Origin of the sequence: Streptomyces sp. NPDC051822, assembly GCF_044452745.1 — a bacterium.
Lineage (GTDB): Bacteria > Actinomycetota > Actinomycetes > Streptomycetales > Streptomycetaceae > Streptomyces.
Genome location: NZ_JBITBZ010000003.1, coordinates 811,869 through 869,539 on the forward strand (window position 1 = coordinate 811,869; position 57,671 = coordinate 869,539).

Below are 57,671 nucleotides of genomic sequence, written 5' to 3' on the forward strand. Positions count from 1 at the left end.
GCCCCGTAGGGCGCGGCGACCGAGCGCCAAACCCGCAGCGTCCGCCAAGAAGACGGCGGCGAAGAAGACCGCGGCGAAGAAGGGCTCAGCGGGGAAGCCTTCAGCCCGCTCCGCGGCCGCCAAGAAGGCCCAGCCGGCCAAGAAGTCCGCGTCGGCCAAGACCGCCGGCAAGAAGGCGGCCGAGACGGCGCCGGCGAAGAAGACCGCAGCGCGCACACCGGCACGCAAGTCGGCGCCGGCGAAGAAGACCGCAGCGCGCACACCGGCACGCAAGTCGGCGCCGGCGAAGAAGACCACAGCGCGCGCACCCGCACGCAAGGCGGCGACCGGGAAAGCGGCGGCGAAGAAGACGTCAGGCCGCAAGCCGTCCACGCGGAGGTAGGTCATGGCACAGTCAGAACGCGCCAGCGCGCAAGAACAGAAGTCGGGGCTGGACCAGCTGCTCGAAGAGCTGAAGTCATTCCTGGGAGCCCAAGCTGAGCAACTTGCGGACAAGGCGTCGGACAAGCTGGGGGACATGACCGATCAGCTCACGGACGTGGCGCAAGGCGACGGGAAGCTCTCTGACGTCGCCGGTCTCGGGGGGCGGATGCTGCAGGGCGACTCGCCCATGAAGGCGATGATGGGACAGGGCCTCAGCGGCCTCAAGGACAAGGTGACCGGCGCCGCCTCCCAAGTCTTCGGCAAGGGCAAGAAGGGCCGTAAGAGCGGCGGGAAGGTCATCAACATCGTCGAGTTCATCGACGTCGGCCTGCCGCTGCGCACCGTGTATGACCACTGGTCGCAGTACGAGGACTTCAGTGGCTTCGCCAAGGGCGTTCGCGACGTCTCGCGCAACGACGACACCACCAGCGACTGGAAAGTCAAGGTCGGGCCTTCGACACGCGGCTGGAAGGCCACAGTTCAGGAGCAGGTCCCCGACGAGCGGATCGTATGGACTTCCGAAGGCGCCAAGGGAAGCACCCGTGGCTGCGTCAGCTTCCACGAGCTCGCTCCGTCGCTGACCCGCATCGTTGTGGTGGTGGAGTACTACCCCTCCGGATTCTTCGAGAAGACCGGCAACCTGTGGCGCGCTCAGGGCCGCCGCCTGCGCCTGGACCTCAAGCATTTCCTGCGGCATGTCTCACTCACCACCGACGAGCCGGAGGGCTGGCGTGGCGAGATCCGAGACGGCGAGGTGGTCGTCACCCACGAAGAGGCGCTGGAGGAGGAAGGGGAGTACGAAGAAGACGAAGACGAAGACGAAGACGCGGGCGAGGCGGAAGGGGAGTACGAAGACGAGGAAGAGGACGGCGAGTTCGAGGAAGGCGAGGAGCCCGAGGAGGAAGAGCCTGAGGAAGACGAAGAGGAACCCGACGGTAGTTACGCCAAGGGCGAGGAGGAGTACCCCGAGGAGGATGTGCCTGAAGAGGACGACGAGGACGAAGCCGACGACACAAGCCGTTCGCGCCGTCGAAGGTAGTGGCGTGCACGATCGCGGGGCCGGAGGGTCGGGGGATCGAGGGGTACTGCTGAGAAGGGGCGACGTCCACGTCGCGCTTTGTGAGGACTTACCCGCAGCTGCACCGTCGCGGGGAGGCGGGTCTGGCCGGTGGATTGGCGGGCGCGTTCCAGAGGACCGTCGCCCAGCAGCCTTCCGCGTGGCGAGCGCTTCGAGCTGAGCGAACGATGACCGCCTCCCACTGGAGGACGTTCAGCGGGCGGCAGCCGCAGCAGCCCTCGCGGTTCCCGGCGCCGCAGTGCTACAGCCCGCGCTCGCCGACCGGCCGGCTCTCGCAGCGTCCCGCGTCTACGACGCCATGAGGGGATGCACCGCCCCGCACCCCGAGGTGGCCGGCATCCGCTGCCAACACACCCCGGAAGGAGGATGGCACGTGGAAGTGCGCTGCATCCTGCACGCTGACCGCCGAGTCGTCGTTGTTGCCCGGCAGGTGCGCGAGGATGTCCGCACTGCAATCGCGGCCTCCCCGACCGTGCGCTGCGCCACGAAACCGGTCACCGTTCTGGTCGCAGTCACCCGCATCGATGAGACCGCTCGATCGCCCTGCCTGCCGTTCTCCACCGTCGCACCATCCACCGGGCGGCAGCCGCCGCGGATCTGGCATGGTCAGAGTTTGAACGCGCCCTTGCCCTTTTCCTTCACATGACGGCCCCTGCCGCGGGCTTCCAGCGCGGTGCCCTTTGCCGCAATGGTTTCGTTGCCTAGGGCATGCGCTGTCTTCCTGACTACCTTCCCGATCACTTGCTCGGCCTTGGCCTTGACCTTCTCGCTGGCGCTCATGTCCGCCCCTTTCCACATACGCCCTTACCCGGGGTGGGTGGGAACAGGCGTACGGCACGGATTTCGGTTGCCTGCAGCTCGATGGCCAGGTCGTCGCTGGCTGTGATGCCCATGGAGGAGGCAGCCTCGGACCAGCGAGCACGACGGAGCGGGGCGTCGGCCTCAGGCGCGCGCCGCTTCGATGTCCGGCGTGATGCGGAGGAGCAGTTGCAGGCCCAGGCGCGGCGTCTTCGCCGAGCCTGACGATCACGGGCCCGGACGCTCACACGGCGGACTGACCAACAAAATCCACTTGGCCGTCGAGCAGGCCCAGAAGCCGATGTCGCTCGTGATCACGGCCGGGCAGCCCGGCGACTCCCCGCAGTTCCAGGTCGTCGTGGGTCGTATCCGGGTCCCGCGGCTCGGGCCGGGACGACCGCGCACCCGTCCGGACGAGTTTCGCGCGGACAAGGCGTACGGCTCCCGTGCGAACCGCGCGTACCTGCGCACACGCGGCGTTCGCTGGACGGTCGGCACCAGCCTGTTGCCTGCCCAGCCCGCCGCAGCCGCACTTTTCCTGATCACTGCGCAAGACTGGGACCCATGACACGAACGGTGGAAGACGCGCACGAGTACGACGTGGTGGTCCTCGGCGCGGGCCCGGTGGGGGAGAACGTCGTCGACCGGGTGCGGGCCGCCGGCCTCAGCGCCGCGATCGTCGAGAGCGAGCTGATCGGCGGCGAGTGCTCGTACTGGGCGTGCATGCCGAGCAAGGCGCTGCTCCGTCCCGCGCTGGCCCGCTCCGACGCCCGGAAGGTCGCCGGTCTGCGGGAGTCGGTCTACGGACCGCTGGACGCCCTGGAGGTCTTCGCCCACAGGGACGAGGTCGTCGGACACTGGAAGGACGCCGGCCAGGTGGACTGGCTGGACTCCGTCGGCGTACGGATCCACCGGGGCCACGGCCGCCTCCTCGGGTCCCGCAGGGTCGGCGTCACCGGGCCCGAGGGCGAGCACCACGTACTCACCGCCCGGCACGCGGTCGCCGTCTGCACCGGCAGCCGCGCCGTCCTCCCGGAGCTGCCCGGCCTCGCCGGGGCCCGGCCCTGGACCAGCCGTGAGGCGACCAGCGCCGACCGGGTGCCCGAGCGGCTGATCGTCGTCGGCGGGGGAGTGGTGGGGGTGGAGATGGCCACCGCCTGGCAGGCCCTCGGCTCGAAGGTCACCCTGCTGGTACGCGGCGGGGGCCTGCTGCCCCGGATGGAGCCCTTCGTCGGCGAGCACGTCGCCGCCGCCCTGACCACACGCGGCGCGGACGTGCGCACCGGCGTCACGGTCAGCGCAGTGGTACGCGACGGGAGCACGGGACCGGTCACCGTGGTCCTGGAGGGCGGCGACCACATCGACGGCGACGAAGTCCTCTTCGCGACCGGCCGGGCCCCGCGAACCGAGGACATCGGCCTGGAGAAGGTCGGTCTGGAGCCGGGCTCCTGGCTCGACGTGGACGACACCCTCAGGGTCACGGGCAGCGACTGGCTGTACGCCGTCGGGGACGTCAACCACCGGGCCCTCCTGACCCATCAGGGCAAGTACCAGGCCCGGATCGCCGGTGCCGCCATCGCCGCCCGCGCGCGGGGCGGCGGGTCCCTCGACGACGGGCGCTGGGGCGCGCACGCGGCGACCGCCGACCACTCCGCCGTACCTCAGGTGGTGTTCTGCGACCCCGAGGCCGCGGCCGTCGGCCTCAGCCTCGCCGAGGCCGAGCGGGCCGGGTTCCGGGCCAGGGCCGTGGACCTCGACATGGGGCAGGTCGCCGGGGCCGGGCTCTACGCCCAGGGCTACCGGGGACACGCCCGGATGGTCGTCGACCTCGACCGCGAGGTCGTCATCGGCGCCTCCTTCGTCGGTCCGGGCATCGGCGAGCTGGTCCACTCGGCGACGGTCGCGGTCGTCGGCGAGGTCCCGATCGCCCGTCTGTGGCACGCCGTTCCCTCGTACCCGACGCTGAGCGAGGCGTGGCTGCGTCTCCTGGAGTCCTACCGGGGCTGATGGCCCGTCACTTGGCCTCGTCCGCAGGGGAGTCGGCAGCACCGGACGGCGCGTACGGGGCGACGAGGGCCCGCGCGGCCGAGCGGGCCGCCTCCAGGGCGGGGCGCGGATCGCGGCCGGACTCCTGGCCCAGGACGACCCGGGTGCTCAACCCGTCGAGCAGGGCCAGGAGTTCGGAGGCGCGGGCGCCCGCGTCGAGCGGCGCGAAACGCCGCCGTGCGACGCCCGCCGAGAGGAGCGCCTCCAGGTCCTCCTGCCAGCCCCGGTCGAGTTCCTCCTGGGCCTCCCGGAGGGCGCTGTTGCCGGGCGTGCGGGCCCAGAGCTCGATCCACAGGGTCCAGCGCGGATCGCGCGGGCCACGCGGCAGGTAGAGCCGCAGGAAGTGGTCGAGCTTGCGCTCGGCCGTGGTGCGCCGGGACAGCAACGCCCGGCGCTCCTCGGCGAGCGCCGCCTCGCTCCACCGGAGTGCGGCGAGCAGCAGCAGGTCCTTGCTGCCGAAGTAGTACAGGATGTGGCCGCCGCTCGTGCCGAGTCGCTCCGCGAGCGCCGACATGGTGAGGGAGGCGAGGCCGTCCTCGGCGATCGCCGCCATGGCCTCTTCCAGCATCCGTTCCTGGGTGACGTGCCCGTCCCGCCGTCGTGCCGTCCGTGCCACCGCCGCTGTCCCCTGTCCTGCCGTGCGTCGCTTGCCGCTCGTGGTCCCGTGCGTCGCCGCCCTGTGCGTGATCGACCTTAACTGCAACCTCCGAAGGTCTTGACGTGGCCCGAACCCATCGCACATCTTGAATGCCGTTCTAAAAATTAGAACAGCATTCAAGACAGGAGTGCGGTGTGCTCGGACACGAGACGGCGCCCGTGACCACGGGCCGCGACGAGGTCTTCCAGGTCGAGGAACACGGGATCGACCCCATACCCGACGCCGAACGGCACGGAAGCGCCAAGGACGTCTTCTGGCTCTGGTTCGGCTCGAACCTCACCTTCACCTACGTCATCAACGGCGCCCTCGCCGTCGCCTTCGGGCTCTCCTTCTGGCAGGCCACGGCCGTCGTCGTGCTCGGCGGCCTGGCCTTCCTCGCCATCGGCGCGGCCGGACTCAGCGGCGTGCGCACCGGCACCGCGACCCTCGTCATCTCCCGCGCCGCCTTCGGGCGACGCGGCAACTGGCCCGCCGGGCTGCTCAACTGGATCGTCAGCATCGGCTACACCATCGTCAACACCGTGGTCGGCACCCTCGCCCTGGAGGCCTTCTTCGCCGACCTCGGCTGGAACGGAGGACCGGCCGCCCGCGCCCTCGCCCTCGCCGTCACCCTCGCGCTGACCTTCGCCGTCGCCCTCTGGGGCCACGCCACCGTCCAGTTCGCCGAACGCTGGATGGCCTACATACTCGCCGCAGGCTTCGCCGCCCTGCTGGTCCTCGTCCTGCCCGGCGCCGACACCTCCGCCCCCGCCGCCGCGCCCGGCGCCTCCGCCTGGAGCCTCGCCTTCGTCGTCATGCTCGCGGGCCCCTTCTCGTACCTCCCGATGCCCGCCGACTACACCCGCTACCTGCCCCGCACGACCTCCCTCAAGGCCGTCACCTGGAGCGGAGCCCTCGGCGGCTTCGTCTCCTCCGTCGCCCTCGGCGTCGCGGGCGTGGCCGCCGCGACCCAGACCGACATGACCGACGCCGTCGCCGGCACCGAGAACCTGCTCCCCGGCTGGTTCCAGCCCCTCTTCCTGGCCCTGGTGCTCGGCGGCTCCGTCACCAACTCGATCATCACGCTCTACTCGTCGAGCCTGAACCTCCAGGTCCTCGGCATCCCGTGGAGCCGGGCGCGCGCCATCGTCATCAGCGCCGCCGTGACGGCCCTCGGCTCTCTCGGCGCCCTCTTCCTCGCCGACTTCACCACCTCGCTCCTCTCCTTCCTCTCCCTCCTGATCATCGTCTTCGCCCCCTGGGCCGGGGTCTTCCTCGCCGACATGGTGCTCCGCCGCTGCACATACGACTCCGCCGCGCTGCACGCGCGCACCGGCGGCGCGTACGGATACCGCTCGGGCTGGCACCCGGCAGGTGTGACCGCACTCCTCTGCGGCCTCGTCTTCTCCGCGCTCACCTGCGACTCCGCGCTCTGGACGGGCCCGCTCGTGGCCCCGCTCGGCGGCGCGGACCTCACCCTGCTCGGCGCGGGAGTCTCGGCCCTGGTGTACGTGCTCCTCGCCCGGGGGCACGTCACTCCGGTACGCGACTGAGCCGCGCCCCCGGCATCCCGCGCCCCCGACATCCCGCGCCCCCTCGCGTCCACCCGTCACCTTCGGCCGCCCGGCACCCTCACCCACCCGGCGCCCTCACCTGCCCGTCACCCTCGTACGTACGTCACGGAGCCACCCCGCATGAACAGCACCACCCCCGCTCCCGCCGATCTGGTCCTCACCGGAGCCCGGATCCACACCGTCGACCCCGCCCTCCCCGAGGCCCAGGCCCTCGCCGTCCGCGCCGGGCGCATCGTCTGGATCGGTTCCGACGCAGGGGCCGAGGCCTGGACCGGGCCCGGCACCCGGGTCCTCGACGCCGCCGGACGGCTCGTCCTGCCCGGCTTCGTCGACGCCCACAACCACGTCCGCCTCGGCTCCGACGACGCCTGCGTCCAGCTGGCCGGCGCCCGGAGTCTCGACACGATCCACGCCCGTATCCGTGCCTGGCACGCCGAACACCCGGACGCCGAGTGGATCGAGGCCGAGGCCTTCGACTACTCCGCCGTACCCGGCGGACGCATGCCCACCGCCGCCGATCTCGACCCGGCCACCGGCGACACGCCCGCCCTGGTCCTCAGCTACGACGTCCACACCGCCTGGCTCAACACCGCCGCCCTCCGGCGGCTCGGCGTCGACCGCGACCACACCGACCTCCCCTTCGGACGGGCGGTCACCGACCCGGCGACGGGCGAACCGACCGGATTCGTCCAGGACTTCGCCGTCAAGGGGCTCTCCCGCGACGGCCACCGCGCCCTCCGCGCGCTCGGCGTCCCCTGGGCGTCGCAGGAGCGGCAGTACGGCAGGCTCGCCAAGAGCCTCGACGACGCCATCGGCTTCGGCATCACCACCGTCGTCGAACCCCAGAACTCCCTCGACGACCTCGCCCTCTTCGAGCGCGCCCGGACGGAGGGAAGGCTCCGCTCCCGGATCGTCGCCGCCCTCTTCCACCCGCGCGGCACGACCGACGCGGACCTGGGCGCGTTCGAGTCGGCGGCACGGAAGTTCGCGGACGACCGCCTCCGGGTCGGCCCGCTCAAGCTGTACATCGACGACGTGGTGGAACCCCGTACCGCCGCCCTCCTGGAACCGTACGCGGGCTGCTCCCACCACCGCGGCGACACGTTCTACCCGCCCGAGGAGTTCGCCGAACTGCTCACCCGCCTCGACGCGCGCGGCTTCCAGTGCTTCGTGCACGCCACCGGCGACCGGGGCATCCGTACCGTCCTCGACGCGGTCGAACGGGCGCGCGCGGCCAACGGGCCGCGCGACGCACGCCACCAGATCGTGCACGTCGAATGCCTCGACCCGGCCGACACCCCGCGCTTCGCCGCACTCGGCGTCGTCGCCTGCATGCAGCCGCGGCACGCCGCCCCCGACATCGCGGGACCCGGCCAGGACTGGGCCGAGAACGTCGGCCCCGACCGCTGGCACAAGGCCTGGCCCCTGCGCAGCCTGCGCGCGGCCGGCGCCGTCCTCGCCCTCTCCAGCGACTGGAACGTCGCCGAGATGGACCCCATGGTCGGCATCCACGCCGCCGTCACCCGCCGTCCGCCCGGCGGTGGGGAGGCCTGGACGGCGGGCGAGACGATCGACGTCGCCGCCGCCGTGGAGGGTTACACGATGGGCTCGGCGTACGCCAACTTCCTCGAACACGAAAGGGGTTCGCTGACGGTCGGCAAGCTGGCCGACTTCGTCGTCCTCTCCCGCGACATCCTCCGCATCGCCCCGGAGGAGATCCCGGGCACGGTGGCGGAGACGGTGGTGGTGGGCGGCGAGGTCGTCGTGCAGCGCTGAGGCGCGCCAGGGCGGCCCGCCCGGAGCGCGCGGGCCGCCCGTCACGTCACGGTGGGACGTGACGCGACGTGACGTGAGGGATCGGGTCGGATCAGAGTCGGTCGAGGACCTTCCGCAGGGCGGAGATCTCGGTGGACTGGGTCCGCACGACGTCGTCGGCGAGGGCCTTGGCCGTGGCGTTGCGGCCGTTCTTCCGCTCGTCCTCCGCCATCTCGACGGCGCCCTCGTGGTGGGCGATCATCAGCTCGGCGAACTTGCTGTCGAAGGCCCTGCCCTTGACGGCGGCCAGGTCCTTCATGTCCTGCTCGGACATCATCCCGGCCATGCCGTGGCCCCCGTGACCGGCGGACTCGGGCTTGCCCCAGCCCTTCAGCCAGGCCTTCATCTTCTGGATCTCGGGGTCCTGGGCCTGCTCGATGGCGGCGACCAGCTTCTTGACCTCGGCGTCCTCGGCCCGGCCTTCGGCGAGCCCGGCCATCTCCAGGGCCTGCTCGTGGTGGGGGATCATCATCTGCGCGAACATGACGTCCGCGTCGTTGAAGGCTCCGGTGGCGGCTCCTGCGACGGAGGCGGTGGGCGATGCGGAAGCGGACGAGGACGAGGGCGCGGACGGGGAGGCGGAAGCGGACGTGTCGGCGGACGCGCCGCCGTGGTGCGCCGTGTTCCCGGCGTCGTCCGCGCCGCAGGCGGAGAGCAGGAGCCCGGTCGCGGTGGCGGCGCCGACGAGAGCGATCTTCCTGGCGGTTCGGTGGGTGAAGGCACGCATGTGGGTGATACCTCGTGTGCTGGTCGTACGAACGGAAAAGGGCAGGCCGAAGACGCGCACGGGCAGCGCGAGGCGCCCGCGACGGCGGTGCGGTCTAGATCCGCAGGACGGACAGCTGGGCGAGGTCGGGAGGGCGGGGCGGCGGTGTGTGCGGCCCCGGCGCGGGCATGAGCCGCGCGAGGAGGAGGGCGAGCCAGTCGGGACGGCGTCCGAGCGCGGCCCGGACGAGCCCGGCGAGCAGCCAGCCGGCGAGGACGGCCACGCAGAGGGTGGTCATGTCCATCGCGGTACCGGGTTCGCGCGAGGAGCCGGAGTCACCGCTCTCGTGGCCGGCGGTGTGGTGAACCGAGCCGACGGAGGTGGCGGAGGTGGTCTCCGTGCTCCCGCCGGATCCCTCGGGGTGGCCGACCGCGTGCATCAGGAACACGCCGAGCGCGAGCACGACGACGAGCAGAAGGTGCGCGAGGGCACCTTCCGCTCGTCTGTGGCGTTCCGCTCGGTGTGTACGCACTGCCAGGGCCTCCTGGCGGCCGAATATACCGCGCGGGGGTATCAAGGCCGCGTCAGGACGGCGGCGTCTCGCCCGCCATGGCCGCGGCCATCCGCAGATGCGGCGCGGCCTCGTCCGTGCGCCCCTGTCGCTCGAGGGTGCGCCCGAGCATCAGGCGCGCGTAGTACTCGACCGGGTCGCGGTCCAGGACGGCCCGGAGCTCCGTCTCGGCGCGGGAGAGCTGGGCGGAGTGGTAGTAGGCGCGAGCGAGGAGGAGGCGCTGGGCGGTCTGCTCCGGGTGCTCGGCGACCAGGCCGCGCAGGATGCGGACGGCGGTTCCGTACTCCTTCGCCTCGAAGAAGAACTGGGCGCGGTCCCAGCGCTCGCCGGCGGTTCCGAACTCGTAGTACGTGTCGCTCACTTTGCTCTCGCTTTCCGGAGTGCCCGATCTGCCACTCTGTGGGGTGGACGACCGCGTCAACAAGCCAAGATGGTTGAATATTTCACTATCGCCTCTCCGGGCAGGAACAGGTTGAGCATGAGCAATCTTGATCGCCAGGCCACGCTGACCGTGTGCGGCGGCCGTGGCTTCGTCGTCGCCGAGCCGGTACGGGAACTCCTCAGCCCGCGCCACGTCCAGCTCGGAGAGTCGACCCAGGTCCGCCGACTGCTCCCGAACCTGGGCCGGCGGATGGTCGGAGCCTGGGCCTTCGTCGACCACTACGGCCCCGACGACATCGCCGACGAACCGGGGATGCAGGTACCGCCGCACCCCCACATGGGGCTCCAGACCGTCAGCTGGCTCCACGAGGGCGAGGTCCTGCACCGCGACTCCACGGGCAGCCTCCAGACCATCCGCCCGCGCGAACTCGGCCTGATGACCTCGGGGCGGGCCATCTCCCACTCCGAGGAGAGCCCCCGCCCGCACGCCCCCCTCCTGCACGGCGCCCAGCTCTGGGTGGCCCTCCCCGACGCCCACCGTCACGTCGAGCCGCACTTCCAGCACCACGCCGATCTGCCCCGGGTCACCGCGCCGGGCCTCACGGCCACGGTGATCCTCGGCGAACTCGACGGCGCCGCCTCGCCCGGCACCACGTACACCCCGCTCGTCGGAGCCGACCTCGCCCTCACGGCGGGCACCGAGACGAACCTCCCGCTGGACCCCGACTTCGAGTACGCGGTCCTGGCGATGTCCGGCGAGGCCCACGTCGACGGCGTCCCGGTCCTCCCCGGCTCCATGCTCTACCTCGGCTGCGGACGCACCGAACTCCCCCTCCGCGCGGCCTCCGACGCCGGCCTGATGCTCCTGGGCGGCGAACCCTTCGAGGAGGAGATCGTCATGTGGTGGAACTTCGTGGGGCGCACGGACGACGAGATCCGCGAGGCGAGGGACGACTGGATGACGTCCGACCGGTTCGGCGAGGTGAAGGGCTACGACGGCGACCGGCTGGACGCGCCGGAGGTCCCGGCGGCCCACCTGAAGGCGCGAGGTCGAGTGCGCTGACCTGGGAATTTCCCTGTCGAGCCGATGGAGCATCGAAGATTTTCGGTCCCCTCTTGCAGCTGTCGCCGCGACTGGGGGAGGGGTCCTGTCGCATCTCTCCCGCAGTCGTGCAGTCGGCGGGTGTGTTTCCAGAGTGTGCTTGTGTGGGAGCAGGTCCGATCAGCTGCATGCTGACTTTTTGCTGACTTTCCTGACAGGGCGTCAGGAGTCTGTCGGTGCGGTGCTGGCGTGGTGGCGGCCCGGTCGCGGCGCCGTGGTCTGCGCCGCTCACCAGCTCCGTCACGGAACCGCTGGGAACGGTGGCCGGCGCGTGAGGACACCCCCCAGGCTGATCGTCCCTGTGGGGTGGGTGCGCTGTCGGCCGCACCAAAGGGCTGTCCCGTAAAGGATCTTCGTGTCACGTCGGGCGTGCAGGGCCGCGGTGTGCCCCTCTCCTTCATCCGGCAAGGGCGAGGTTGCCGGCGGTGGTCTTGGCGTCGTGTTCCTCCCGCGTCTTGCAGTCGGGTGCGGTTCTCGGGCGGCAGTCGGCCGACCGCTGCGGCGTGCCAGGAGTGGGCGTCGACCTGGAAACCCTGAACGGCGGGGCGAGTCGACGCGGCGCCAAGTCGGTGTGCCAGGAGGTGGGGCGGCTCGGCCCTCCAGTGGCAGGCTCCAGGGCCGGCCCCGGCGGGCCGCGTCCGTACTTTCGTGCCGCAGCGCGATCACTGGCTTCCCGAACTGCCGACGACTCGGTCTGACGCACGGGGGAATCCAGGACGGCTCCGACGGCGTGATCACGTAGACCGTGCCGGTGATCACCGCTTCGGCCCGGCGTGCCCGCCGGCAAGCCCTCGCGGGGCTCACCCGAGGCGATGGCTGGGGGCGAAATCCGGCGCCAGTGGGGAGGAGGGGCGAGTTTCCGGGCGGCGTGGCCGGCGCTGCTTGGCGATGTGTGTCGCATCGACACCTCGGCCCGATCCGCAGCTGAGCTTGCGCACGCATCGCGCCGACCAGCCTCGGATGTGCGTGGTGCGTGCTGCTGGCCGACGATGAGTGAGCTGGACGAAGGCGCTAAACTCAAACTCGATTCGGGTTTCCTATTTCCATCACTCGTTCTCCCGTCCCACGCGGGGAACGGGAGACGAGGGGCATCGTGGCGAAGAACGCGTCCACCGACGGCTTGACCTACTCGGCGTTCACCGGGTGGACTGATCGGCCCACCGATCTCGCGCCGGCGCTGAAAGGTGAGGTCCGGTGCGATGTCGCTGTCGTCGGCGGTGGTCTCGTCGGGATGGCGGCGGCGCTCCGGCTGGCGGAGCGCGGCGTCGATGTGGCTCTGCTCGAAGGCGGGTACTGCGGCTGGGGTGCGAGTTCACGCAACGCGGGCTATTTGTCGAACGCCCTGGCCGGGGACCCGCAGCTCTTGCGCCTGCTGTACCGGCGCCGGCTCCGCGACCTCGTGCGGTATGGCGGGAACGCGGCGGAGTTCACCGAGGGCCTGATCGGGCGCCTCGCCATCGACTGCGAGTACGACCCCACGGGTAACGTCATCGCCGCTGTCTCCACCGGACAGTTCCGGCGTTTGAGGAAGAACATGGGGATCCTCCGTGACGCGGGGGCGGACGTGGAATTCGTCGACGGCCGTGACTTCGGCCTGCCGGGAACTTTCCTGGGCGGCATCTTCGAGCGGGGTGGTGGCCTGCTGAACCCCGGGAAGCTCGCCCTCGGGCTGCGGGCCGTACTGCTGGCGTCGAGTGCGAAGGTGTTCGAGCGGACGGCCGTGGAGGCCGTCGAGCCGGACGGCGCGGGCGTCGTGCTCAGCGTGCCCGGTGGGCGCGTCCGCGCCGAGAGGGTCGTGCTCGCGACCAACGCCCACTCCCGCGACCTCGAGATCGCCCCGAGCGGTATCACGCCCGTCTGGACCAGCTTGGTGGAGACGGAGCCGGTCGATCCCGACCGTCTGGCGGCGATCGGCTGGACAAGCCGTACCGGCATCATCACCCCGCACACGATTCTCGAGAACTACCGGCGCACCGCTCGCGGCACGATCATGTTCGGTACCCGTCGGCTCCAGGCGGCGCCGTCGGCGCTGGGTGCCCACGAGCCGGATCGCGCGGTGGTGGCGGACCTGGTCCAAGGCTTCCACGAGCGGTTCCCGTCGCTCGGATATGTCGCGCCCCAGCGGGCGTGGGGCGGGTGGGTGGCGATGACGTCCTTCCTCCCGGTGGCCGGAGAGGCCGCGAAGAACGTCTTCTACGCCGTCAGCTGCAATGGTCACGGGCTGTCCCAGTCGCCCTATATCGGCACGCTGCTGGCCGACCGGCTCGCCGGTGACGAGATCCACGACGACCTGCGTGCGATCTGGCGGCCGCGGCCGCCCTACATGCCCTCATTCGCTCTCGGCGCGACGGCGCTGAAGGCCGGGTGGGTGCTCGACCGCATTTCGGACCGTCTGAGCCGGCGGCCCTGAGGAGCCAGGCCCAGGCGCAATAAAGGAGCTAACCGTCACCTCCGGCGCATCTCTCCGGACGTGACATCAAGGCCGCCGTCGACAGGCCTGTGCTGTCGCGTGCGGAGCGGGTCGCGCCTTCTTTCCGAGTGCGCCGGCGACCCCGCCGAGGAGGACGTCCCCGGCCTGGTCCTCATCCCCGCTGCCGTGCGACGCCTGGACCCCCGCGGTCATCGACAGCGGCGGCATCGTCACCGGCAGCGGCCTCGCCGTCGTCCTCGCGCTCGGCGCCTGTGCGGTCACCATGGGCACCTGCTTCGTCGCCAGCGCCGAGGCGCCGGTGCACCAGAACGTCAAGGGCCAGACCGTGGTGGACCGTTGGGCGCTGGGCCGCTCCCACCCGGCCAGCTCCGCCGTGCCGCCGTTCCACGGCGAGTGCATCGCCACCATCGAGAACGCCTGGCCGGGCGAGGGGTCGGCCCGTCACGCCGGCGCGCGCCTCGGTTTCCGTGCGGCGGGAGGGCACGACCATGCCTTTCGGGTGGTGCCCACCACCGCCGGGGCGTCCGGCAGCACTCCGAGGGCCCGCGTGCTCGGTGCGAGAGCCGGGTGCGGCGGCGGTGGCGAGCCGGCGGAGGCGAAGTCGCCGACGTGCGGGTCTCGTGCGCTCCCCACCGCAGCTGCTATAAACTCGAAGTCGATTCGAAATCAAATAGTCCGTTCGTCAGGATCGGACTGAAGCCGCGAGGTCTCGCGCCGTGCGCGTCGAGACCAGCCGGAAGCTTGTTGCGCACGACGAAGAGAGGAACAGGGATGACGAACGCGGAGCCCGAGTCGGTCGCGGTCAACGCCGTGCCCCCCGTGCGCGAGGAGACCTGCGACGTCGTGGTCGTCGGGGCGGGAATGGCGGGCCTGATGGCCGCCACGACGCTTGCCCGGGAGACCGATGTCATCGTGCTGGAGGCGGCCGATCGCGCGGGCGGACGTGTCGAGACGGTTCGGAAGGGCGACTACTGGATCAACCTCGGTACGCAGTTCACCGAGGGGACCGGGCCGTTGATCGACGCTCTCCACCGCCACGGCATCGAGATGGGGTCGTTGGCAGGCAAGGGCGTGGCACTGGCTCTCAACGGCCGGTTGGTCGACACGGCCGATCTCTTCGCGCTCATGTTCCGCACGCGCATGCGCCTCGTGGACCAGGTCGGCATGGCTGTGGTCGGTGCCCGCATCCTTGCCGCGGTGCCGTTCCTCGCCTCGGACAGCGGCCTGGCGAGGCGGGTGCGGGCCGGGCTCGACCGACGTCTCGCCTCCGGCCTCCTGCGCGGTGTCCGCTCCGGACTGGCCCGGGACATGGTCCGGTCGTGGTCGGGCCAGTGGATGGGCTGCGAGCCCGGCGAAACGGCCGCGACCCAGCTGGTGACGTCCGTGGGAATCGCCATGACGGATCCGGCGAAGGTACCGAACTTCGCGCTGCCGGTCGGGGGGAACCAGACGCTGACCGACGTTCTCGCCGCCGATCTCGGCGAACGTCTCCGTCTCCGGGCAGCCGTCAGGTCGGTGAGGGCGGAGGGGGACGGGGTCGTCGTGGAGTACGTCGCAGCGGGCCGTGAGGTACGGGTGCGCGCGAAGCGGGCCGTCGTCGCGGTGCCCAGCGACATCGCGATGCGGATCCTTCCGGCGCTTCCGCAGACGTACCGCAACGCGTTCCAGGACATCCGCTACGGCCGGTACGTGATCGTCGGCTTCTTCACCGAGGAGAAGGGGCCTCAGCCCTGGGACGAGCTCCTGGCCGTCTCCACGCCGCAGCTCTCGTTCCAGGCGGTGTTCAACCACGCCGCCGCCACCCGCAGGGGAGGCGAGCGGAAGCCCGGCGGCGCGCTGGCGTGTTTCGCCGGCGGCGCGATGGCCGACGAGCTCTTCGAGCTCTCCGATGAAGCGATCGTCACCCGGTTCGCCGCGGACCTCATCTCGCTCTACCCCCAGCTCGAAGGGAAGCTCGACGAGGGGGCCGTGCGGCGGCACCGCCGTGTGGTGCCCTTCTGGGCGCCCGGAAGGCGTGCGTCGCTGCCCGTGTTGAGGAACCCCCTCGGGCCGATCCACCTGGCCGGCGACTACCAGCTCGACATGCCCTCGCTCGCCGACGCGGCGAGCTCGGGCGAGAACGCGGGCAAGGCAGTGCTCGCGAGCATGGGGCGGTGACCTCGGCGGTGGCGATGAACGGGGGCCCGGCGTTGTCCGTGCCGAACGACGCCATGTCCGACGGCGTCGTACAACACACGATGCTGTTCGACCGGGCCCCTGGGGAGTCACCGGTGATCCTCTTCGTCACCCGTCCGAGGCGGTGACGCACGTGGCCGCCGTCCTCGCCCTGTTGTCCCTGCTCTTCGTGTGGTCGCTGGTGTCGAGCCGCATGTCCCGCTGGAGCGTCACCGCGCCGATCGCGTTCGCCGTGGCGGGCGCGGCGCTGGCGGGAGGCGACCGGCCCGTGCTCGGCTTCGACCTCGACGCCCACACCTTCCAGAGGTGTGTCGAGGTCGTTCTGGCCGTCATGCTGTTCACGGACGCCACCGAGGCCCGGGGATACGAACGGCTGGGCCGGTCGGTGGGGGAGGGGCGCCTGCTGGGCCTGGCGCTGCCTGCCTCGGTTCTGCTCGGCACCCTCGTCGGGGTCGCGCTCTTTCCCGGCACGAGCTGGTGGTTGTCGGCGGTGGCCGCCCTCGTCGTGATGCCCGCGGACCTCGCCCCCGTACTGAACCTGCTGCGTGACGAACGCGTGCCCCTGAGGGTGCGGGCCGCCCTGAACGTCGAGGGCGGTTTCAACGACGGCCTGGTCTCGCCGTTCTTCGTGTTCTGCGTGGCCAACCTCATTTCGACGGACGGGGACACGTTCACCGACCTGTTGCTGAACGCCGCCCGGGGCGCGGCGTACGCGGTGCTCGTCGGTGCGGTCCTAGGCTTGCTGGCGTCATGGCTGGTGCGCAGGTCCCGGGAAGCCGGCTGGACGGGGCCCACCGGCCTGCGCATGGCCGGCCTCGCTCTCCCCTTCCTCGCTTATACGGCCTCGTCGGAGGTCGGGGGCAACGGCTTCGTCGCGGCGTTCGTGACGGGCCTGTGCTACGCCCGCACCGCGCGTCCGGCGGGGGACGACCACCTCCGGCTCGTCCACGACGTCAGCCACCTGATGGCGCTGGCGGTGTGGTTCACCTTCGGGGTGCTGATCACGGACGAGTTCGCGGGCGGCGTCAGCCTCGCGGTCGTGGTCTACGCGGTGTTCGCCCTCACCGTCGCCCGCTTCGTTCCGGTGGTCACCGCGCTCACCGGCAGCGGGTTCAGCGGGGCCGAACGCGCCGCCGTCGGCTGGCTGGGCTCGCGCGGCGTCACCTCCATCGTCTTCGCCGTCCTCGCGTACACGCAGCTGCCCGACGAGGAAGCGGCGTTCGTGGCCAGGACGGCCTGCGCGACCGTCCTGCTGAGCGTCGTCGCGCACGGTGTCACCGCGGAGCCGATCGCCCGCTGGTTCGCCCGCCGCGCCCCGCGGGAAGAGGTCGGGAAAGGAGGCTTGCCGCCGGCGACGACCGTGCGTGACACCGTGTGATGCGGACCGCTACGTGGCGCGGAACCGCCCCGCCTCGACCTCGACGATCATTCCTCTGTCCACCAGCCGACTCAGGTGCCGTGCCGCGATCCGCCGCTCCACCGGCCGCACGTGGGGGCCTTCGACGTGCGGCCGGTAGACCAGCCGGCGCTCGGCGATCTCTTCGACGGTCCGCGGTTCGTCGAGGTACGTCAGAAGGGTCGCGTCCCGCCGCTCCACCACGCCGACGAAGGCGTCGAGCCGTCGGCCGAACTCCTCGGCACCCTCGATCACGCCCTTCTGGTGGGCCGTCCCGTACCAGCGGGCCCCGATCTCCCGGCATCGGCGCAGGGACGCCTCGAAATCCGTCAGGCTGCTGCCGACGTCTCCGTAGAACGGGCCGAACGAGGTCAGGTCGATGTCCGCCACGTACAGGAATCCGTCCGGCTCGATCAGGAAACCGCAATGACCGGCGGTGTGGCCCGGAAGGTGCACGACCGTCACGGTGCGCCCCCCGAGGTCGAACACGGCTCCGTCGGTGAACCCCGTCGCGTCGGGGCGGTCACGCACGTGGAACCGGTCGCGCAGCATCGCCTCCGCCTGCTCCGTGGCGTCCGGCGGGAGGCCGTAGCCGGCGGCCATGACCGCACGGGACCGCACGGCGGCGAGATCGTCCTCGTGGGCGTGGACGGGCGCGCCGTACCGTCCGAGACCCGCGACGTGGTCCTCGTGTGCGTGGCTCACGAGCACGAGGTCTGCGGGAGGCGCCGACTCGACGAGCGACAGCGACGGGTCGATGATCAGTGTCTCGGCGGTGCCGCGCACGAGGACGGAGTTGGCGTGCGGGTAGGCGCCTCGCTCGGCGCCGACCAGTACGGTGACTCCGCCGTATTCCGCTTCCGTGTATCCCGTCGTGTGCACGGTCGGCACTCCTTCATCCGCGAGTGGCGTGGTGGTCGGATCGCGTGGCGGCCGTCGCGGCCCTGCGTGGGGTCGTTCGCGCGGGTGATCCACAAGCCCACGACGCGAGGGTAACGGTCCACCGATTCGGCCGACACCCCACGGCGACGGCCGCGGCACACCGTCGACGGAGCGCCATGATGTCGTAGCGTCGGGCCTCGAACGGGTCGGTAGCCGCTGCTTCCTGAGGAGTTCTCCGTGCCGCAGTCACGTTCCCAGGGCCGCCGTCGGAACCAGTGGCTCTCCGAGCGTCGCCGGTCGGCGGTGAGCTTCATCATCGCTGTGTGCACGGCGGTGCTTCTCCTCGGCCTCGACCGCAGCTGGGCGGAGATCTCGGTGGCGGACGTGTGCGTGCTGATGCTGCTCGCCCATCTCTTTCCCTATCTCCTGATCACGACGATCGCCTTCTCGACCGCCTCTCCCGATCGTGTGCGCGACTGGGCGGACCGGGAGACACGGGGCACGACCCTCCAGCGGTACGTGTACGGAACGGCGCCAGGGCCAGGGGTCTCCATCTTCATCGCGGCCGCCGCGCTCGTGGTGGCGGTGGTGTGGCGCCCCGGCCACATCGGCTCAGCGTTCGAGCCGGTCGCCCGGGCGGCGGTGGCACTCACCCTGGTCGCCGTCGCCTGGGTCTGCGTGGCCGTGTCCTTCGCCGTCGCCTTCCAGGCCGACAACCTCGTGGAGGGCGAACGGGCACTGGACGTGCCTGGCGAGGAGGCCCCGATCTGGAGCGATTACCTCTATTTCGCCTTTTCGGTCATGACGACGTTCGGCACGACCGATGTCACCGTGGTGTCCCGGGAGATGCGCCGTACGGTGACGGTCAACGCCTGCATCGCCTTCGTCTTCAACACCGTCACGGTGGCCAGCCTCGTCTCCGCCCTGGACAGCCTGTGACGAAGCCACCATGGAACTGGGCGTCCCCTCAGATCCGCTCCCACCATCCCAGCGTCAGAACGATGCCCTTCTTGACCGCGCACCCGAGCGTATGACCCCTGAGGGAGAACACGAACGAGGAGAGCACCGCCGATGACGCGGTCGCCATCACGAGGGCGATGCCGATGTCCCACGACATGAAGAAGCCGAGGAGAAGGGTGGGTACGAGCATGATCAGGCATCCGACGGCCGTCTCACGGAGGACTCGGCTCCAGCTCGCCTTCTGCCACGTCCGCGCCCTGCCGGAGTACCCCTCAAGGGGAACGTGACGAGTGGAGCCGCAGACATCGGTGTTCATTTCGGTGTGCTCCCGAGAGGTGTGAGGGGTCGGGGCGGCTATTCCTGGGCCTGCGCGCCCAGGTGGCCCACCAGGGTGACGAACAGGTAGGTGCCGACGACGTAGAAGAACACCCGTAGACCGATGCCCTTCGCTTTCCATCTCTCGTTCGTCCGGTCCGCGTCGTGGTCCTCGTCGCGCACAGCAGTTCCCCTCTCAGGGTGTGGTGGTCGGAAGCGGTGAACCCGTTCCCCGCTACTGCTGCCGGCCGACGGCGGAGTCGCCCCCGGCGACCTGTGCCAGGGCGTAGAAGCTCGACCCGCCCAGCCCCGCGGCCTCGGCCGTCTTGAGATTGCGTACGGCGGCCTCCAGCACGTTCGCGGCGAAGCCGGCGCCCCTCATGCCGTCGAGGCACGTCTCGCCTCCGTGGGTGAACACCGACAACGTGGCCTGGTCCGTCGTGAAATCACCGCTGCCGATGGCCGCCACCGCCTCCTTGGCCCCGTCCTTCAGCGCCGCGAGGACCTTGTCCGTGGCCTCGTCGAGGACGTCGCCCGAAACCCCCTGGCTGTGGGCGTACGCCGCGGCGTCGATGTAGGCGGCCAGCGCGGCGACGTACACCCCGCCGACGATCGTGAGGTCGACCGCGCTCGCGGCCTGCGCCTGTTCGGAGACGAACCGCGTCGCCTGACCGAGGGCGGCGATCAGCTCCTCGTGCCGCGCCCAGGCTTCGGGGCTTCCCGAGAAGAGGACGTAGCCTCGCTCGGTGCCGATGTCCTGGGGGAAGCAGAGGATCGCGGCGTCCAGGTAGGGGACGCCCTTCCGGGCAGCCCACGCGGCGGCGTGCTCCGCCTCCGCCGTCGAGCTCGTCCCCGTATTGAGGAGCGTCTTGCCGTTCCAGTCGCCGACGCACTCCAGGCTTCGGAGCACGGCTTCGTAGGACGGGGCGCAGGTCAGGACAAGGGGGGCGGACGCGACCGCCGTTTCGAGGTCCGCCTCGGCCTTGATCCCCGGCAGCTCGGTCGCCAGCACCCGAGCCCGTGCCGTGTCCGGGTCGTATGCCGTGACCCTCCAGCCGGAACGCGCCAGGGCACGGGCGATCGACGCCCCCATGAGCCCGTTGCCGATCACCGCGACGTCGCGCTCGGTGTATGTGGCCATGCCAGTTCCTCTCGTCGTGGGGTTTTCGGCGCCAGGGATGAACTCTAAAGTCAAACTCGATTCGAGTTTAAGTTTTGGTGATGCGCGTAGTCAATCCGGGTTGTGGTGATCGGCGTCGGTTACGGCAGGGCCTGCCACCTCGCTTCACCCGGGGGAAGCCGATGTGTGGCTGATACGATCTCGAATTGTGTTCGAGAAGAAGTCCGCATCCCCGGCGTCGGCCCGTCCGGCCGTGCAGCGCCGTGGCATGGAGCGGAGACGCGCCATCCTGGACGCCGCCGAGGCCCTGCTCCGGGAGCAGGGCTACGAGGCGGCCACCCTGAAGGCCGTCGGTGAGCGGGCGGGCATCCCGGTCGCCTCGATGTACCACTACTTCCCCGACCGGCACCAGGTCGACGCCGAGCTCCTGCGCCGGCACCTGCGGGTGATCGAGGAGCTCGTCACCGCCGCGTTGGAAGGCTCCTCGCTGTCCACGCTGCGGGAGGCCGCGGACGCCGTCATCGACCCCCTGCGCGACTACTTCCGCGAGCATCCGAGCTGCGTCGAGCTGTGGTTCTCGGGCCGCAGCGAGGCGCTCGCCGTCCTGGTCCGGGAATTCGACGCCGCTCAGGCGGACCGGTTCTGGCGCCTTCTCGTCGAGCGCGGTCTGGTATCCGCCGACACCCCCCGGCTCGCGCTGCAGCTCGCCTTCGAGGTGGGCAACCGCCTCTTCGACGTCGCGTTCCGGCAGTCACCGGCCGGCGACGACGCCACGATCGACGAAGCGCGCCGCATGGTGATCGCGTACCTCAAGACGTACGCGGCCTGACCTGACCTGGCCTTCCCACGGCCACGCGGGCGGGGAGGTCAGGTCGCCGGGAGAGTGAGGAGACCGTCCGCGGGCAGGGCCTGTTCCGCCCAGATCACCTTTCCCTCGCGGTGGTGGCGGGTGCCCCAGCGTTCGGAGAGCTGGGCGACGAGGAGCAGTCCGCGGCCGCCCTCGTCGTAGGTGCGGGCGCGGCGCAGGTGCGGAGCGGTGCTGTTGGCGTCGGATACCTCGCAGGTCAGCGTGGACTGACGGATCATCCGCAGCCGGATCGGACTCCGGCCGTAGCGGATCGCGTTCGTCACCAGCTCGCTGACGATGAGTTCGGTGGTGAAGGAAAGCCCGTCGAGGCCCCAGGCGGTCAGCGTTTCGGAGGCGAAGCGGCGTGCCCCGGCGACGGCCGCCGGGTCGGAGGGAACGTCGAGGGTGGCCACGTGACCGGGATCGAGCGACAGGGTGCGGGCCACGAGGAGGGCGATGTCGTCGACGGCCCGCTCCGGCACCAGCGCGGCGATCAGACGGTCGCAGACCTCGTCCGGGGACGCGGACCCCTGGGCCAGGCCGTCGCGCAGCAGCTCGCGAGCGGTGTCGACGTCCCGTGCCCGGCTCTGGACGAGACCGTCCGTGAACAGGGCAAGCAGGCTCCCCTCGGCCAGTTCGAACTGCACGGTCTCGAAGGGGAGTCCGCCCAGGCCCAGCGGCGGGCCGATCGGCATCTCCGGGAACTCGACCGACCGGGAGCCCGGCGCGTCGCCCGCTCCGTCCGGGGGAGTGGCCACGGCGGGCAGGACGTGTCCGGCGCTGGCCAGCGAGCACACGCGGGAGACCGGGTCGTATACCGCGTACAGGCAGGTGGCGCTGGTCTCGCCCGCTTCCTCCCCCTCCTCGTGCTGGAGCCGGATGACCACGTCGTCCAGGTGGGTGAGCAGCTCGTCGGGCATGAGGTCGATGTCCGCGAAGGCGCGCACGGCCATCCTGAGGCGGCCCATGGTGGCGGCGGCACGCAGTCCGCGTCCGACGACGTCACCCACGACGAGGGCCACGCGGGCTCCGGACAGCGGGATCACGTCGTACCAGTCGCCCCCCACGCCTGCGCGGGAGCCACTGGGCAGGTAGCGGGAGGCCGTGACGACGGCGGACTGCTCCACGGCGTGCCGCGGCAGCAGGCTGCGCTGGAGGGCGAGCGCGGTAGAACGCTCGTGGGTGTACCGGCGGGCGTTGTCGATGGACACCGCCGCTCTGGCGGCGATCTCCTGGGCGAGGAGGAGATCGTCGTCGTCGAAGGGCGCGCCGCTCCCCGTACGGAGGAACTGGACGAGGCCCAGCGTCTCCCCGCGGGCCACCAGGGGGAGGAGGAGGGCTGAGTGGAACCCGTCACCACCTGCGAGGCCTCCGCTCGCTCCGCCACGGCGCAGAACGGGCGTGCCGGTCGCCAGCGCGCGGGCCGGCTCCGAATCGGCGGGGTAGCTGTGTGTCCGTCCGATCCGTACGGGAAGCTCCTTGGCGTCGCCGCCCGGTACGGATCGCCGGGCGACGCGACGGAGCGACGGCGGGGTCGACGGCGGCGAGACGTCCTCGTCGTCGAGGACGGAGGAGACGAGGTCGACGGCGACGAGGTCGGCGAAGCCGTCGGCGCCGACGTCCGCAAGCTCCTGCGCGGTGCGGTCGATGTCCAGTGTGGTCCCGATCCGGCGACCGGCCTCATTGGCCAGCAGGAGCCGCCGTTGCAGTCGGCGGTCGCGTTCCTCCTGGTAGGCCGCGACCACGTGTGCGGAACTGCGGTCCACGTACCCGAAACCCGCCGCCATCAGGCGCAGTGCCGCGGCGTTGACCAGCTCGGGATCGTCGGTGAGCGTGAGGACCTCGGTCTGGACCAGCTGGAGCAGGGCGACGTGTCCGAGCCGGTAGCCGCGCAGGAGCGTGCTGATCGGGACCCCGCTCCGGGCGAGCCTGCGGGCGAGCTCCAGGGACTGCGGCGGCGGCGCGGCCTCCGCGGCGTCGGCGCCGTGTTCCAGCAGGTCCAGGAACGCGACGACGTGCCCGGCCGTCTCCTCGGCCACGAGATCCGCGACCTCGTCGTACCCCCAGGGTTCAGACAGCTCGCCGCGGGTGTACCGCAGCAGGGTCTCGACCGATTCCTCCGTCCGCGGCCTGAGCTGCTGGGCCAGACGGTGGAGGAGGGTGTCGACATCGGTCCTCATAAGGGCATTGTCCGGAAGCGGAAGGACCTGTGCCACCGGGTGAGCGGGGAGCGGGGCGTCGGAGACGACGGACGGTTCGCGGTCACCCATGCCTCAGCTCGGAGCGGCGCCGCGCCGGGCGTTCCGTCGGCTCCCGTTGATCAGGTCGTTGAAGCGGTCGACCGTCCAGATGGTCCGCAGTCCCACGGCGCCCATCATCAGCGGGCGGGGGAAGTCGGGCTTCTTCGCCCAGAGCGTCTTCAGGTCCTCGTGCTGCCGGCCGTCCACGATCAGGTCCGCGATGAGGGAGCCGACGTAGGGGGCCTGGGCGAGGCCGTGGCCGTTGCAGGCGACCGAGTAGTAGACGCCGTCGCGGGTCGTGCCGGCGACCGGGAGCCAGGACGGGGTGATCGCGATCCATCCGCCCCAGGCCCGGGCGGCCGCGACGTCGGCGAGTGCGGGGAAGCGCCTTTCGAAGGCGCGCGCGAGTTCGGCGACGACGGCCTCGTCCGGCTTCCTCGGAGGGAGGGGACAGGTCCTGCCCCGCTGGAGCCGGCGGACCCCGAACACGATGGTGTCGCGCGAGGTCAGCCGGTAGTTCTCCATGATGTTGTGCTGGGTCACCACACCCGACCGGCTGGTCCATCCCAGTGCGGCCAGGCGGTCGGGGTCGATCGGCTCGGTCTCCACCTCGCTGACCCAGATCGGCACGGAGAGCCGCTTCGGGGTGATGGCCAGGTCGCCGCCGAAGGCGTTCGTCGCGAGCACGGCCCGCCGCGCTCGCACCTCGCCCCCAGGCGTGTTGATCACCACGTGATCGCCGGTCGGACGGACCTCGGAGACCCGCGTCCGCTCGAAGACCCGGGCGCCGGACGCGAGGACGGCACGGCGGATGCCGAGGCTGAACTTGCCCGGATTCATCATTCCGCCGACGGACTCGCGCATGCCGCCGAGGAATCCGCGCGGGATGCCGAGCTCTGCGCTCGTACCGAGCTCGACGTCCGCGCCGGCCTTGCGCAGGAGCTTCGTCACGCGGCGCACGCGGCCCATCTGTCCACGGGACACGGCGGCGCAGACGTTGCCCGTGGCCTCGTAGTCGCAGTCGATGGCCAGCCGCTCGATCAGCCGCTCCAGGAAGTGAGCGGAGTTCTCCGCGAACCGGACGATGCCGGGAAACGTCTTGCGGTGGAGCATGCTCAGGAGCTGGATGTCGCCCCCCGGGGCGCCCGCCACCTGCCCGGCGTTGCGCGAGGCGGAGCCGTGCCCGCAGAACTCGGCCTCCAGCAGCACCACGTCCCGGCCGCGTTCGGCCAGTCGCAGGGCGGTCGACATGCCCGCCAGGCCGCCGCCGATGACCGCGACCTCGCAGGTGACGTCGTCGGCCAGGGCGGGCCGGACGCCGCCAGGAGGGTCGATCCACCCGGTGAAGGTGGTGTATTCGACGTGGTCCGTCTTCATCTCGCTGCTCCTCCTGGGCGGTGACGGTTACGACGGCGGCTGAGGGGTGGGACCGCCTCGGGTGGTCCGGGGTTCGTGGGAGCTTCAGACGAGCCGGCGCTTGAGGATCTTGCCGGTGGAGGTCATCGGCAGGCTCGACACGAGTTCGACGACGCGGGGGTACTTGTAGGAGGCCATCTGCTCCCTGCTCCAGGCGACGAGCTCGTCGGCGGTGATGACAGCGTCCTTCGCCGGGATCACGAAAGCCTTGATCTCTTCGCCGTGGCTGTCGTGCGGGACACCGACCACCGCCGCCAGACTCACCGCGGGATGGGTGAGCAGCACCTCCTCGATCTCGCGGGGGTAGACGTTGTAACCCCCGCGGATGATGAGGTCCTTCGCGCGGTCGACGATGGAGTAGAAGCCGTCCTCGTCGCGCCGCGCGAGGTCTCCGGTGCGGAACCAGCCGTCGCGGATCACCTCGGCCGTCTCCTCCGGGCGGTTGTAGTAGCCCTTCATGACGTTGTGACCTCTGATCGCGATCTCGCCGACCTCCCCGGCCCGGGTGACCTCCGTCCAGTCCGGCCGGATCAGCTTCAGCTCCACGCCCCAGATCGGGACGCCGATCGAGCCCGGCCGGGGTGCGAGCCGGGGATCGCTGAACGTGGCCACGGGCGACGTCTCGGACAGCCCGTACCCTTCGAGCACGGTGATGCCGAGGCGCTGCTCGACCTGGTTGAGGATCTCGACCGGCAGGGCCGCGCCGCCGGAGATCCCGATCCGCAGGTTCCCGGCGATGCGGTGGACGTCGATGTCCTCGGTGAGGGCGTCGAGCAGCCCCCACCACATGGTCGGAACACCCGCGAAGAACGTGATGGTCTCGCGGCTCATCAGCTCGACCACCTCACGCGCGGCGAAGCGCGGCACGAGGTACAAGGTCGCGGCGACCGAGAACCCGGCGTGCATCTGCACCGTCGCGCCGAAGGTGTGGAAGAGGGGGAGGCACACCACGTGGCTGTCGGTGGCGGGCTCGTTGCGGAACAGCCGGTTGTCGGCCAGCACGTTCATCATGATGTTCGCGTGGGAGAGTTCGGCTCCCTTGGGCCGCCCCGTCGTCCCCGAGGTGTACAGGATCACCGCGGTGTCGTTCGGCTCGGTGACCACCGGAGCGAACGCGGTGCTCATGCCGGCGAGAGCCCGGCCGAGCGTCTCGGCGCCGGCGATCGGGCAGGGAGCCTCCGGGTCGGCGGTGATGACGAAGAAGTGCTCGACCGTTCCGGCCTCCTGGTATCCGGCATGGCCCTCCGCGGCCATGGCCAGCTCAGGGGCCCCCTCGAAGCAGAAGTACGCCGAGACGTCCGCGTCGGCCAGGTGGTAGGCGATCTCGCGGCCCTTGAGCAGGACGTTGAGCGGTACCACGACCGCCCCCGCCTTGAGCACGCCGTAGTAGACGATGGGGAAGGCGGGGAGGTTGGGGCAGCTGAGGGCGACCTTGTCGCCGGGCCGGATGCCCCGGGACACCAGCAGGTTGGCGACCTGGTTCGCCGCCTCGTCCACCTGTCGGTACGACAGCCGGTGCGGGCCGAGCACGAGCGCGTCCCGGTCCGGGAACGTGCGGGCGGAGTCTTCGAGGAGGATCGAGAGGTTGAGCATGAGGGTTCTCCAGCGGCTCTGGGTGTGCGTCGGGTGATCTCGACGGCTGGGTCCGGAGACGTCAGCCTTCAGCCGCTGCGTCCTTCACCCGTGTTCGGTCCATGGCAGCGGCTCGTTTCACGGGCGTTTCACAGCGGAAGGTCCGGTGCGTCCACACCGACGACCCGGTCTCCGCAGAACACACGCACCGACTCGGCCGGGCCGTGACCGCCGATGCCGGACGGCCCCCAGAAGCTCTGCGCGGAATCGTCGCCGAGATCGGCGATCTTCGCGCCGTTGATCCGCACCTCGCCGGCCAGGACCCGCGAGCCGACGTCGATGGCGCGTTCGGTGTCGCCGCCGAAGACGTAGGCGTCGAGTCCCGAGGGGTGGGCGTTCGCGACGCGCAGCGCCTCCTCGTCGGAGTCGACGGCGTGCACGGAGACGAGGGGGCCGAACAACTCCGCGGTGGCCTTCGCCGGGTCGGCCCCGGCGGCGACGGCCGGTGAGAGGAAGAAGCCGTCGAGCTCGGGCAGCCGGGCCGGCTGGTGGACGGTGGCCCCCAGGGCACGCAGTCCCTCGATCCGGCTCTGCAGGGTCGCGAAGTGCGGCGCGTTCGAGATCGGGCCGAGCTCGGCGCCCTCGTCGAGCGAATGACCGACCACGACCTTGGAGATGCGCTCGGCCAGCGCTTCGACCAGCGGCCCCACCAGGCGCCTGGGCGCGAGGACCTTGCCCGGTCCCTCGCACCACTGGCCGTTCAGCTTGGTCATGCCCTCGAAGATCCCGTCGGCGGCGACCTCGACGTCGGCGTCGTCGAGGACGAGCACGGGGTTGTTGCCGCCGAGCTCCAGCTGGAGGACCTTGAAGTCCTCCGCACCGGCCCGGGCGATCGCGCGACCGGCCGCCGGACCCCCGGTGAACGACACGACCTTGACGCGCGGGTCACCGGTCAGCGCGGCGCCCACCTCGCCGCGGCCGTGCACGAGCTGCAGGGCACCGGCGGGCAGCCCGGCCTCGACGAAGCACTCGACGACGATCTGCGCGCTGCCCGGAGCGTGCTCCGACGGCTTGAGGATCACCGGGCAGCCGGCCGCGACGGCGCTGACGACCTTCGCCGCCGGGATGAAGCTCGGTCCGTTCCACGGCGTGAGGATCGCGGCCGGTCCCCACGGAACCTTGTACAGGCGGACGTCACGGCCACCCGCCGCCAGGGCCCTCACCCGGGGAATGCTCCGCAGATCAGCCGCCGTCGCCCGGATCCTCGCGGGCAGGAACGCCGCCACCTTCCGGGTGACGCCGATCGGCACGCCGCTGGTCAGGGAGTCGGTGCGCGCGATGTCCTCGACTCGGGCCTCGACGAGCGCGGCCACGCGTTCGAGGGTGTCCGCGCGCTCCTGGCGGGCCTCGTCGTCCCAGCGGCCGACGCTGTACACCCGCTCGGCGTGCTTCAGAGCCCGTTCGATGTCGCCGGGTCCCGTCGTGACCGTGCGGTGCACCGGTTCCCGGGTGTTCGGGTCGACGTTCCACTCGCCCGGGACCGTCTCGCAGTCGCTCCAGGCGTCCGCGATGTAGTTCACCGGCTGGGGGATCGTCGTCTCGCCACTCGTCATGTGATTCACCTCTGCATCCGTGGTCGGTCAGGCCTGGAGGTCGAGGACGATCCGCGTCACGTCACCGCTCCGCATCGCCTTGAAGCCCTCGTTGATCTCGCCGAACGGGATCACCTGCGTGACCATCTCGTCGAGCAGCAGCCGCCCCTGCTGGTACAGGCGCGCGAGCTGGGTGATGTCCTGGCGCACCTGACCCGAGCCCATGTACGAGCCGATGAGGCGCTTCTCGCCGAAGAAGAAGTCCGACGCGGGCAGCGTGAGTTCGGTGCCCTCCGGGGCGATGCCCACCAGGCACGCGGTGCCGGTCGGCCGCAGCACCGCGAGTGCCGTGGCCGCGGTGCGCGCCGAGCCGACGGCCTCGAAGGAGTAGTCGACACCGTCGCCCAGCAGGCTCCGCACCTCGGCGGCAACATCCTGGACGCCGCCGTTGACGACATGGGTCGCCCCATAGCCGCGCGCGGCCTCCAGTCGTGCCTCGTCCAGGTCGATCGCGACGACCGCCGATGCCCCCGCCAGCCTGGCTCCCTGGATGACGGCCGACCCGACACCACCGCAGCCGATCACCGCGACCGTGCTTCCCGGACGCACCCGGGCACCGCGGAAGACGGCGCCGACGCCGGTGATGACACAGCACGCCAGGAGGCACCCGACGTGAAGCGGCACGGCCTCGTCCAGCCGCACCAGCGCGTTCTCCCGCATGAGCGTGTGGCGCGAGAAGGCGCCGACGTCGCCGAGCCGCTCGACCGGTCCGCCGTCCGTCAGCCGGAACGCGGGGCGCGGGCGACGCCGGACCTCCGCCACACGCTGACACTGGGTCGACCGGCCGGCCTCGCAGTTGGCGCACAGGCCGCACGACGGCGTCAACGCCCCGACCACGCGGTCGCCGACGCGCAGTGCGGTCACGGCCGAGCCGATCGCCTCCACCACCCCCGCCACCTCGTGCCCCACCACCACGGGCAGGCCGGTCGGCACCGTGCCGGTCATGTAGTGCAGGTCGCTGTGGCACAGGCCCACATGCGTGACCGCGACGCGCACCTCGTCGGGCTCGGGGTCGTCCACCTGGATCGTGGTCAGCTCAAGCGGTTCGTTCACCGCAGTGAGTACCGCGGCCTCTGTCTCGATCACGTCGTCTCCTCTGTCGTTCTTCAGGGAAGGGCCGTTCCGGCCCCTGTGGCGCAGCTATTCCCGAGCGTCCTTGGCGGTCCAGAAGCCCTCGATGCCGGCGCTGAACACCCCGCTCTCCCAGGTCTTCCGGGCGGCGTCGTCCTCCCGGGCGAAGGCCTGCTCGATCTCGTCGAGCCGCGGCCGCAGGAGCGCGAGGTGGAGCGCCGTCGTGTTGTTCTCCGGTGTCCACTCGACGACCAGGTCGACGGCGCGGTCGAGCAGTTCGTCGGGCGCGACGATCTCGTCCAGGAGGCCGATCCGCAGGGCCTCCTCGGCTCCGATCCGCGGCGAGCCGAGGACCGTGCGCATCGCGTGGTTCCGGACGATCCGGGGCAGCAGCAGGCTCGACGCGTTCGAGATCGTGATGCCGCGGCCGTTCTCCGGCTGGTAGTACTCCGTCGCCGGAGTTCCGATCCGGGAGTCGCAGCAGAGGGTGATCTCCGAGGCGCCGCCCACCGCCAGGCCGTTCACCGCCGCGATGACGGGTACCCGCGTCTGGACGATGGCCCGGGTGATGTCGTGGAAGCTCTCGAAGGCCGTACGGAGCTCCGCGTACGAGGTGGGCACGGACCGGAGGTCCTCGCCCGCGGAGAAGGCCCGGCCCTCGCCGGTCAGGACGACCCCGCGCACGTTCTCGCCGGTGCCCGCTTCCCGGACTGCGCTCGCCAGCCGCAGCCGCGTGGCGACGTCCAGGGCGTTCAGCTTCTCCGGACGGCGCAGGGTCAGGACCGCCACGCCTCGGACGACGTCGATGCCGAGGGAGTCCGTGGGCGCGGCGGGCCCGCCGCCGGTCCCGCGCCGGCCGCCCAGGTCGAAGGTGATGCCGGGCTCCGCCGCGGCGCGGGCCTTGAGCGCTGGTTTGGACACGCGCTCGGAGGGCGTCCGCGGGAAGCCGGTGACGAACTCGACGTAGCGCGGGACCTTGAAGCGGGCGAGCTGCCGGCCCGCCCGGTCGACGATCCGCGCGGCGGTCGTACGGTCCGCCGCCACCCCGGCGGACAACTGGACGAATGCCTTGACTTCTTCCCCGAAGATCTCGTCGGGTTCGGCGACGACGGCGGCGGCCGTGACCTCCCCGTCACGTTCGAGGGCGGCCTCGACCTCGGCGCACGCGATGTTCTCGCCGCCCCGGCGCACCATGTCCTTGATCCGGCCGACCAGCCGGATGCCGCCGTCCGGCCGGCGGACGACGACGTCGCCGGTGTGCAGCCAGCCGTCCCGCAGCACCCTGGCGGTGTCCTCCGGCCGGTTCCAGTAGCCGCGCATCATCGGCTTACCCGAGACGATCAGCTCTCCGGGCTCGCCGTCGGGGAGATCGCCCCCCTGCGGATCGACCACACGGACCCGCTTCGTCGGCACCGGAATCCCGAGGTTCCCGCTCCCGACGCAGCTCGTGTCCCCGACGGGACCGAACAGGTCGACGCCGGACTCGGTCATGCCGTAGATCTCCCGCCAGGGCGCGCCCCAGCGTTCCTCCAGCTGGGCGTGGATCCCGGTCGGGATGCCCGAACAGAGCACCAGACGCAGCTGGTTGTCCAGGTCGTCGGGGCCCGGCGGTTGCTTGAAGAGCAGCGTCGGCATGGATCCGAGGACGTAGAAGAACGTCGCTCGATGGCGGCGGACATCGGCGAAGAAGCCCGACGCGGAGAAGCGCGGCAGGACGACCAGCGGGGCCCCGACCGTCAAGGCGAGCGCGGTGTTCCACTGCGGATCCATGTAGGAGAACGGCTGGGCGGTGAGCAGGACATCGTCAGGCCCGAGGCCGGTCCCCGCCGCGCAGGTCCAGCCCAGCCGCACCCAGTAGTCGTGGGTGAGCATGCACGCCTTGGGGAAACCGGTGGTGCCGGACGTGTACTGCAGGTTCGCCAGGGTCTCGGCGGTGGGGCGCAGCGCCGGAGCGGTCGCCGGGAAGGCCGCGGACCCGTCGTCGGCGACGTCGACGACGCGGAGGTCCGTCAAGTCGGCCTCGACGTCGACGACCTCCTTCACGAGGCCCACCCGCTCGTGGTCGGTGAACACGACCCGGGCTCCCGAGTCCCGCAGGAGAAAGGTGAGATCCGCCCGCTTGTACGAGGAGTTGACCGGTACCGCCACAGCACCGGCCTTCAGTGCGGAGAGCCACACGACCGGCCACTGCACGACGTTCGGGAGCATGATCGCGACACGATCACCCGGCTGGACGCCGTCGACCTCGATCAGCCGATGCGCCAGCCTGGAGGTCCAGGCGTCGATCTCCGCGAAGGTCCACGACGCGTCTTCGAAACGGAGGAACTCACGGTCAGGTGATCGCCGCGTCCGCTCCGCCAGCAATTCGGTCAGCGTCGCGGTGGGCGGGGCCTCTCCCATCCGCTCGGGCCTGACGGCCGGCTGAGGACGGCGAGAAGTCACGTCTTCCTCCCGCTGAGGTGTTTCTTTCACGACCACGGCTGCTTTCTCTGCATGGGACGTCGTCCGTCGTTTCGCCGCCTTGAACGCGGATGGTCAGGCGTCGGCTCGGCTCGGCTCGCGCAGGTCCGGTTCGGCACCGACCGACTCGTTGTGGCGGTGCAGGGCGCGGTAGGCGAAGTAGTACGTGAACATCTGGAAGCCCCAGGTGCTCAGCGCGCCGATGTAGAAGAGGGTGTGCGCCTCGTCGTCGCCCGGAATGTGGACGAAGTCGTACGTCCACGCGATGACGCAGCCGGCGGCGGTCGCCAGCCCCGCGCCGACGGCCCACCCCTTCGCGCCGATCGCCCAGAGGCGCTTCGAGAAATAGATCAGGAACAGGGTGGTCAGGACGTTGACGGCGATCAGGAAGATCGCGACCCCCGTACCGAGCCGCTCGCCGAAGAGCAGCAGAGCGAGGCCGACCGCGGTGGCGAACGCGAACACCCCGACGTCCGTCCCCACGGACGGCTTGTACCGGTGCGTCACGCGCATCAGGCCCAGGACGAGAATCAGCGTGATGCCGACCGACCGTGAGAACTGATCGAAGAAGAAGGCCAGGGTGTACATCGGGCTTTCCTCGGTGGCCCCCACGGCCGCGTAGACGAAGAAGTTCGACCCGGAGGTGGCGACGATGATCCATTCGAGGCCGAGAAGATAGTTCCCGTAGTTCCGGATGAACTTCCACCCGAAGGTGAATCCGACGGCGATCATCCAGACGTCGGCGAGCAGGAAAAGCAGTTCTCTGAGTGCCATTTTCCTCGGTTCCTTGAGGTCTCTTCGGTATCCGGATCTCCGCCGAAGGCTGCGAGTCGGGGTGTCGCCCCACGGGGCCCGAGCCGGGCGATTCGAACGAGTCAGAACGCAGCGAGCGGTCCGCCGCCGCTCGCCGGGCGCAGATGGCTGCCGGCGAGCCCTCGTCGTGTGGGCTGATGGCCACACGGGGTCTTCGCGAGGGGTGGGAGCCATGCTTCTTCATTGCGGTCGTACGATCAAGTCATATGACCAACTATTTTGCGGAGGGGTCGGCACGCGGGTCGATATGGACTTACCGCCTGGTAACCTGGACGCTGACTTGATCAATCGTCCAACTTCACCAGGGGGTAGATGTGGCACGCGTACCAGCGGCCGAGCGGCGGGATGAGCTGGTGAACGCCGCCATCCGGGTGATCGCGAGCCGCGGCGTCGACGGTGCCACGACCCGCCGGATCGCCGAACAGGCGAACGCTCCGCTTGCGACCCTTCACTACTGCTTCCAGACCAAGGAGCTGCTGTTCACGGCCGTCTTCGAGAGGCTGACGGAGCGGTACCGCGAGGTTCTGATCGAGAACGACGTGCACGGCGACCTGGTCGTGACCGCGCGTGCGATGCTCCGGGGCGTCCTCGACTGGTATCTCGAGTCCGACCCGGAATTCGCGTCCGCGAGCTTCGAGCTGATCAGCTGGGCGCAGCGCCAGGAAGAGCATCCGGCGGTGACCGTCTACAACGAGGCGTTCAACGTGGTGCGATCGATCCTCGCGAGAGCGGCCGCCGGACAGAACGTCCCGCCCGAGACGATCGACGAGATCGGCTATGTCATCGGTACCCTTTCCGATGGGTTCGTCGTGAACTGGTTGACGTACGGCGACCGTTCCCGGGCCGCGCAGCAGGCGCAGACCGTCGTCGACGTGTTCGACGCGTGGCTGGCCGTGAAGCTCGCCTGAGCGCTGTCCGCGCCGTGCCCCGCTCGGACCCGAGTGCGTCATCCGTCGGCGCGCACTCGGGCCGGCTTCTCACAGGCGTTTGAGAGCTTCCTCGACGACCCACGTCATCGTCGGATCGTCGCTCTCCATCCATTCGGGGTGCCACTGGACTCCCAGCACCGGTGCGTCCGGAAGCTCCACCGCCTCGACCACTCCGTCGGCCGTCCGGCCCGTGACGAGGAGCCCCGTGCCGCAGCGGTCGACGGCCTGGTGGTGCCACGAGTTGGTGACGGCCCGCGCTCCGAAGAGTCCTGCCACGATCGAGCCGGCCTCGAAGGTCACGAGGTGATCGTCCGTGCCGTCGGTGAGCGCGGCCTCCTGCGACAGGTGCCGCACCTCACCGGGAGGAAGGTCGGCGACGAGCGTGCCGCCGAGCGCGACGTTGAGGACCTGCATGCCCCGGCACACGGCGAGCACCGGAATCCCGCGGTCGAGCGCGGCGCGCACGAGCGCCAGCTCGTACGCGTCCCGGTCGGCGTCGTGGACCATCGGGTCCGCACGGGGGTCGACGTCACGGACCACGGAGGTGTCTCCTCCCCAGCACGCCGGGTGCATGTCCTGCCCTCCGGTGATGACCACGCCGGCCAGCCAGTGGCAGACCGCCTCCGCGTCCGTCTCGTACGAGAGGTGCACGGGGAGACCGCCGGCCCGCGCGATCCGGATCGCGTAGTCGGCCATGTAGCTGTCGGCGCAGCGATCGCCGTACCGCCGGTCCGCTCCCTTGATGAGGTCCAGCCGGATCCGCCGGCCGGTGATGCCGATCAACGGCCGTACCGCGGCCGACCCCTCTCCCACGGCGCTCACGGCAGCTCGAAGTAGCGGGCGGACTCCCACGCGGAGAGGTCGGCGGACGGATCGCCGCCCGCGGTGTGGAACTGCATCCACTCCCACCGGCGCGAACCGATCCAGTAGTCGACGAACTCGGAGCCGAGGAGGTCGCGCAGGATCGGGTCCGCTTCGAGGGCGGCGGCGGCCTGCGTGATGGTGTCCGGCAGCCGGGTGATCTCCCCGGGCGGCATGCACCAGGCCATCTCCGCGACCGGCTCCGGCGGTTCGATCTCGCGTTCCAGACCCGCGATCACACCGGCCAGCACACCGGCGAGCGCGAGGTACAGGTTGGCGTCGGCGCCGGGGACCCGGTACTCCAGACGGGAGTACGACGGGTGTCCGCACACCGCCCGGATCGCGGTGGTCTTGTTGCTGATGCCCCAGCTGACGGTGACCGGCGGGCCGCTGAGGTCCACCAGGCGTCGGTACGAGGTGATCTGCGGGAGCACGATCGAGGTGTTGCCCTCGATCGTCGCGAGCAGACCGCCGACGGCATGGCGCATCGTCTCCGACGGCCCCTCCTCCGCGTAGAACGCGTTGACGCCGTTGTGCTGGAGGGACAGGTTGATGTGCGAGGCCTGCCCGTAGCCCGCGGTGGGCTTGGCCATGAAGGTGACCGTGCGGCCGAGGTCGAACGCGACCTCGCGCATGATCTGGCGAGTCCGTGCCCAGGCGTCACAGACCGCGAGCGGGTCGCCGGGCGCCAGGTTGATCTCGATCTGGCCGGCGGCGTCCTCGTCGCTCCAGGCCTCCCACTCGATGCCCACCGCGGAGAGCCGATCGGCGACGGCGTTCATGTAACCGGTCCAGTCCTTGGACTTCGCCAGGTGATAGGCCGTGCCCGCGCTCCCGCCGAGCGGTGTCAGGTCGCGGTATCCGCGGGCACGCGCCTCGTGGATGGACTCCTCGAAGACGGTCGCCTCGATCTCGACGGCGACCGTCGCGGTGAAGCCGAGCGAGGCGAGTCGCGAGGTCATCTTCTTCGTCAGGTTGCGCGGACAGATCGGAACCGGCCTGCCGTCCTTCAGCCAGTAGTCGCCGATCACGGCCTGGCGCCCGGGCTCCCACTCGACCAGCGTCGACATGTCGGGACGGAAGTAGACGTCGTTCAGGTGTCCGCGCCAGTCGGGGAAGGCGAACCCGAGGACCGGCGCGTTGCCGAGGTCGAGCCCGAAGAGGAGATCGGCGAAGGCGAAACCCGAGTCCATGCCGGAGGCGAACTTCTTCGGGGTCAGCGTCTTGCCGAGGAACGATCCCTCGTGGTTCGTCGCCTCCAGCCGAACGGCTCGAACGGCCTCCTCGCCGCGGTCGACGCCGTTGGCGGGCATGGTGAGTTCAGACATCGAAACGAACCTTCCAGGAAGCGCCGACCATGACCGACAGCTGGGACATGGTGCCTTGGATGCCGAGCGCACCCGTGGAGAGCACGGCGAGCAGGTCGTCGGCTCCGGAGAACACTCCGGCGAGCGCCTCGGGGGCTCCGGCGATCAGGTAGTGCGTCGCGCCCTCGCCGAGTACGAGCTGTTCCAGGCCGTCGGGGCCCTCGGTGACCGCGATGAGCACGTCCGGAATGCCCGGCACGGAGCGCGCGGCACTCCAGAAGTGCGCGGCCGCCGTCTGCCAGTCCGGCACCGGGGGCGACAGCGCGAGCAGCGCGTCCGCGGCGAGCTCGGCGTCACCCGACGGGGCGGCGACGGGGGCGAACCGGGCGTTCAGATCGACGGTGATCGTGGCATCGGGTTCGACGAGGACTCCGCTGGAGACCGAGACGCCGTCGCCGAAGGTGATCGTCGCAGCCTGAGGCGTGTCATGGGACCGGATCGCCACGGTGCCGGCCGGCCTCCGCAGCACCAGGTGGGCGTGCCCCGCACGAGCGGAATCGCGCAGGGTGCGGCCGATCAGCCGGACGAGGGGAGTCGCGTCGTCCTCGATCCTTACGTCGACCTCGGTTGCCGCTGGTGCGCCGGGCGCCGCGGGAGCCGTCGTGGTTTCGGTCATCCGTCGGTCCTTTCGACTTCGGGAGATCACGTGCGCCGTGCATCGGCTGCTTCGGATCTCGGATGGACCGTGATCGTCATGGTCAATTGACTAGATCAGGTGACTAGGATGGTGGGGTACAGGTCGCGACCTGTCAATGACTTCGGAGAGGCCACACAGTGAATGAAGCGAAGCCCCCGTACTGGGAGCGGCTGGACCCCGATGCGCGGTCGGTGGCGCGATTCATCGCCGAGACCCTCAGGAAACCCGTACGTGAACTGGGCGCCGAAGTGGCGCGGAAAACCCTGGCGACACCCCCGCCCGAACGGCCGCTCACCCCTCTCGACCAGGTCGAATCCCTGATCGTTGCCACCCGTTCCGGCGGGATCGGTGCACGCCTGTACCACCCGGACGGTCCGCCGCCGGGCGCCGGCCCACGGCCGACGCTGGTCTATCTGCATGGTGGCGGCTTCGTCCTGGGAACCCTCGACGGGGTGGACGAGGTCTGCCGCGCGATCGCCGCCCGATCGGGCTGGGCGGTGTTCTCGCTGGAGTACCGACTCGCACCGGAGAATCCCTATCCCGCGGCGCTGGACGACTGCTTCGACGCGTTCGCCTGGCTGCGGCGGTCGGCCCCGGGCCTCGGCCTCGATCCGGACACGATTGCCGTGGGGGGTGATTCGGCGGGCGGCGGTCTCGCCGCCGCGCTGTGCCTCAAGCTCCGCGATCTCGGACTCGCCCGGCCCGTGTCGCAGGTGCTGGTCTACCCCGCCGTCGACGACACGTTCGCCAGCCCGTCCTGGATGGAGTTCGCCGACGCACCCTTGCTGACCAGTAAGGATGCCCGCTGGTGTTGGGAGCAGTACATCGGCCCGGATTGCACCGGGGAGGTCGACCACTACGCGGCCCCGATGCGCGCCGCGTCGTTGCGGGACCTCCCCCCGGCGCTCGTCCTCACTGCCGAGGTCGATCCGCTGCGCGATGACGCCGAGGCGTACGCCGAAAGGCTGCGGCGCGACGGCGTCGAGGTGACCCTGACCCGCTATGCGGGCGTGTTCCACGGCTTCTTCACCGAAGTGGGCGTGTTCACCAAGACGGACGAGGCAGTTGCGCAGGTGGCGCGCCACCTGCGAGGCGTCGCCGACGCCTGACGCGTGCAGCGGGCAGGAACTCGATCTCCATTCGACTATTGACGGCGAGCGGGCTCGTGTCTAGATTCACATGGTCATACGACTAAGTCGGATGACCGACACATGCATGTCGACGCATCGAGGGGTTGTGGACCCCCGCCCGGGGCGAAGCCCTGACGGCCGGATGCCAGCCGCATTTCGACTAACCGAAGGCACACGCATGACCGAGACTCCCTCCATCGCCCCCGTCGTCGACCTCCTCTGCGTCGGCGCGGGGTTCTCCGGCCTGTACGCGGCGTACAAGGCCGCCGAGAAGGGCTGGACCTTCGCCGGATTCGAAGCCGCGCCCGATGTCGGCGGCACCTGGTACTGGAACACGTACCCCGGCGCACGCTGCGACGTCGAGAGCGTCTACTACTCCTACTCGTTCAGCCAGGAGCTCCTGCAAGAGTGGACGTGGAGCGAGCGCTTCGCTCCCCAGGCCGAGATCCTGAGCTACATCCAGCACGTCGCGGACCGCTTCGACCTGCGCCGGCACTTCACCTTCGGCACCCGGGTGACGTCCGCGACCTGGCTCCCGGATGAACGACTCTGGGAGGTGACCCTCGACTCCGGCGAGACCCGGCGGGGCCGCCACCTGCTCGCCGCCTCGGGCGGCCTTTCGGCGCCCAAGGACTTCGACGTGCCGGGCCTGGAGAACTTCACCGGGACCACGGTCTCGACGAGCCGGTGGAACATTCCGCTGAGCGATCTGGCGGGCAAGCGCGTCGCCGTGATCGGCACCGGGTCGTCCGCCGTCCAGTGCATTCCGCTCATCGCCGAGGTGGCCGAGCACCTCACCGTGTTCCAGCGCACCCCCAACTACGTTTTCCCCGCCCGGAACACCCCGCTGTCGGCGGAGTACGTCGACGAGATCAAGAGCCACTACGCGGCGATCCGCGAGGAGTGCCGCCACTCGCTCGGCGGCATCCCCGACCGCATCCCGGACGCCGCCGCATTCGACGTCTCCGACGAGGAACGGCGCGAGCGCTACGAACGGGCCTACCAGCGCAGCGGGTTCAACGGCGTCGGCGGCGAGTTCTCCGACCTCCTGACCGACGCGAGGGCCAACGAGACCGCGGCCGAGTTCGTACGCGAGAAGATCCGCCGGATCGTTCACGACCCGAAGACCGCCGCGGTCCTCGAACCCCGCTTCCACCCCCTCGGCGCCAAGCGCAGCTGCTTCGGCACCGACTACTACGAGACCTTCAACCGCCCCAACGTCTCGGTGGTCTCCCTTCGTGACGAACCCATCGAAACCATGACGAGCGACAGCATCGTCACGCGCGCCGGCTCCCACGAGGTCGACGCCATCGTCCTGGCGATCGGATTCGACGCCTTCACCGGCCCGCTGTACGCGCTCGGCGTCTCCACCCCGGAGACCGGCGGACTGCAGGACGCGTGGAGCGACGGAGTCCGGACCTACCTGGGCATCATGACCGCCGGATTCCCCAACTTCTTCATGATCGCGGGACCGCAGAGCCCCGCGCTCGCGAGCAACGTCGTCGTCACGATCGAGCAGGCCGTGGACTGGATCACCGATCTGATCGGCCACGCGAAGGCCGACGGCGCCGAGGTCATCGAGCCGACGGCCGAAGCCCAGACCGACTGGGTGAAGATCACCGAGGAGACGGTCGCCCAGACCCTCTACGCCACCACCGACTCCTGGTACCGGGGCTCGAACGTGACCGGCAAGCCGACGACCTTCCTCGGCTACGTGGGCGGGGTCGGCAAGTACCGCCGCATGTGTACCGAACTCGCCAAGCGCGGCTACCCGGGCATCGCGCTGGACGGCGAGACCGTAGCCCGCCGCCTCGGCCGTATCCACGAGGAGATCGCGTGAAGGTCGTGCACCAGCGCTACGTCGCGTACTCCGAGGCGCACTACGCGGGGAACCTGGTCGACGGGGCCTTCGGCCTGAAGCTGTTCGGAGACGCCGGAACGCACCTGGCGATCACCCTCGACGGCCACGAGAGCCTGTTCGCCGGATACGCGTCGGTCGAGTTCCTCGCACCGGTTCGCGGCGGCGACGTCGTCGAGGCGGAAGCACGCCTGGCGGCGAAGGGGAGGCGGAGCCGGACCGTCGACTTCGAGCTGCGGATCATCTGCCGAGCCGTTGACGACAGTGGCCGAGCCGAGGTGCTCCCCGAACCCATCGTGGCCACCCGGGCGCGCGGCACGGCGGTCGTTCCGGCCGCCGAGGCGACGACGGCACCGTGACCGCCCGGGTGGGAGACGCCGGTCGGCGCTGAGCAGCCCGAGCCGCGTGCCCCTACGAGCGACCGGCCCGCTGTCGGCGGCGGGCCGGTCTCGGATCTCGCGGTTGCGTACGATGGCCGACGCGGCACCAGAATGTGCGGTGCGCTGGCGCAACAGTCCTGGGGCGGCGCTCACCAGTTGCACGGGCTGCCGGAACCGGCCGGGCCTCGTGGCTCGCGCACCTGCCCCCAGCAACTGAGTTCTCCACATCATTGTCAAATGAAGGCGATCAGCATGGGCCGACTCCTGCCGCTCATGCTGACTTTTGCTGACCTTCGAGGTCATCATCCCGTCTGACCTGCGATTATGAGTTTTGATCGTCATGTGGTGGAACTTCGTCGGCCGCACGGACGAGGAGATCCGCCAGGCGAGGGAGGACTGGATGACGGGGGACCGCTTCGGCGAGGTGAAGGGGTACGACGGCGGGCGTCTGGCCGCGCCGGAGGTCCCGGCGACCCAGCTGAAGGCGCGGGGCCGGGTGCGCTGAACAGGGGTTTCTCCCCGTGTGGCACCCCTTGGCGGTCACGGTCGAGGACCGCGGGTCTTGCCGTTCCCCGGGGTGTCCTACCGACTGGCTGCCCCTTCTTCGTGCTGCTCTCGGAATGGGCGGCACCCGTGCGCGGCGCACTGCGCCGCGCACGGGTAGGGCCGGGCCGGGTCCCGGTCAGCCGATGGTCAGGACGCCCTTCCAGCCGCCGCCCGTGGCACTGACGATCTCCGTTCCGGCGCCCGGAAGCACGTCCGGCGCGCCCGCGTAGAACCGTACGGCCCCGTCGGTCCGTACGGTCCAGACGTCCGGGATGCCGTCCCCGGTGGCGTCGGGGGTGCCGTACAGCATGCGGATGCTCGTACGGCTCCAGCCACCGGAACCGTACACGGTGTCCGCGCCCGCCGTACCCAGCGACGCCAGGTCGACGCCCGTGCCGGACGCGGCCTTCTTCCCCGTGCGCAGGAGCAGCCGGCCGGTGGAGTGCTGACGGTAGACGAGATCGGTCACCGCGTCCCCGCCGATGTCCTGCACGGTGACGAGGTCCTGATCGAGCCACCCCGAGGACGACACCAGGACCGCCCGGTCCACGGTGGCGCCGTTGTACCCGACGAGCGCCCAGAGCGCGTTGCCCACCTTGACGAAGAAGTCCGTCCTGCCGTCTCCCGTGGCGTCGCCCGCCGAGACGATCTGGGTGATCGTGGCGGGGGCCGGGGCGTTGGCCGGGAGCAGGATCTCCTGGCGGCGGTCCACGTTCACGGCGCCGTAGCCGTCGCCCGGGTAGACCCACATCCGGCCCGCCCGGACGGCGACGAGGTCCTGCAGTCCGTCACCGCCGTAGACGTCCCCGAGGTGGGCGATCAGCGTGTTCTTCCAGTAGCCGGACGCGGCGCCGACGTAGACGGGCTTGCCGTCGTTGCGCGTCGGGTCCTTGTCGGGGTTGCCCCGGTAGGCGCCGGACATGGAGTAGTCGAGGTCGCCCGTGCCCTTCAGCAGGTCGGTGGTCGCCTCGGACGGGTAGAGGCGCAGGTTGCCGCCGGCGTCGACGAGCATGAGGTCGGCGAGCGCGTCACCGGTGAAGTCGCCGGGCTTGTCGGCCTTGTCGCGCGGAGTGACGTAGAAGAAGTACTTCCTCGGCTCCGAGCGGTTCCCGGCTCCGTCGACGGCCCGTGCGTACAGCACGTTCGGGCCCGCCAGCGGCGGTTTGACGTTGGAGGCGGTCGTCACGGTCGTCACCGGCGCGCCCGCGGTGCGCGTCGCGGAGAACGGGTACGACGCCTGGTTGAAGCCGTACTCGAACTTCACCACGTCCGTTTGGGAGGCGCGGAAGGTGAAGGAGCCGGCGGTGCCGAACTTGACCGTGCTCCACTTCATGTCCTCGGGCTCGTTGTTGAAGCCGTTGTCGTTGGCGTCGGCGTCGGGGAACTGGCTCGAGCCGATGATCGGGGGCGTGGGGCGTGAGGTGTCGAAGACGAAGCGGCAGGGCGTCGTCTTGTGCGAGTACTCCGAACTCTTCCCCGCCTTGTCCACTGCTCGGGCGCGCCACGAGTACGTCTTGCCGCTGACGAGTTTGAGACCGCCGGTCACGTTCCCGGTGGGGACCGGGTCGGTGTGCACGCGGGCGGACCCGTTCTGGCTGCCGACGGAGACGGTGCCCTTCGCTCCCAGGAGGTTCGTCGTGGCCCCTCCGGACGGCCACAGCTCGAAGACCAGCGAGGCGAGGTTGCCGTCCTTGTCCGAGGCGTTGCCCCAGAAGGTGAGCGAGGAGGCGCTGACGTTGATGTACGGCGCCGTCGTGTCGCAGCTGAGGTCGGGGTCGAGGTCGAGACCGGTCGGCGGGGCGGGCGGCCGGTTGTAGACCAGGTCCACGTACGGGCCGGAGTCGCCGTCCGCCTGGAACTTCTTCCACGCGTACTGGGAGTTCTCGTCACCCGCGCGGAAGCCCAGCGTCAGTGTCCGCCAGCCGCCGGAGACCGCCTTCTGCGCGGTGGGAGTGATGTCGAACGCGACGTAGTCGTCGGGGCAGTGGGCCGACTTCCAGCCGTGGGCGAACGACGCGCCGCCGATCTTGTTGGCGTTGTTCATCACCGGCATGTTCCGCCAGTTCGTCTTCGAGGAGATCGTGCCCGTCAGGTGCACGGTCATGGTCCGCGCGTTGCAGGACCAGGAGTACGTCTCCAAGGCGCGCAGCTTCGCCTTCTGGACGACGGCGCCCTGGAGGTCGGGGTCCCAGTCGATGCTGAAGAAGGACCGGGACGTTCCCCAGGTGTCGGACTCGAAGCCGACCCGCGCCTCGTGGGTGCCGCCCTTGTTGAAGTTCTTGCCGTTGTAGAAGCTGGCGTCCTTGTGGCGGCTGTAGGCCGTGGTCCAGTCGTTCGTGTGCTTCTTCACCGAGGGGTCGATGAAGACCGGGTACACGGTGGACGGGTCCGAGAGGAACTCCTGGTCAGGCGTCAGAACCCAGTCCCAGCCCTCCAGGTCTGCGCCGACCAGCGCGCCCCGCGAGTCGGGCTGGGGGCCGTTGAGCGGGGCCAGGGAGAGGGTGGCCTCCGCCCCGGTCCGGGTGGGTTCGGGGGTCGGCTCTCCCGGGACGGGAGGCTGCGGAGCCCCGGTCCAGGACGGGTCCGCGGTTCCCTCGGGGGCCTCGGGGAGCACCTCGTCCAGGACGTCTCCCTGGTCGCCGTTGTCCACCGGCTCCGTGGGGCCGGGTTCCGCCGGTTCGGTCTCCGTGGGCTCGGGCTCCGGCGGCGTGTCGGTGGGGTCGGGCGACGGGACGTCGTCCGTCGGGAGGACCTCGGGCTCGGTCGGAGTCGCGCCTGATCCGCCGGCGCCGTCGGTCAGGGTGGGTGTGCCGGAGCTGTCCCACATGAAGGGCGTGGACGACTCGATGACGTCGCGGCCGTCCCGCGTGGCGTTGAGCACGCCGGATACGGAATCCAGCCGGAAGCTCAGGCGGGTGGACCAGAGTCCGTACGCGAGCTGCGCCACGCGTGGATCGGCCGCGGCCTGACGGTCCTTGACCACGAGGACCTGGGCGAAGCCGTTGTCGTCGGCGGTGATGACGAGGTCGGCCCCGGGGAGGATCTCGGGATACAGCAGCCGGGAGCCGTCGACAACCGGCTGGGGGATGGGACCGGGCCAGGTCAGGACCATCCAGTCCTCCTCCTCGGTCTCGATCACGGCGAGAGAGTTCTCGGGGAGGGCCACCATCGGAAGGAGCGAGACGCGTCCGCCGCCCGCGCGGGAGGCGCGGTCCGCCTCTGTGCGGGTGGACCGGTCGACGCCGTCCCGGGACGACCGGCCCGATGAGGGACGGGTGCCCGGAGAGAACACCATGCGGGTGTTCGTCGCCCGGGGCGACCAGCCGTCCGCCACGCGGGCGAGAGTGGTGTCGATGGGCTTCCACTCACCACCCACCTTCGCCCGGACCGGGCTGGCGTGGATGCGCCGCTGAAGCATGCCGTCGGGCCTTGCCCACGTGGTGGAGTACGCGGTGCGCAGAGCCGTGGCCTCGACGGCCTTGCCGGACGCGGCCGCCGCGGCCGCCGCGTCGGCCTCGTCCAGTGGTGCCGTTCGCTGCGGCGCGTGCTCCTGCGCGCGTACCGGACGCGATTCCGGTGGCGGATCGCCGAGCCCGGTCGCGGCGAATCCGGCGGCGAGCACCGCGGTCGCCGCGACGACCGCGAGCACTGGTCGCCGGGACACGCGTCGCCCTCTGCTCGTCATGAGCGTCCTTCCCCCCTTGAGGCCGGCCCGGCGGGCGTCCCACCGGCCGTCGACCGGCCGTGGCGACCTGGAGGAGTCCCGGGCCCCGCACGGCGGATGCGAGCAGATCATGACGCACCCCGCCCGAGGGCGCACGGGGTGCCTGCGCGGCCCGCGCGAGTGACGGAAGGGGGGCGGCGGCAGGTGGTGTGCGGTTGATGCGTCGTCAGTGCGGCGCATAACGGCCGAACCGGGAGGGAACCCCGTCTTCCGGCGGAGATGTGTGAGGTCTCGATCGGTTCGTCACCAGCGGCTCCATCTAACCCCTTTGGCCGTCGTCGCCGGATTGGCGCGCGTGACGATTGCCACATGATCACAACCCCTGTGGTCATCTTCACGAGAGCCCCCCAGAATCGGCACGTCTGAGAATCGCGTCAGTCGCGGCCGGGCCCGACGGGTCGCCGCACCGTCCGGGGGGACCACTCGTGTCTGCGCCGCTTTCCGTCAGCCGTCGTCGCGTTCGCGCGCTCGGCACGACCCTGCTCGGCGCAGTGCTGCTGGGCACGCTCCTGCCCGCGGAGGCGGCGGCGCTGCCGCCCGACCCCGCGAAGAGCGAGACACCGCGCGAGGAGATCGCGCTCGACAGCCTCCCCACCGACGCCAAGGTCGCCGGGGGAGTCCAGAACACGGGTCTGCAGAGCATCGCGGCCGACACCCCCGCGCCGCAGAACGAGGCTCCGGCCGGGACCGCCACGCCGCCGGCGGGCGGTACGGGCACGGTGACCTTCGGCTCCCCGGCGCCACTCGCGGCCCGGGCCGGCTCACTCGCGGCGGAGTCGGCCACCGCCGAGGAGGGCCTCGAACCGGCAGGTCCGCTCCCGGTCCGCCTGGGTCCCGCTCCGGGGGCCGCCGTGCCCACCGGGACCTGGGACGTCACGATGGCCGACCGGGCGACCACCACCGCCGAGGGCATCGACGGCGCCCTCCTGACCGTGACCGCCCCGACCGGCGGCACGGTCCCCGTCCGGGTGCAGCTGGACTACCGCACCTACGAGAACCTCTACGGCGCCGACTGGGCCTCACGCCTCACGTTCGTCCAGTTCCCGGAGTGCTTCCGCACCACCCCGGAGGCGGAGGAGTGCCAGGCCTACGAGGAACTGGAGACCCTCAACGACACGGACGGCAAGACACTCACCGCGGTCGTCGACCCCGCCGCCGACGGCTCGCCCGCCCCCGCGATGGTGCCCCAGGAGGGCCTGAACACCCTCTCCTTCGCCCGCGCGGCCATCGCCGCCGAGGGCACGGGGGACAGCGCCGTCGTGGGAGCCGTCGACTCCGGCTCCGGACAGGGCGGCAGCTTCAAGGCCACGCCGCTCCTCTCCAGCGGCCAGTGGTCCGCGGGCGGCTCGTCCGGCGCCTTCACCTGGTCGTATCCGCTGACCGTGCCGCCGACCCCGGCGGGCCCCCTGCCCAAGATCTCGTTCGACTACAACTCCCAGGCGGTGGACGGCAAGACGGCCACCACCTCGCCGCAGGCGTCCTGGGTCGGCGAGGGCTGGAGCTATGACCCCGGACACATCGAGCGGCGCTACCGGCCCTGCAAGGACGACACCGCTGCCACGTCCGACGGGGCCGCCAACAACGCGGGCACCAAGCCCAAGAGCTCCGACCTGTGCTGGGTCTCGGACAACGCGGTCCTCACCCACGGCGGCAGCACCGTGGAGCTGGTCAAGGTCGGCACGAGCAACGTCTACCGGCCGAAGACCGACGACGGCACCCGCGTCGAGCGCAAGACCGGCGGCACCAACGGCGACGACGACGGCGAGTACTGGGTCGTCACCTCGCGCGACGGCGTCCGGTCGTACTACGGCCTCAACAAGGTGGTCGGCCACGACGACACCAACTCGGTCTTCACCGTCCCGGTCTTCGGCAACCACCCGGGCGAGCCCTGCCACGCCACCACCTTCGCCGCCTCGCGCTGCGGCAAGGAACAGCAGGCATGGCACTGGGGCCTGGACAAGGTCGTCGACGTCCACGGCAACGTCATGATCGTGAACTGGCGCAAGGAGCAGAACCACTACGCGGTCAACCGCAAGTTCTCCTCCCCCGAGCCCTACGTGCGGGGTGGCGCGCCCGTCTCCATCGAGTACGGGATGCGCGAGGGGGCCCTCGGCGCCGAACCCGCCGCCCGGGTCGACTTCGAGCTCGAGGAACGCTGCCTCCTGGGCGGCTCCGCCTGCGACCCCGCACGCTTCGACAACACCGCCGACCCCGCTTCGTACCGCCCCTGGTGGGACACCCCCGGCAACCTCAACTGCACGTCGGGCTCGAAGCTGTGCCCGGCCTTCCCCTCCTTCTGGAGCCGCTACCGCCTGGGCGCCGTCGCCACGTACGCCCACCGGCCCGGCGCGACCGGTCTCGGCAAGGTCGACCGCTACGTCCTCGGCCACTCCTTTCCCCGTGACTGGTACGACACCGCCCCCGGGCTCTGGCTCCAGTCCATCACTCGCTACGGCTTCGCGCCCGGGGTCACCACGGGCGCCCCGCTGTCCCCGGCGGGCGTCACCTTCAAGCCGTACGTGGTCGGGACCGGCCCCGCACACCCGTTGAACGGCCACCTCCCGGCAGACGCGCAGTTGCCGAACCTCGTCCCCCGTTACGCCGACGACCCCCGTCCGGGCATCACTCGGCCCCGCATCGGCGCTGTCGCCACCGAGCACGGCGGTGACATCGAGGTGACCTACACCGGCGGCTGCGCGAAGGAACCCACCGTCGCGCCCGAGAACAACCACGGCACCTGCTTCCCGGTGAAGTGGTCCCCCGACGCCGAGAACGACTCCCCCCGGACGGCCTGGTTCAACAAGTACGTCGTCCACACCGTCACCGAGACGGACCGCATCACCGGCGTCTCCGACCGCATCGTCACCCGGTACCAGTACGCCGGCGCCGCCTGGGCCAAGAGCGAGGACGAGTTCGCCCGGCCCTCGCTCCGCACCCACAGCGACTGGCGCGGCTACGGGCGCGTCGACACCTACCGGGGCAGCGTGGGCGACTCCGGCGGTCAGCGCAGGGAGCACTCCGCCACCCGCTACTTCCAGGGCACCGGCGGTGCGGTCAAGGACTCGGCGGGCAAGGAGACCCTCGCCGCCGTCGACCTGGAGCCCTACGCCGGCATGACGGCGGAGACGCTCGTCTACGGCGGCGCGGGCGACACGGCAGCGCGGCGCACGCTCGCCTTCCCGTGGAGCAAGCAGACCGCCTCGCGCACGCGGGAAGGCGGTCTCCCGGCGCTGACCGCCGTGCGCAAGGGCATCCGGCGCACCGACGACATCCGCCCGACGAGCGCCGGCTGGGAAGCGGTCCGCACGGAGACCGAGGTCGACCCCGACCACGGCATGCCCGTGCAGGTCGAGTCCTCCGTCGTCACCTGGGACGGCACGAAGGAGGCCGTCACGGATCCCACGTGCGCCACGACCTCGTACGTCGAGCATCCCGACGACACCGTCAACATCTTCGGCCTGGCCAAGGAGATCCGCTCGACGGCGACGTCCTGCGCCACGCAGGCGACGGCCGACCCCGAGACCCGGCTCATCCGCACGGTGCGCACCAGCTACGACGGCAAGGAGTGGGGTGAGAGCCCGACCAAGGGCATGCCGACCGCCACCTCCGAACTCGACGAAACCGGAACCGGTTTCTCCCCGCCGACGACCACCACCTATGACCCGCTCGGTCGGCCCCGCACGGTGACCAACCCGGTCGGTGGCGTGTCCGAGACGATCTACACCCCGGGCGACGAGGGCGGCCCCCTCACCGGCCTGGAGAAGATCAACCCGAAGAAGCACTCCACCAGGACGACCCTCGACCCGGGTCGCGGGCTCACCCTGACCAGCACGGACACCAACAACCGGGTCATCCGCATCGAGTACGACGCGCTGGGACGCCTGGTCAAGGGCTGGTCGGCCGCGCGCTCCGCCGGCGGACCGGCCGACGTCGTCATCGACTACCAGATGGCCCTGGCCACCACCAAGGAGAACCGGCCCACCGCCGTCACCGTCAACTCGCTCAAGGACGACGGCACCACCTACGCCCGTCAGGTCACGCTCTACGACGGCCTGATGCGGCCCGTGCAAGAGCAGCGTGAGGCCCACGGCGCGGGACGCCTTGTCACGGACACCGCGTACGACGACCGGGGGCACGTCAGGGAACGGACCGGTGCGTACCTCGCGCCGGGCGAGCCCCAGACCAAGCAGTTCAAGCGTGCCAACGACACGTTCGTGCCCACCATCACCCGCTCCTCGTACGACGGGCTCGGGCGCTCGACGAAGAACGTCGTGTACCACGGCGGCACCGCGGCCACCAGCAGCTGGACGCAGTACGGGGACAACTGGACGCTGCGGATGTCGGGCACCGGGGCCACCCCCGCGGTCCGCACCCACACCGACGCCCGTGGCCGCGTCACCAAGATCGAACAGTCCACCGACTGGTTCCGCGACAACTGGCGCGGCACGACCTACGGCTACGACGCCCGCGGCAACCGCACCCTGGTGCGCGACCACGCGGGCAACGAGTGGAGGTACACCTTCGACGCGCGGGGGCTGCTGGTGGCCTCCCACGACCCCGACATCGGCGACGCATCCTTCACGTATGACGCGATCGGCCGGCAGACCAGTGCCACCGACTCCAAACAGCGCACCACCTTCACCGACTACGACGCGATCGGCCGTATCCTCGCCGTCCGGCAGGGCTCCAAGACCGCCGTGCCGGTCAAGGAGTTCACCTACGACATGCCGGGCTCGCTCGGCAAGCCGTGGACGTCGGTCCGCCGCGACGCCACGGGCGACTGGATCGAGCGCGTCACCTCGTACGACAGCGAGTACCGGGTCACCGGCAAGGAGTTCGTCGTCCCGGCACACTCCAGTACCGTCGGGCTCGCGGGCACGTACGCGTACGCCTACACCTACACGCCGAGCGGCAAGCTGCTGACGACGACCCTGCCCGCCGTGGCCGGGCTGCCCCAGGAGAAGGTGGTCACCCGCTACAACGACGACGGTCTCGCCGAGTCGACCTCCGGACTCACCTGGTACACCTCCGACGTCACCTACTCCGCCTACGGAGAACCGCTGCGGACCGTCAGCGGCCCGCAGCCCTACCGGGTGTGGACCACCAGCTTCGTCGACCAGAACACCGGACGCCTTCAGCGCACCGTCTGGGACCGCGAGACCGCCGACTCCCACCGGATCACCGACGCGTACTACTCCTACGACGGCGCCGGGAACGTCACGTCCGCCGCGCGGAAGGAGACCACGGGTGCGACGAGCACCTGGGACAACCAGTGCTTCACCTACGACTACCTGGGTGAACTGGTCCACGCCTGGACCTCGAACCGGGCCGGCGGCACCAACAAGGGCTGCGGTGCGGCCGAGGGCACGACCTGGGGCTACCAGACCGACGGACGCCAGTCCTCCGGACCCATCGCCGAGGCACCCGACGCGGTGACCGACGGGGCCACGCCCGACGCCGACCTCCAGAACTCGCTCACGAGAGCGGGCCCCGCCACCGGCAGCGTCACCACGACGGGGGCGGCCTACTGGCAGTCGTACACCTACGACGTCATCGGCAACCGCGTCTCGCTGACCGAGCACAACCCGGCCAACCCGGCGCTCGACCAGCGCGAGACCTACGGCTACGGAGTCACGGTCCAGAACAACGGCACCCAGCCGACCACCCTGGCGCAGCCGCACATCCTCACCTCCGTCGACCGGCCGAGCGGCATCGACCCCACCTACGTGGCCGAGGCGACCGGCAACACCACCGACCGCAACCTGGCGGGCGGGGCGCAGAAGCTGACGTGGAACGCCGAGAACAAGCTGACGTCCACCCAGGGCGCCGGCGACGGAGCCGTGGAGATCGTCTCCTCCGGCAAGTGCCTGGACCTCGCGGGCAACGCCTCCGCCGACGGCACTCCGATCCAGCTGTTCCGCTGCAACGACTCCGCGGCCCAGCGCTGGAAGACCACGGGGGACACCCTGCGCATCCATGGCAAGTGCGCCACCGTCAACGGGACCCTCGTGCAACTGGCGGCGTGCAACGGGAGCACCGCCCAGAAGTTCACGTTCCGTCCCGCCGACAAGAGCGTCCTGCACGCCGCGACCGGCAAGTGCCTGGAGATCCCCGGCGGCACCACGGCCGACGGCACGGACCTCCAGGTCGCGACCTGCGCCGTGGCCGCACGCCAGCAGTGGGTGCGCGCCGACACCGTCACCTACGTGTACGACGCCGCCGGGAACCGGGTCCTGAAGACCTCGGCCGCCGGAAGCACCCTCACCCTCGGGGAGACCGAGGTATCCACCGACCCCACCGGGACGCCGCTCCGGGCGAGCCGGGCCTATGCCCACGCGGGCGCGCCCACCGTGGTGCGGACGAACAGCTACTCCTCGACCGCGCACCGGCTCTACGTGCTCCTCACCGACCCGGTGGGGACGGCGACGACCTCGGTCGAGCTCGCAACCGGGCAAGCGGTCACGCGCCGCTCCTTCAAGCCCTTCGGCGAGACGCGGACCGCGGCGGCCTCCTGGCCCAACAGCCGCAGTTTCCTCGGTACGGGCATAGACGACGCCGACACCGGTCTCACCCACATCGGTGCGCGCGAGTACGACCAGTCGACCGGACGCTTCCTCTCGGCCGACCCCATCCTCGACCTGGGCGACCCGCTCCAGATCAACGGTTACGCCTACGCCAACAACAGCCCGATCACCAAGAGCGACCCCGACGGTCTCCTTCCCATCGAGTGCTGGGAGGGGATAGCCACCTGCTCGGGGAACACGATCGTGGCGGCGAAGAACCCCGCGGTACAGCCGAAGAACGCCCTCACGGAGAAGAAGGTCACGACGAAGGACGGCAAGACCAAGCGGGTGATCTACGACGAGAAGGGCGTCCCGCACACCATCGGCGGACCGGGCAAGATCGAGTCGGAACGCCTCGCGATCGAGTACATGAACGAGGACCTTCGCCAGGAAGGGAAGCTGTACGACCCGAAGACGGGCAACGGCCAGGAGTACCTGTGGCAGGACGACGCGGGCAAGGGCAGCGTGATGGAGGGCAAGAAGGGCCTCGTCCACGACGCCAACGGCGACCACCGGGCAGCGGGCGCCACCGCCGACTTCATCAAGGTCACCTGGATGAACGGCAAGATCGTCAGTGTCGACACCTGGGACGTCAACGAGAGCACGGCCGATCTCGACACCAAGGCCGTGGACAACATCGAGAAGACCGTCAACAACAAGATGGACGTCGAGGCGAAGCACCAGACCCAGAACGTCGTCTTCTGGGCGAACAGCCTCGAACAGGCACAGGCCGTCGCGGAGCGCTTCCACGGCAACGCCAACGTCCGAGTCATCTACAGCTCGGGCAAGCTCGGCGAGACGAACCTCGACACGCACATGGTCTTCCAGGGCTTCAAGGGCGGATGGGGTCCCGAAGGACCTCCGGCGTCGGTCCGGGGCGGCGGCCTCAAGGGCGGTGGAAAGGGAGGACGCGTCGTGGGCGGTGTCGGGGCGGCCATGGACATCACCGGCCTGTTCACCATGGTCGTCCTCGGAATCGCCTCTCAGGGGTGCCCCTACGATGAGGCCACCTGCCGAGACATGAACACCGCCTGACCCGAACGGACCGAGAAGCATCATGAGCAAGCAAGTCGTCACCGTCTGTCTGACGCCGTGCGACCCGGACGAGCTGCGTCCGGCACTCGCGGCGGCGATGGCCCCGTTCGAGTACGACGCGCAGATCGGCAAGCCGGACGAGGAGTGGCAGGGGGAGTGGGACCACTGGTTCCTCGACGCGCATGGCTGGGACCTCACCGTACGGCCCGGTCATGAGGACGATCCGCGGATCATCCGGGGCGAGGACGCCCCGTCACGCCCCCGCTCGCTGTGCGACGGAGGTCCCAAGGGCCTGCTCGACCTCGACACGGGCCGCGCCGCCGCCGCCCGGGAGGCCGGGGAGCGGTGGGACGCCTGGCAGGCCTTCGCCGACGGCTTCCCGCCGAGCCTGCCGTATGCGCACTTCGCACGGAGGGCGGCCGAGGATCCGGGCTATACACAGGACCAGGTGGTGGCGGACTTCGGTGCCCAGCCCTTGATCCGCGCGATCGACCAGGACCCTGCCCTTGAGGAGCGGTTCGGCTGGGACCCCGTGCCGTGGTTCGGCGAGGACCGTGCCGCCTTCGTGGAGCGGGCGGAGGCGGCCGTCCTGCCGACCTTCGCCCTCCTCACGCTCGACGGCCGCTGGCTGGACGGCAACTCCCATCCGGCCCACGTCCGCTTCAACACCTATGTCGACGGCCTTCGGGACAGCACGCTCCTCGTCCGGGTGATGTACCACTCCTGAGCATCGTCCGCGCCGTTCACATCGTCCGCAAGGCGCCGCCCCTCAGGCCCGAGACCCCGCTCGACTTGTCGCCGATGGACCGATGGACCGATGGACCGGAGCCGAACCGATTCGATCACAAGGTGACGCCTGCCTACAGCTGGCCGGCGGACCGCCTCGCCCGAACTGCTGGCCGACGCCGGACTCGTTCCCTTCGCCCGGCTGCTCCACGATCCGGCCCCCGGACGGGGCTTCCTCGACGTCCACCTGCTGGCCCGCCGCCCGTAGGTCCTGCCGGGCGATGTCCGTCGGGTGGTCGGCACGCCTTCGGACTGCCGGCCCGGCGGACACTCGCTGATCCGAGCCTGGTTCCCGGCCGCGGACGTGGGAGGCACGTCGGGCAATGATCGGCGAAGCCGGCCGGCTCCCGTCCTGCCGGCCGCCGCGGTGGTCGCTGCAGGGAACGTTGCTGACCTTTTGCCGGCCCCGCCCATGCGGGAATGGCGTTCACCTGCAGAATCGCCGTGATGGGGTGTGCTGTGGTGGAACTTCGTGGGCCGCACGGACGAGGAGATCCGCGAGGCGAGGGAGGCCTGGATGACGACTGGCCGCTTCGGCGACGTCAAGGGCTACGACGGCGACCGCCTGCCCGCCCCTGAGGTCGCCGCCGCCCACCTCAAGGCCCGGGGAAGGGTGCGCTGAACCGGCGTTTTCTCGGCAGCAGTGGCCTCGGACAGCCGGCCCGGGGCCACTCACCGTCCGGGGAGGGCGTCACCTGCCGTCCGTTCCTGCCGTCCGTCACCTGCCGTCCGTCAGAACCCGGTCGAAGACGCCGACGAGCCGCGCCCCCGCGCGGTCGGTCCCGCGGCGCTCCCGTTTCGCACCCGCCGAGGCCCTCTCCAGCCGCAGCCGCGCCGTACGTCCGCGCAGTGTCAGCGTCATCAGCTGGTTGCCGAACCACGGTCCGCCGGTGCGGTCCCACCGGACCGCCGGTCTCGTGACCCCTCCGTGGCGGGCCAGGAGATGCCCGATCCCTTTGGCGAACCGGCTCCAGCCGAAACGGAATCCGGCTCGTACGGCCTTGGGTACCGAGTTGTGCAGCGGCGAGCAGGTCAGCTGGAAGACGCGGGAGCGCGGCTGCTGCCCGGTGGTCCAGAGGGGCTCCGCCACATACCCGTGATGCACGTCCCCGGAGAGCACACACACCGTCGCCGGGGCGGCGTCGGCCCTCCCCACTTCGGCGACCGTCTCCGTCAGCCTCCGGAACGACGAGGGGAACGCCGCCCAGTGCTCAAGGTCGGCCCGCCGGCGCAGCCGCTCACCGAAACGCGCCCACCGCGGCCCGCGTTCGCCCCGGCAGAGCGCCGCGTGCCAGCCCTCCGCGAAGTGGACCATCGGGGGCAGCAGCCACGGGAGCGAGGTCCCGATCAGCAGGTGGTCGATGCCGCCGGGGTCGTCGACCACCTGCGTCCGCAGCCAGGCCGCCTCCTGGGCGTCCAGCATCGCCCGGTGCTGCTCCTCCAGCACCCGCGCGGCCCGGGTGTCGACCATCAGCAGCCGGGTGCGGCCGAAGTCCCTGCGGTAGCTCCAGCGCACCGTCACAGGCTCGGCGTCGGCGCGTTCGGCGAACGCGCGCAGCACCTCCGTGCCGTCGCCGGCCGCCAGTACCGCCGCGTACAGCTCGTCCTCGGCGAGCTCGGCGGGGGAGAGGTTCCCGAGGTGCTGGTAGACCCAGTACGACATCAGCCCGCCGGTGATCCGCTCGTGCCACCAGGCCGTTGCCCGCATGTCGGCCGCCCAGGCGGCGCTGGTGTTCCAGTCGTCGACGACGTCGTGGTCGTCGAAGATCATGCAGCTGGGCACGGTCGAGAGCAGCCAGCGCAGTTCGGGGTCGCCCCAGGACTCGTCGTAGAGGTGGGTGTACTCCTCGTAGTCGGCGACCTGGTCCGGCGGGGCGGCCGAGCCGGTGCCGGCGGCCCGCCGGTGCCGGGCGATCCAGACGCGTGTGTCTTCGGACGTCTCGTCCGCGTACACCTGGTCGCCGAGGAGGAGGAGAACGTCCGGACGCTGGGCCTCCGGGTCGGCGGCGAGCCGGGCGGAGAGAGTGTCGAGGACGTCGGGGCCCACCGGATCGGGCTTTCCCACGGCAGGCGCCGCCCACCGGCACGAGCCGAAGGCGACCACCGCGCCCGTCGCCGGGACCGGCGGCGTGTGGATGGTGCTGGGCGGCTGGGGCGAGTCCGCGAGGGGCCACACCCGCTCGCCGTCGAGCAGCACCTCGTACGCCGTGGCGGATCCTGGGGCGAGTCCGGTCACGACCACCAGTGCGTAGTGGTGGCCGGCGACGCGGAACGTCGGAGCCGTACCCCCTGCGCCGTCCGTGCACCGGACCTCCGCCGTGCACGCCCGGTCGGTCTCGACCCACACCGTCGCGCTCGTGCCCGACTCCCAGTCCACGTGGCGCAGGAGCGGTCCCAGCCTCAGACCGGCCATCGCGAGTCCCCTTCTGGCGCTCCGTACGGCACAGTCGGCCGCTCCATCCAGTATCGAACGTCGGCGGAGAGCGTGCTGTTGCGCGCCCCGCCGCCCCGCGCCGGGACCGGCGGACGACTCGGCGGGGTGCTGTCACGTTTCTGCGGTGAAACGCTGCCTCCGAGCGGGTGAGTGCCGTGTGCAGGCCCTGCCGTTCCTCTGGGCGGCGCGCTACAAACCGAACGTGATCAGGAACCTGTCGCGGAGCTCGTCCACGCTCCTCCTCGCGCTCATGCCCCTTCTCCCCACCTCCGGCCCCGCGTCGGCAGCCGACGGCCGGCACAGGGCCGTCCAGCCCGACCCCGTCGTCTTCGTCCACGGCTGGAACTCCGACGGCTCCACCTGGCGGACCATGGCCGACCGCTTCCGGGCAGACGGCTGGCCGATCGGCCACCTCGACCAGTGGACCTACGACGCCACCCGGTCCAACGCCACCACCGCCGAAAAGCTCGCCGAGGAGATCGAGCGGGTCCTGGCCGCCACCGGCGCCGCCAAGGTGGACGTCGTCACCCACTCGATGGGCGCGTTGTCCTCCCGCCACTACCTCAAGAACCTCGGCGGCGCCTCCAAGGTCGACGCGTGGGTCTCTCTGGCGGGTCCCAACCACGGCACCGACGTCGCGCGTCTGTGCGGAGGTGCTCCGTGCGTCGAGATGCGGCCGGGGTCCGACTTCCTGAACGTGCTCAACGCCGGTGACGAGACCCCCGGCCCCCTCCGCTACGCCACCTGGCGCTCGCCGTGCGACATGGTCATCAGCCCCAAGGACAGCGTGGTTCTCTCCGGCGCGGCCAACAGCACGACCGCCTGCCTGGGCCACAGCGAGCTGCACACCGACCAGGCGGTCTACGAGGAGGTCAGGAAGCACATCCGCTAGCCGGGCGGACGCGTGCGACGGCCCTGCCGCCTCGCCCGGCGGCAGGGCCGTCGTCCCGTCTACCTCGATGCCTCATCGGCCGCTGAGGGCCGGCCGGGCGGCACGACGCCGGTCGCCGGACCTCACACCGAGCCGCGCCACGCGCCCGTCTCCTGGCCTCCGCGCTCTTCGATGAACGACTTGAACCGTTCGAGGTCGCCCGTGACCTTCCGCTTGACGAACCCGAGCTTGTCACCGACCTGCTCCGTCAGCCCCTCGGGTGCGAAGTCCATCTGGAGCATGACCTTCGTCCGGGTCTCGTCGAGGCGGTGGAACGTGACGACGCCGGCCTGCCGCGCCTCACCCTCGACGGTCGTCCAGGCGACGCGCTCGTCCGGGATCTGTTCGGTGACGACGGCGTCGAACTCGCGGCGCACTCCGCCGATCTCCGTGACCCAGTGGGTGAGCGTGTCCGTACGCTGCTCGATCCTCTCCACGCCGTCCATGAAGCGCGGGAACGTCTCGAACTGGGTCCACTGGTCGTACGCGGCGCGGACCGGGACCTCGACCTCGACGGACTCCTCGACCTTCGACATGGGAAAACCCTTCTCGTTCGGGAACGGGTTACGGGGATTCGCGTAACCCGCACTCGAGAACTCACACCTCCTTCAGGAAAACCGAACGAGGACGAGGCCGGGTACCGGCCCGCCCGCGGTCTCCCCCCAGGCATACGGGCTGCGGAACGGGGCACCCGAACGACGGCCGGGAGAACATGCCCCGGCCCGATCGGAACGCCATCGATTCCCGAACAGGAGTTGTTCGTACGTGACTGAGAACGCCTGGAACTACCGGCCGTCCTTCAACTACGCCGTCGGCACGGACCTCACCGGCTACAAGGTGGAGGCGCTCGACGGGAGCATCGGCAAGGTCGACAAGCACTCCGAAGAGGTGGACGACGCCTACGTCGTCGTCGACACGGGTGTGTGGATCTTCGGCAAGGAGGTTCTCCTGCCCGCGAACACGATCTCGCGCATCGACGCGGAGGACCGGAAAATCTATCTGGACCTGACCAAGGAACAGATCCAGAACGCCCCCGAGTTCCACCGCGAGAAGCACCTCGACGAGGTCGCGTACCGCGATCAGGTGGCTTCGTACTACGGATACACGGGTGGCGCCGGCCCGCTGTAACCCCGCAGGCCATCGGGCGTGGAGCTGCCGCGGCTACCGTTCGTCCCCCTCGTGGTGGCTCCCGCCGCCGGAGTCCGCGTCACGGCCTCGGGATCCGGTCGAACAGGCCGGGCGGAAGCAGGCCGTCACCGTCTTGCCGCCGTGCCGCTGGCACTGCATGCTCCACGTGTCCGCGAGGGCCTGCACGATGCTCACGCCCCGGCCGGACACCGCGTCGCCGTCGGCGTCACGGGGCCGGGGCAGCGTCGGATCCTCGTCGTGGACGTTGATGTGGAGGCAGTCGCCGTCCCAGGTCAGCACGAGCTGTGCGTCGCTGTGCGCGTGGACGTGGGCGTTCGTGAGCAGCTCGGAGACGGTCAGGACGATGGAGTCCACCGTGTCGGGTTCCCGCGCGGCCCACGGCAGGGACGCCAGATGCTCCCGCGTCCACTGCCGCCCGGCCCGTACACCCCCGGACACGGGGAACGAGTGCGCCCAACCCATCGCCTTGACTGTCATGTTCTTCTCTCCCCGGGAGCGGTCGTGAACGCGGTCCGCGTCGCTGGTCCGTACGGGAGACGCGTACCCGGCGTTCGCGTCGGCAGGCGTCCCGAACGCCGGGTCGGTTTCAGCGGGACGCGCCGAGTACCGGAGCGAGGGCGGCCAGCAGGCGGGTGCCCAGATTCCGCCTCGCGCTCTCGGTGTCCGGGTGGGCGTCGTCGAAGCCCGTCCAGTCCACCTCGCGGACGGCGTTCTCGAACATCCCGAGGCTCAGTGGTTCGTCCGGGTGGCCCGGCCACTCGTCCGCCTCGCGCAGCACCGTCTCCAGGAGGGCGAGTGGCAGGACGCAGCTCTCGGCGAGGAGAACCGCGTCGTACAGGTCCTTGGCCTGCGGATACATG

45 protein-coding genes and 4 pseudogenes (2 of these 49 cut by a window edge) are annotated in these 57,671 nt (G+C 70.6%); 24 read left to right on the forward strand and 25 right to left on the reverse strand.

Annotated features, from left to right (window positions below):
* Nucleotides 1-382, forward strand: the 3' portion of a protein-coding gene (locus ACIA8N_RS14200; protein WP_365780960.1) for a histone protein. It extends 542 nt beyond the left edge of the window; 382 of the gene's 924 nt are visible here — the last part of the coding sequence; its start codon lies beyond the left edge, outside the window; the stop codon is at nucleotides 380-382.
* A 3-nt stretch (nucleotides 383-385) separates the two neighbouring features.
* Nucleotides 386-1,462, forward strand: coding sequence for an SRPBCC family protein (locus ACIA8N_RS14205; protein WP_365780959.1), 1,077 nt, complete (start codon nucleotides 386-388; stop codon nucleotides 1,460-1,462).
* A gap of 645 nt (nucleotides 1,463-2,107) precedes the next feature.
* Here ACIA8N_RS14205 and ACIA8N_RS14210 read toward each other — a convergent pair.
* Entirely contained in the window at nucleotides 2,108-2,281 is a 174-nt protein-coding gene (locus ACIA8N_RS14210) for a hypothetical protein (protein ID WP_365780958.1), read from the reverse strand.
* Nucleotides 2,282-2,474: 193 nt separating this feature from the next.
* On the opposite strand from ACIA8N_RS14210, the gene ACIA8N_RS14215 reads away from it, so the two are divergent.
* Together ACIA8N_RS14215 and ACIA8N_RS14220 are read left to right on the forward strand one after the other, a co-directional pair.
* Nucleotides 2,475-2,867 (forward strand): transposase, encoded by a 393-nt coding sequence (locus ACIA8N_RS14215; protein WP_399416422.1) that lies wholly within the window; start codon nucleotides 2,475-2,477, stop codon nucleotides 2,865-2,867.
* Entirely contained in the window at nucleotides 2,864-4,306 is a 1,443-nt protein-coding gene (locus ACIA8N_RS14220) for an NAD(P)/FAD-dependent oxidoreductase (RefSeq protein ID WP_365780956.1), read from the forward strand. Before ACIA8N_RS14215 ends, ACIA8N_RS14220 begins: the two co-directional genes overlap by 4 nt.
* A gap of 7 nt (nucleotides 4,307-4,313) precedes the next feature.
* Here the strand turns inward: ACIA8N_RS14220 and ACIA8N_RS14225 are convergent, their stop codons facing one another.
* Complete coding sequence (locus ACIA8N_RS14225; RefSeq protein ID WP_365780955.1) at nucleotides 4,314-4,961, reverse strand: TetR/AcrR family transcriptional regulator; 648 nt, start codon at nucleotides 4,959-4,961, stop codon at nucleotides 4,314-4,316.
* Nucleotides 4,962-5,137: 176 nt separating this feature from the next.
* Between ACIA8N_RS14225 and ACIA8N_RS14230 the strand changes: the two genes are divergently transcribed.
* Both ACIA8N_RS14230 and ACIA8N_RS14235 read left to right on the forward strand, forming a co-directional pair.
* Nucleotides 5,138-6,535 (forward strand): cytosine permease, encoded by a 1,398-nt coding sequence (locus ACIA8N_RS14230; protein ID WP_365780954.1) that lies wholly within the window; start codon nucleotides 5,138-5,140, stop codon nucleotides 6,533-6,535.
* A gap of 141 nt (nucleotides 6,536-6,676) precedes the next feature.
* Nucleotides 6,677-8,332 carry an amidohydrolase gene (locus ACIA8N_RS14235; RefSeq protein ID WP_365780953.1) on the forward strand — a complete coding sequence of 552 codons (1,656 nt, stop codon included), beginning with the start codon at nucleotides 6,677-6,679 and terminating at the stop codon, nucleotides 8,330-8,332.
* A 91-nt stretch (nucleotides 8,333-8,423) separates the two neighbouring features.
* On the opposite strand, the gene ACIA8N_RS14240 is transcribed toward ACIA8N_RS14235, so the two are convergent.
* The 3 genes from ACIA8N_RS14240 to ACIA8N_RS14250 form a co-directional block, all read right to left on the reverse strand.
* A complete protein-coding gene (locus ACIA8N_RS14240; protein WP_365780951.1) occupies nucleotides 8,424-9,098 on the reverse strand; it encodes a DUF305 domain-containing protein in 675 nt (224 codons plus the stop codon).
* A gap of 94 nt (nucleotides 9,099-9,192) precedes the next feature.
* Nucleotides 9,193-9,609 carry a DUF6153 family protein gene (locus ACIA8N_RS14245; RefSeq protein WP_365780950.1) on the reverse strand — a complete coding sequence of 139 codons (417 nt, stop codon included), beginning with the start codon at nucleotides 9,607-9,609 and terminating at the stop codon, nucleotides 9,193-9,195.
* A gap of 52 nt (nucleotides 9,610-9,661) precedes the next feature.
* Complete coding sequence (locus tag ACIA8N_RS14250) at nucleotides 9,662-10,009, reverse strand: tetratricopeptide repeat protein (RefSeq protein ID WP_365780948.1); 348 nt, start codon at nucleotides 10,007-10,009, stop codon at nucleotides 9,662-9,664.
* Nucleotides 10,010-10,126: 117 nt separating this feature from the next.
* On the opposite strand from ACIA8N_RS14250, the gene ACIA8N_RS14255 reads away from it, so the two are divergent.
* Complete coding sequence (locus tag ACIA8N_RS14255; protein ID WP_365780947.1) at nucleotides 10,127-11,092, forward strand: pirin family protein; 966 nt, start codon at nucleotides 10,127-10,129, stop codon at nucleotides 11,090-11,092.
* Nucleotides 11,093-11,651: 559 nt separating this feature from the next.
* Here ACIA8N_RS14255 and ACIA8N_RS14260 read toward each other — a convergent pair.
* Nucleotides 11,652-11,869: pseudogene (locus ACIA8N_RS14260) on the reverse strand (IS5/IS1182 family transposase); the annotation flags it as partial.
* A 355-nt stretch (nucleotides 11,870-12,224) separates the two neighbouring features.
* Between ACIA8N_RS14260 and ACIA8N_RS14265 the strand changes: the two are divergent.
* The 4 genes from ACIA8N_RS14265 (at nucleotide 12,225) to ACIA8N_RS14280 (ending at nucleotide 17,115) form a co-directional block, all read left to right on the forward strand.
* Nucleotides 12,225-13,541: an FAD-binding oxidoreductase gene (locus ACIA8N_RS14265; RefSeq protein WP_078945785.1), complete on the forward strand. Its 1,317-nt coding sequence runs from the start codon at nucleotides 12,225-12,227 to the stop codon at nucleotides 13,539-13,541.
* Nucleotides 13,542-13,767: 226 nt separating this feature from the next.
* Nucleotides 13,768-14,259: a hypothetical protein gene (locus ACIA8N_RS14270; RefSeq protein ID WP_399416424.1), complete on the forward strand. Its 492-nt coding sequence runs from the start codon at nucleotides 13,768-13,770 to the stop codon at nucleotides 14,257-14,259.
* Nucleotides 14,260-14,333: 74 nt separating this feature from the next.
* Nucleotides 14,334-15,719 (forward strand): NAD(P)/FAD-dependent oxidoreductase, encoded by a 1,386-nt coding sequence (locus ACIA8N_RS14275; protein WP_365780946.1) that lies wholly within the window; start codon nucleotides 14,334-14,336, stop codon nucleotides 15,717-15,719.
* A 151-nt stretch (nucleotides 15,720-15,870) separates the two neighbouring features.
* Nucleotides 15,871-17,115, forward strand: a complete 1,245-nt coding sequence (locus ACIA8N_RS14280; RefSeq protein ID WP_063761373.1) for a sodium:proton antiporter — start codon at nucleotides 15,871-15,873, stop codon at nucleotides 17,113-17,115.
* 9 nt (nucleotides 17,116-17,124) lie between these two features.
* Here ACIA8N_RS14280 and ACIA8N_RS14285 read toward each other — a convergent pair whose 3' ends face one another.
* Complete coding sequence (locus tag ACIA8N_RS14285; RefSeq protein ID WP_055602501.1) at nucleotides 17,125-18,015, reverse strand: MBL fold metallo-hydrolase; 891 nt, start codon at nucleotides 18,013-18,015, stop codon at nucleotides 17,125-17,127.
* Nucleotides 18,016-18,252: 237 nt separating this feature from the next.
* On the opposite strand from ACIA8N_RS14285, the gene ACIA8N_RS14290 reads away from it, so the two are divergent.
* Nucleotides 18,253-18,954 (forward strand): DUF1345 domain-containing protein, encoded by a 702-nt coding sequence (locus ACIA8N_RS14290; protein WP_030545675.1) that lies wholly within the window; start codon nucleotides 18,253-18,255, stop codon nucleotides 18,952-18,954.
* A 28-nt stretch (nucleotides 18,955-18,982) separates the two neighbouring features.
* Here the strand turns inward: ACIA8N_RS14290 and ACIA8N_RS14295 are convergent, their stop codons facing one another.
* The 3 genes from ACIA8N_RS14295 to ACIA8N_RS14305 form a co-directional block, all read right to left on the reverse strand.
* Nucleotides 18,983-19,165, reverse strand: a complete 183-nt coding sequence (locus tag ACIA8N_RS14295; protein WP_126931786.1) for a hypothetical protein — start codon at nucleotides 19,163-19,165, stop codon at nucleotides 18,983-18,985.
* 164 nt (nucleotides 19,166-19,329) lie between these two features.
* A complete protein-coding gene (locus tag ACIA8N_RS14300; RefSeq protein ID WP_169749492.1) occupies nucleotides 19,330-19,473 on the reverse strand; it encodes a DUF6126 family protein in 144 nt (47 codons plus the stop codon).
* Between the two features lie 52 nt (nucleotides 19,474-19,525).
* Nucleotides 19,526-20,431: an FAD-dependent oxidoreductase gene (locus ACIA8N_RS14305; RefSeq protein WP_030545671.1), complete on the reverse strand. Its 906-nt coding sequence runs from the start codon at nucleotides 20,429-20,431 to the stop codon at nucleotides 19,526-19,528.
* 247 nt (nucleotides 20,432-20,678) lie between these two features.
* Between ACIA8N_RS14305 and ACIA8N_RS14310 the strand changes: the two genes are divergently transcribed.
* Nucleotides 20,679-21,239 (forward strand): TetR/AcrR family transcriptional regulator, encoded by a 561-nt coding sequence (locus ACIA8N_RS14310; protein WP_169749491.1) that lies wholly within the window; start codon nucleotides 20,679-20,681, stop codon nucleotides 21,237-21,239.
* A 38-nt stretch (nucleotides 21,240-21,277) separates the two neighbouring features.
* Here ACIA8N_RS14310 and ACIA8N_RS14315 read toward each other — a convergent pair whose 3' ends face one another.
* The 7 genes from ACIA8N_RS14315 to ACIA8N_RS14345 form a co-directional block, all read right to left on the reverse strand.
* Nucleotides 21,278-23,437, reverse strand: a complete 2,160-nt coding sequence (locus tag ACIA8N_RS14315) for a SpoIIE family protein phosphatase (protein WP_037635599.1) — start codon at nucleotides 23,435-23,437, stop codon at nucleotides 21,278-21,280.
* A 93-nt stretch (nucleotides 23,438-23,530) separates the two neighbouring features.
* Nucleotides 23,531-24,874, reverse strand: a complete 1,344-nt coding sequence (locus ACIA8N_RS14320; RefSeq protein WP_030545665.1) for an FAD-binding oxidoreductase — start codon at nucleotides 24,872-24,874, stop codon at nucleotides 23,531-23,533.
* Between the two features lie 84 nt (nucleotides 24,875-24,958).
* Nucleotides 24,959-26,506: a long-chain fatty acid--CoA ligase gene (locus tag ACIA8N_RS14325; protein ID WP_365780945.1), complete on the reverse strand. Its 1,548-nt coding sequence runs from the start codon at nucleotides 26,504-26,506 to the stop codon at nucleotides 24,959-24,961.
* Between the two features lie 128 nt (nucleotides 26,507-26,634).
* On the reverse strand, nucleotides 26,635-28,098 hold the full coding sequence (locus ACIA8N_RS14330) for an aldehyde dehydrogenase (RefSeq protein WP_055602503.1): 1,464 nt from the start codon (nucleotides 28,096-28,098) through the stop codon (nucleotides 26,635-26,637).
* A gap of 27 nt (nucleotides 28,099-28,125) precedes the next feature.
* Nucleotides 28,126-29,223 (reverse strand): Zn-dependent alcohol dehydrogenase, encoded by a 1,098-nt coding sequence (locus tag ACIA8N_RS14335; protein ID WP_126931785.1) that lies wholly within the window; start codon nucleotides 29,221-29,223, stop codon nucleotides 28,126-28,128.
* A 54-nt stretch (nucleotides 29,224-29,277) separates the two neighbouring features.
* Nucleotides 29,278-31,650: an AMP-binding protein gene (locus ACIA8N_RS14340; protein ID WP_242002527.1), complete on the reverse strand. Its 2,373-nt coding sequence runs from the start codon at nucleotides 31,648-31,650 to the stop codon at nucleotides 29,278-29,280.
* A gap of 93 nt (nucleotides 31,651-31,743) precedes the next feature.
* Complete coding sequence (locus ACIA8N_RS14345; RefSeq protein ID WP_030545659.1) at nucleotides 31,744-32,442, reverse strand: hypothetical protein; 699 nt, start codon at nucleotides 32,440-32,442, stop codon at nucleotides 31,744-31,746.
* 353 nt (nucleotides 32,443-32,795) lie between these two features.
* Here ACIA8N_RS14345 and ACIA8N_RS14350 point away from each other — a divergent pair, with 353 nt between their 5' ends.
* Nucleotides 32,796-33,389 carry a TetR/AcrR family transcriptional regulator gene (locus ACIA8N_RS14350; RefSeq protein ID WP_079042178.1) on the forward strand — a complete coding sequence of 198 codons (594 nt, stop codon included), beginning with the start codon at nucleotides 32,796-32,798 and terminating at the stop codon, nucleotides 33,387-33,389.
* Nucleotides 33,390-33,458: 69 nt separating this feature from the next.
* On the opposite strand, the gene ACIA8N_RS14355 is transcribed toward ACIA8N_RS14350, so the two are convergent.
* Genes ACIA8N_RS14355 through ACIA8N_RS14365 form a run of 3 tightly spaced genes read right to left on the reverse strand, consistent with a single transcriptional unit; the run spans nucleotide 33,459 to nucleotide 36,254 of the window.
* Nucleotides 33,459-34,232 carry a gamma-glutamyl-gamma-aminobutyrate hydrolase family protein gene (locus ACIA8N_RS14355; RefSeq protein ID WP_055602507.1) on the reverse strand — a complete coding sequence of 258 codons (774 nt, stop codon included), beginning with the start codon at nucleotides 34,230-34,232 and terminating at the stop codon, nucleotides 33,459-33,461.
* Nucleotides 34,229-35,599 carry a glutamine synthetase family protein gene (locus ACIA8N_RS14360; protein ID WP_055602508.1) on the reverse strand — a complete coding sequence of 457 codons (1,371 nt, stop codon included), beginning with the start codon at nucleotides 35,597-35,599 and terminating at the stop codon, nucleotides 34,229-34,231. The genes ACIA8N_RS14355 and ACIA8N_RS14360 overlap by 4 nt, the downstream gene beginning before the upstream one ends.
* Complete coding sequence (locus tag ACIA8N_RS14365) at nucleotides 35,592-36,254, reverse strand: hypothetical protein (protein ID WP_030545655.1); 663 nt, start codon at nucleotides 36,252-36,254, stop codon at nucleotides 35,592-35,594. The genes ACIA8N_RS14360 and ACIA8N_RS14365 overlap by 8 nt, the downstream gene beginning before the upstream one ends.
* 158 nt (nucleotides 36,255-36,412) lie before the next feature.
* Between ACIA8N_RS14365 and ACIA8N_RS14370 the strand changes: the two genes are divergently transcribed.
* The 4 genes and pseudogenes from ACIA8N_RS14370 to ACIA8N_RS14385 all read left to right on the forward strand — a co-directional run.
* The gene (locus ACIA8N_RS14370; protein ID WP_055602509.1) at nucleotides 36,413-37,384 is read left to right on the forward strand and encodes an alpha/beta hydrolase; all 972 of its coding nucleotides are present in this window, start codon (nucleotides 36,413-36,415) and stop codon (nucleotides 37,382-37,384) included.
* Between the two features lie 199 nt (nucleotides 37,385-37,583).
* Nucleotides 37,584-39,245 carry an NAD(P)/FAD-dependent oxidoreductase gene (locus tag ACIA8N_RS14375; RefSeq protein ID WP_126931784.1) on the forward strand — a complete coding sequence of 554 codons (1,662 nt, stop codon included), beginning with the start codon at nucleotides 37,584-37,586 and terminating at the stop codon, nucleotides 39,243-39,245.
* Nucleotides 39,242-39,622: a hotdog domain-containing protein gene (locus ACIA8N_RS14380; RefSeq protein WP_030545651.1), complete on the forward strand. Its 381-nt coding sequence runs from the start codon at nucleotides 39,242-39,244 to the stop codon at nucleotides 39,620-39,622. Before ACIA8N_RS14375 ends, ACIA8N_RS14380 begins: the two co-directional genes overlap by 4 nt.
* 355 nt (nucleotides 39,623-39,977) lie before the next feature.
* Nucleotides 39,978-40,148, forward strand: a pseudogene (locus ACIA8N_RS14385) (pirin-like C-terminal cupin domain-containing protein); the annotation flags it as partial.
* Nucleotides 40,149-40,325: 177 nt separating this feature from the next.
* Here ACIA8N_RS14385 and ACIA8N_RS14390 read toward each other — a convergent pair.
* Complete coding sequence (locus tag ACIA8N_RS14390; protein ID WP_365780944.1) at nucleotides 40,326-43,853, reverse strand: DNRLRE domain-containing protein; 3,528 nt, start codon at nucleotides 43,851-43,853, stop codon at nucleotides 40,326-40,328.
* A gap of 485 nt (nucleotides 43,854-44,338) precedes the next feature.
* Here ACIA8N_RS14390 and ACIA8N_RS14395 point away from each other — a divergent pair, with 485 nt between their 5' ends.
* From ACIA8N_RS14395 to ACIA8N_RS14410, 4 genes and pseudogenes are all read left to right on the forward strand, one after another.
* Complete coding sequence (locus tag ACIA8N_RS14395) at nucleotides 44,339-51,511, forward strand: ricin-type beta-trefoil lectin domain protein (protein ID WP_365780943.1); 7,173 nt, start codon at nucleotides 44,339-44,341, stop codon at nucleotides 51,509-51,511.
* Nucleotides 51,512-51,533: 22 nt separating this feature from the next.
* Nucleotides 51,534-52,238, forward strand: coding sequence for a hypothetical protein (locus ACIA8N_RS14400; protein WP_365780942.1), 705 nt, complete (start codon nucleotides 51,534-51,536; stop codon nucleotides 52,236-52,238).
* A gap of 86 nt (nucleotides 52,239-52,324) precedes the next feature.
* Nucleotides 52,325-52,505 (forward strand): annotated as a pseudogene (locus ACIA8N_RS14405) (SAM-dependent methyltransferase); the annotation flags it as partial.
* A gap of 246 nt (nucleotides 52,506-52,751) precedes the next feature.
* Nucleotides 52,752-52,919 (forward strand): annotated as a pseudogene (locus ACIA8N_RS14410) (pirin family protein); the annotation flags it as partial.
* A gap of 96 nt (nucleotides 52,920-53,015) precedes the next feature.
* Here ACIA8N_RS14410 and ACIA8N_RS14415 read toward each other — a convergent pair.
* Nucleotides 53,016-54,710, reverse strand: a complete 1,695-nt coding sequence (locus tag ACIA8N_RS14415) for an alkaline phosphatase D family protein (protein ID WP_365780941.1) — start codon at nucleotides 54,708-54,710, stop codon at nucleotides 53,016-53,018.
* 223 nt (nucleotides 54,711-54,933) lie between these two features.
* Here ACIA8N_RS14415 and ACIA8N_RS14420 point away from each other — a divergent pair, with 223 nt between their 5' ends.
* Nucleotides 54,934-55,623 (forward strand): triacylglycerol lipase, encoded by a 690-nt coding sequence (locus tag ACIA8N_RS14420; RefSeq protein WP_365780940.1) that lies wholly within the window; start codon nucleotides 54,934-54,936, stop codon nucleotides 55,621-55,623.
* A 122-nt stretch (nucleotides 55,624-55,745) separates the two neighbouring features.
* Here ACIA8N_RS14420 and ACIA8N_RS14425 read toward each other — a convergent pair whose 3' ends face one another.
* Nucleotides 55,746-56,198 (reverse strand): SRPBCC family protein, encoded by a 453-nt coding sequence (locus ACIA8N_RS14425; RefSeq protein WP_365780939.1) that lies wholly within the window; start codon nucleotides 56,196-56,198, stop codon nucleotides 55,746-55,748.
* A gap of 229 nt (nucleotides 56,199-56,427) precedes the next feature.
* Here ACIA8N_RS14425 and ACIA8N_RS14430 point away from each other — a divergent pair, with 229 nt between their 5' ends.
* Nucleotides 56,428-56,790, forward strand: coding sequence for a PRC-barrel domain-containing protein (locus tag ACIA8N_RS14430; RefSeq protein ID WP_365780938.1), 363 nt, complete (start codon nucleotides 56,428-56,430; stop codon nucleotides 56,788-56,790).
* A gap of 33 nt (nucleotides 56,791-56,823) precedes the next feature.
* Here ACIA8N_RS14430 and ACIA8N_RS14435 read toward each other — a convergent pair whose 3' ends face one another.
* Together ACIA8N_RS14435 and ACIA8N_RS14440 are read right to left on the reverse strand one after the other, a co-directional pair.
* Complete coding sequence (locus ACIA8N_RS14435; protein ID WP_365780937.1) at nucleotides 56,824-57,288, reverse strand: ATP-binding protein; 465 nt, start codon at nucleotides 57,286-57,288, stop codon at nucleotides 56,824-56,826.
* 109 nt (nucleotides 57,289-57,397) lie between these two features.
* Nucleotides 57,398-57,671 carry the end of a nucleotidyl transferase AbiEii/AbiGii toxin family protein gene (locus ACIA8N_RS14440; protein WP_365780936.1) on the reverse strand. It continues 719 nt past the right edge of the window, so the window shows 274 of its 993 coding nt (coding positions 720-993); the start codon falls outside the window, past its right edge; the stop codon is at nucleotides 57,398-57,400.

What these genes read in the sequence shown, in the direction of transcription:
- ACIA8N_RS14205 (WP_365780959.1), top strand. Translation starts at nt 386, where the DNA reads ATGGCACAGTCAGAACGCGCCAGCGCGCAAGAACAGAAGTCGGGGCTG.
- ACIA8N_RS14210 (WP_365780958.1), bottom strand. Translation starts at nt 2,281, where the DNA reads ATGAGCGCCAGCGAGAAGGTCAAGGCCAAGGCCGAGCAAGTGATCGGG.
- ACIA8N_RS14215 (WP_399416422.1), top strand. Translation starts at nt 2,475, where the DNA reads ATGCGGAGGAGCAGTTGCAGGCCCAGGCGCGGCGTCTTCGCCGAGCCT.
- ACIA8N_RS14220 (WP_365780956.1), top strand. Translation starts at nt 2,864, where the DNA reads ATGACACGAACGGTGGAAGACGCGCACGAGTACGACGTGGTGGTCCTC.
- ACIA8N_RS14235 (WP_365780953.1), top strand. Translation starts at nt 6,677, where the DNA reads ATGAACAGCACCACCCCCGCTCCCGCCGATCTGGTCCTCACCGGAGCC.
- ACIA8N_RS14240 (WP_365780951.1), bottom strand. Translation starts at nt 9,098, where the DNA reads ATGCGTGCCTTCACCCACCGAACCGCCAGGAAGATCGCTCTCGTCGGC.
- ACIA8N_RS14255 (WP_365780947.1), top strand. Translation starts at nt 10,127, where the DNA reads ATGAGCAATCTTGATCGCCAGGCCACGCTGACCGTGTGCGGCGGCCGT.
- ACIA8N_RS14275 (WP_365780946.1), top strand. Translation starts at nt 14,334, where the DNA reads ATGACGAACGCGGAGCCCGAGTCGGTCGCGGTCAACGCCGTGCCCCCC.
- ACIA8N_RS14295 (WP_126931786.1), bottom strand. Translation starts at nt 19,165, where the DNA reads ATGCTCGTACCCACCCTTCTCCTCGGCTTCTTCATGTCGTGGGACATC.
- ACIA8N_RS14305 (WP_030545671.1), bottom strand. Translation starts at nt 20,431, where the DNA reads ATGGCCACATACACCGAGCGCGACGTCGCGGTGATCGGCAACGGGCTC.
- ACIA8N_RS14310 (WP_169749491.1), top strand. Translation starts at nt 20,679, where the DNA reads ATGGAGCGGAGACGCGCCATCCTGGACGCCGCCGAGGCCCTGCTCCGG.
- ACIA8N_RS14315 (WP_037635599.1), bottom strand. Translation starts at nt 23,437, where the DNA reads ATGAGGACCGATGTCGACACCCTCCTCCACCGTCTGGCCCAGCAGCTC.
- ACIA8N_RS14320 (WP_030545665.1), bottom strand. Translation starts at nt 24,874, where the DNA reads ATGAAGACGGACCACGTCGAATACACCACCTTCACCGGGTGGATCGAC.
- ACIA8N_RS14325 (WP_365780945.1), bottom strand. Translation starts at nt 26,506, where the DNA reads ATGCTCAACCTCTCGATCCTCCTCGAAGACTCCGCCCGCACGTTCCCG.
- ACIA8N_RS14330 (WP_055602503.1), bottom strand. Translation starts at nt 28,098, where the DNA reads ATGACGAGTGGCGAGACGACGATCCCCCAGCCGGTGAACTACATCGCG.
- ACIA8N_RS14345 (WP_030545659.1), bottom strand. Translation starts at nt 32,442, where the DNA reads ATGGCACTCAGAGAACTGCTTTTCCTGCTCGCCGACGTCTGGATGATC.
- ACIA8N_RS14360 (WP_055602508.1), bottom strand. Translation starts at nt 35,599, where the DNA reads ATGTCTGAACTCACCATGCCCGCCAACGGCGTCGACCGCGGCGAGGAG.
- ACIA8N_RS14365 (WP_030545655.1), bottom strand. Translation starts at nt 36,254, where the DNA reads ATGACCGAAACCACGACGGCTCCCGCGGCGCCCGGCGCACCAGCGGCA.
- ACIA8N_RS14375 (WP_126931784.1), top strand. Translation starts at nt 37,584, where the DNA reads ATGACCGAGACTCCCTCCATCGCCCCCGTCGTCGACCTCCTCTGCGTC.
- ACIA8N_RS14400 (WP_365780942.1), top strand. Translation starts at nt 51,534, where the DNA reads ATGAGCAAGCAAGTCGTCACCGTCTGTCTGACGCCGTGCGACCCGGAC.
- ACIA8N_RS14415 (WP_365780941.1), bottom strand. Translation starts at nt 54,710, where the DNA reads ATGGCCGGTCTGAGGCTGGGACCGCTCCTGCGCCACGTGGACTGGGAG.
- ACIA8N_RS14425 (WP_365780939.1), bottom strand. Translation starts at nt 56,198, where the DNA reads ATGTCGAAGGTCGAGGAGTCCGTCGAGGTCGAGGTCCCGGTCCGCGCC.
- ACIA8N_RS14435 (WP_365780937.1), bottom strand. Translation starts at nt 57,288, where the DNA reads ATGACAGTCAAGGCGATGGGTTGGGCGCACTCGTTCCCCGTGTCCGGG.